The sequence below is a fragment of the Arthrobacter koreensis genome (genome assembly GCF_035792275.1).
GTDB lineage: Bacteria > Actinomycetota > Actinomycetes > Actinomycetales > Micrococcaceae > Arthrobacter_B > Arthrobacter_B koreensis_A.
The window spans coordinates 1-56,407 of sequence record NZ_JAMWKK010000004.1 but is presented as its reverse complement, the minus strand read 5'-3'; the positions used below and the strand labels follow the sequence as shown (position 1 = coordinate 56,407).

Annotated in this window: 53 protein-coding genes, 1 tRNA gene and 1 rRNA gene; 31 read left to right on the top strand and 24 right to left on the bottom strand. The window is 66.0% G+C overall.

Translation table 11 applies throughout. From position 1 onward, the window contains the following. Positions 1-865: 865 nt before the first annotated feature. Entirely contained in the window at positions 866-1,192 is a 327-nt protein-coding gene (locus tag NGB94_RS05200; protein WP_325789534.1) for a hypothetical protein, read from the bottom strand. A gap of 137 nt (positions 1,193-1,329) precedes the next feature. On the opposite strand from NGB94_RS05200, the gene NGB94_RS05195 reads away from it, so the two are divergent. The 4 genes from NGB94_RS05195 to NGB94_RS05180 all read left to right on the top strand — a co-directional run bounded on the left by NGB94_RS05195 (position 1,330) and on the right by NGB94_RS05180 (position 5,455). After that, positions 1,330-2,169: a helix-turn-helix transcriptional regulator gene (locus NGB94_RS05195; RefSeq protein ID WP_325789532.1), complete on the top strand. Its 840-nt coding sequence runs from the start codon at positions 1,330-1,332 to the stop codon at positions 2,167-2,169. 583 nt (positions 2,170-2,752) lie between these two features. Beyond that, positions 2,753-3,463 carry a response regulator transcription factor gene (locus tag NGB94_RS05190; RefSeq protein WP_091607814.1) on the top strand — a complete coding sequence of 237 codons (711 nt, stop codon included), beginning with the start codon at positions 2,753-2,755 and terminating at the stop codon, positions 3,461-3,463. A gap of 3 nt (positions 3,464-3,466) precedes the next feature. After that, positions 3,467-4,945 (top strand): HAMP domain-containing sensor histidine kinase, encoded by a 1,479-nt coding sequence (locus NGB94_RS05185; RefSeq protein WP_325789531.1) that lies wholly within the window; start codon positions 3,467-3,469, stop codon positions 4,943-4,945. A 219-nt stretch (positions 4,946-5,164) separates the two neighbouring features. Next, positions 5,165-5,455 carry a WXG100 family type VII secretion target gene (locus NGB94_RS05180; RefSeq protein WP_325789530.1) on the top strand — a complete coding sequence of 97 codons (291 nt, stop codon included), beginning with the start codon at positions 5,165-5,167 and terminating at the stop codon, positions 5,453-5,455. Positions 5,456-5,558: 103 nt separating this feature from the next. Here NGB94_RS05180 and groL read toward each other — a convergent pair whose 3' ends face one another. Then, the gene (gene groL, locus NGB94_RS05175; RefSeq protein WP_325789528.1) at positions 5,559-7,196 is read right to left on the bottom strand and encodes a chaperonin GroEL; all 1,638 of its coding nucleotides are present in this window, start codon (positions 7,194-7,196) and stop codon (positions 5,559-5,561) included. 390 nt (positions 7,197-7,586) lie between these two features. Here groL and NGB94_RS05170 point away from each other — a divergent pair, with 390 nt between their 5' ends. Then, the gene (locus NGB94_RS05170) at positions 7,587-8,177 is read left to right on the top strand and encodes a TM2 domain-containing protein (protein ID WP_325789527.1); all 591 of its coding nucleotides are present in this window, start codon (positions 7,587-7,589) and stop codon (positions 8,175-8,177) included. A 96-nt stretch (positions 8,178-8,273) separates the two neighbouring features. Here the strand turns inward: NGB94_RS05170 and NGB94_RS05165 are convergent, their stop codons facing one another. From NGB94_RS05165 to NGB94_RS05155, 3 genes are all read right to left on the bottom strand, one after another. Beyond that, the gene (locus tag NGB94_RS05165; protein ID WP_066301805.1) at positions 8,274-8,477 is read right to left on the bottom strand and encodes a cold-shock protein; all 204 of its coding nucleotides are present in this window, start codon (positions 8,475-8,477) and stop codon (positions 8,274-8,276) included. A 172-nt stretch (positions 8,478-8,649) separates the two neighbouring features. Continuing rightward, complete coding sequence (locus tag NGB94_RS05160) at positions 8,650-9,252, bottom strand: LytR C-terminal domain-containing protein (RefSeq protein WP_325789526.1); 603 nt, start codon at positions 9,250-9,252, stop codon at positions 8,650-8,652. Positions 9,253-9,288: 36 nt separating this feature from the next. Next, on the bottom strand, positions 9,289-9,597 hold the full coding sequence (locus tag NGB94_RS05155) for a DUF3263 domain-containing protein (RefSeq protein ID WP_325789525.1): 309 nt from the start codon (positions 9,595-9,597) through the stop codon (positions 9,289-9,291). A 167-nt stretch (positions 9,598-9,764) separates the two neighbouring features. Here NGB94_RS05155 and NGB94_RS05150 point away from each other — a divergent pair, with 167 nt between their 5' ends. Then, positions 9,765-10,553: a uracil-DNA glycosylase gene (locus tag NGB94_RS05150; RefSeq protein WP_418910610.1), complete on the top strand. Its 789-nt coding sequence runs from the start codon at positions 9,765-9,767 to the stop codon at positions 10,551-10,553. A gap of 32 nt (positions 10,554-10,585) precedes the next feature. Beyond that, positions 10,586-11,431 carry a siderophore-interacting protein gene (locus tag NGB94_RS05145; protein ID WP_325789524.1) on the top strand — a complete coding sequence of 282 codons (846 nt, stop codon included), beginning with the start codon at positions 10,586-10,588 and terminating at the stop codon, positions 11,429-11,431. 7 nt (positions 11,432-11,438) lie between these two features. On the opposite strand, the gene NGB94_RS05140 is transcribed toward NGB94_RS05145, so the two are convergent. Further along, a complete protein-coding gene (locus NGB94_RS05140) occupies positions 11,439-13,013 on the bottom strand; it encodes a threonine/serine exporter family protein (protein WP_325789760.1) in 1,575 nt (524 codons plus the stop codon). A 280-nt stretch (positions 13,014-13,293) separates the two neighbouring features. Then, entirely contained in the window at positions 13,294-14,370 is a 1,077-nt protein-coding gene (locus NGB94_RS05135) for a lipid II:glycine glycyltransferase FemX (protein ID WP_325789523.1), read from the bottom strand. Positions 14,371-14,595: 225 nt separating this feature from the next. Between NGB94_RS05135 and NGB94_RS05130 the strand changes: the two genes are divergently transcribed. After that, complete coding sequence (locus tag NGB94_RS05130) at positions 14,596-15,648, top strand: LLM class flavin-dependent oxidoreductase (protein WP_325789522.1); 1,053 nt, start codon at positions 14,596-14,598, stop codon at positions 15,646-15,648. On the opposite strand, the gene NGB94_RS05125 is transcribed toward NGB94_RS05130, so the two are convergent. After that, positions 15,645-17,210 carry an MFS transporter gene (locus NGB94_RS05125; protein WP_325789520.1) on the bottom strand — a complete coding sequence of 522 codons (1,566 nt, stop codon included), beginning with the start codon at positions 17,208-17,210 and terminating at the stop codon, positions 15,645-15,647. The genes NGB94_RS05130 and NGB94_RS05125 overlap by 4 nt on opposite strands. A 172-nt stretch (positions 17,211-17,382) precedes the next feature. Between NGB94_RS05125 and NGB94_RS05120 the strand changes: the two genes are divergently transcribed. Further along, the gene (locus tag NGB94_RS05120) at positions 17,383-17,583 is read left to right on the top strand and encodes an antibiotic biosynthesis monooxygenase family protein (protein WP_325789759.1); all 201 of its coding nucleotides are present in this window, start codon (positions 17,383-17,385) and stop codon (positions 17,581-17,583) included. Between the two features lie 138 nt (positions 17,584-17,721). Here the strand turns inward: NGB94_RS05120 and NGB94_RS05115 are convergent, their stop codons facing one another. Beyond that, positions 17,722-18,636, bottom strand: a complete 915-nt coding sequence (locus NGB94_RS05115; RefSeq protein ID WP_325789518.1) for a CHAD domain-containing protein — start codon at positions 18,634-18,636, stop codon at positions 17,722-17,724. A gap of 140 nt (positions 18,637-18,776) precedes the next feature. Here NGB94_RS05115 and NGB94_RS05110 point away from each other — a divergent pair, with 140 nt between their 5' ends. After that, positions 18,777-19,754, top strand: a complete 978-nt coding sequence (locus NGB94_RS05110; RefSeq protein WP_325789758.1) for an aldo/keto reductase — start codon at positions 18,777-18,779, stop codon at positions 19,752-19,754. Between the two features lie 6 nt (positions 19,755-19,760). Here NGB94_RS05110 and NGB94_RS05105 read toward each other — a convergent pair whose 3' ends face one another. From NGB94_RS05105 to NGB94_RS05095, 3 genes are all read right to left on the bottom strand, one after another. Continuing rightward, complete coding sequence (locus NGB94_RS05105) at positions 19,761-20,693, bottom strand: sugar ABC transporter permease (protein ID WP_325789517.1); 933 nt, start codon at positions 20,691-20,693, stop codon at positions 19,761-19,763. Beyond that, positions 20,690-22,297 carry an ABC transporter permease subunit gene (locus tag NGB94_RS05100; RefSeq protein WP_325789516.1) on the bottom strand — a complete coding sequence of 536 codons (1,608 nt, stop codon included), beginning with the start codon at positions 22,295-22,297 and terminating at the stop codon, positions 20,690-20,692. The genes NGB94_RS05105 and NGB94_RS05100 overlap by 4 nt, the downstream gene beginning before the upstream one ends. Before the next feature lie 80 nt (positions 22,298-22,377). Then, entirely contained in the window at positions 22,378-23,670 is a 1,293-nt protein-coding gene (locus NGB94_RS05095) for a maltose ABC transporter substrate-binding protein (RefSeq protein WP_325789515.1), read from the bottom strand. A gap of 268 nt (positions 23,671-23,938) precedes the next feature. Here NGB94_RS05095 and NGB94_RS05090 point away from each other — a divergent pair, with 268 nt between their 5' ends. The 4 genes from NGB94_RS05090 (at position 23,939) to NGB94_RS05075 (ending at position 28,113) form a co-directional block, all read left to right on the top strand. Further along, on the top strand, positions 23,939-25,663 hold the full coding sequence (locus NGB94_RS05090; protein WP_325789514.1) for a glycoside hydrolase family 13 protein: 1,725 nt from the start codon (positions 23,939-23,941) through the stop codon (positions 25,661-25,663). A 4-nt stretch (positions 25,664-25,667) separates the two neighbouring features. Further along, positions 25,668-26,723: a LacI family DNA-binding transcriptional regulator gene (locus tag NGB94_RS05085; protein WP_325789513.1), complete on the top strand. Its 1,056-nt coding sequence runs from the start codon at positions 25,668-25,670 to the stop codon at positions 26,721-26,723. A 77-nt stretch (positions 26,724-26,800) separates the two neighbouring features. Further along, a complete protein-coding gene (locus tag NGB94_RS05080) occupies positions 26,801-27,172 on the top strand; it encodes a DoxX family protein (RefSeq protein ID WP_325789512.1) in 372 nt (123 codons plus the stop codon). Continuing rightward, positions 27,169-28,113, top strand: coding sequence for a hypothetical protein (locus tag NGB94_RS05075; protein WP_325789510.1), 945 nt, complete (start codon positions 27,169-27,171; stop codon positions 28,111-28,113). The genes NGB94_RS05080 and NGB94_RS05075 overlap by 4 nt, the downstream gene beginning before the upstream one ends. Before the next feature lie 18 nt (positions 28,114-28,131). Here the strand turns inward: NGB94_RS05075 and NGB94_RS05070 are convergent, their stop codons facing one another. After that, on the bottom strand, positions 28,132-28,815 hold the full coding sequence (locus NGB94_RS05070; RefSeq protein ID WP_325789508.1) for a GntR family transcriptional regulator: 684 nt from the start codon (positions 28,813-28,815) through the stop codon (positions 28,132-28,134). A gap of 49 nt (positions 28,816-28,864) precedes the next feature. After that, positions 28,865-30,340, bottom strand: a complete 1,476-nt coding sequence (gene tcuA, locus NGB94_RS05065; protein ID WP_325789506.1) for an FAD-dependent tricarballylate dehydrogenase TcuA — start codon at positions 30,338-30,340, stop codon at positions 28,865-28,867. 157 nt (positions 30,341-30,497) lie between these two features. Between tcuA and NGB94_RS05060 the strand changes: the two genes are divergently transcribed. From NGB94_RS05060 to NGB94_RS05050, 3 genes are all read left to right on the top strand, one after another. Then, entirely contained in the window at positions 30,498-31,571 is a 1,074-nt protein-coding gene (locus NGB94_RS05060) for a tripartite tricarboxylate transporter substrate binding protein (RefSeq protein WP_325789505.1), read from the top strand. 101 nt (positions 31,572-31,672) lie between these two features. After that, complete coding sequence (locus tag NGB94_RS05055) at positions 31,673-32,194, top strand: tripartite tricarboxylate transporter TctB family protein (RefSeq protein ID WP_325789503.1); 522 nt, start codon at positions 31,673-31,675, stop codon at positions 32,192-32,194. Beyond that, a complete protein-coding gene (locus NGB94_RS05050; protein WP_325789501.1) occupies positions 32,195-33,733 on the top strand; it encodes a tripartite tricarboxylate transporter permease in 1,539 nt (512 codons plus the stop codon). Between the two features lie 5 nt (positions 33,734-33,738). Here NGB94_RS05050 and zapE read toward each other — a convergent pair whose 3' ends face one another. Then, a complete protein-coding gene (gene zapE, locus NGB94_RS05045; protein ID WP_325789499.1) occupies positions 33,739-34,797 on the bottom strand; it encodes a cell division protein ZapE in 1,059 nt (352 codons plus the stop codon). Positions 34,798-34,908: 111 nt separating this feature from the next. Between zapE and NGB94_RS05040 the strand changes: the two genes are divergently transcribed. The 6 genes from NGB94_RS05040 to NGB94_RS05015 all read left to right on the top strand — a co-directional run bounded on the left by NGB94_RS05040 (position 34,909) and on the right by NGB94_RS05015 (position 39,258). Next, entirely contained in the window at positions 34,909-35,766 is an 858-nt protein-coding gene (locus tag NGB94_RS05040; protein WP_325789497.1) for a hypothetical protein, read from the top strand. Positions 35,767-35,899: 133 nt separating this feature from the next. Further along, a complete protein-coding gene (locus NGB94_RS05035) occupies positions 35,900-36,190 on the top strand; it encodes a DUF1540 domain-containing protein (RefSeq protein ID WP_325789496.1) in 291 nt (96 codons plus the stop codon). Between the two features lie 22 nt (positions 36,191-36,212). Then, on the top strand, positions 36,213-37,109 hold the full coding sequence (locus tag NGB94_RS05030; RefSeq protein WP_325789494.1) for a restriction endonuclease: 897 nt from the start codon (positions 36,213-36,215) through the stop codon (positions 37,107-37,109). A 14-nt stretch (positions 37,110-37,123) separates the two neighbouring features. Then, a complete protein-coding gene (locus NGB94_RS05025; RefSeq protein ID WP_325789492.1) occupies positions 37,124-37,507 on the top strand; it encodes an RNA-binding S4 domain-containing protein in 384 nt (127 codons plus the stop codon). 498 nt (positions 37,508-38,005) lie between these two features. Next, positions 38,006-38,758 (top strand): hypothetical protein, encoded by a 753-nt coding sequence (locus NGB94_RS05020; protein ID WP_325789491.1) that lies wholly within the window; start codon positions 38,006-38,008, stop codon positions 38,756-38,758. Between the two features lie 71 nt (positions 38,759-38,829). Then, positions 38,830-39,258, top strand: coding sequence for a hypothetical protein (locus NGB94_RS05015; protein WP_325789489.1), 429 nt, complete (start codon positions 38,830-38,832; stop codon positions 39,256-39,258). On the opposite strand, the gene NGB94_RS05010 is transcribed toward NGB94_RS05015, so the two are convergent. Continuing rightward, positions 39,255-39,902, bottom strand: coding sequence for a peptidyl-tRNA hydrolase (locus NGB94_RS05010; RefSeq protein ID WP_325789487.1), 648 nt, complete (start codon positions 39,900-39,902; stop codon positions 39,255-39,257). The two genes, NGB94_RS05015 and NGB94_RS05010, sit on opposite strands and share 4 nt — an antisense overlap. 72 nt (positions 39,903-39,974) lie before the next feature. Here NGB94_RS05010 and NGB94_RS05005 point away from each other — a divergent pair, with 72 nt between their 5' ends. After that, positions 39,975-40,619 (top strand): LysE family translocator, encoded by a 645-nt coding sequence (locus NGB94_RS05005; RefSeq protein ID WP_325789485.1) that lies wholly within the window; start codon positions 39,975-39,977, stop codon positions 40,617-40,619. A 138-nt stretch (positions 40,620-40,757) separates the two neighbouring features. Beyond that, on the top strand, positions 40,758-41,579 hold the full coding sequence (locus NGB94_RS05000; protein WP_325789484.1) for a transporter substrate-binding domain-containing protein: 822 nt from the start codon (positions 40,758-40,760) through the stop codon (positions 41,577-41,579). A 216-nt stretch (positions 41,580-41,795) separates the two neighbouring features. Here the strand turns inward: NGB94_RS05000 and NGB94_RS04995 are convergent, their stop codons facing one another. Further along, positions 41,796-42,404 (bottom strand): TetR-like C-terminal domain-containing protein, encoded by a 609-nt coding sequence (locus tag NGB94_RS04995; RefSeq protein ID WP_325789483.1) that lies wholly within the window; start codon positions 42,402-42,404, stop codon positions 41,796-41,798. Positions 42,405-42,530: 126 nt separating this feature from the next. Between NGB94_RS04995 and NGB94_RS04990 the strand changes: the two genes are divergently transcribed. Further along, positions 42,531-43,502 (top strand): DUF5692 family protein, encoded by a 972-nt coding sequence (locus NGB94_RS04990; protein WP_325789481.1) that lies wholly within the window; start codon positions 42,531-42,533, stop codon positions 43,500-43,502. A gap of 116 nt (positions 43,503-43,618) precedes the next feature. Here NGB94_RS04990 and NGB94_RS04985 read toward each other — a convergent pair whose 3' ends face one another. From NGB94_RS04985 to NGB94_RS04975, 3 genes are all read right to left on the bottom strand, one after another. Further along, positions 43,619-44,662, bottom strand: a complete 1,044-nt coding sequence (locus tag NGB94_RS04985) for an MFS transporter (protein ID WP_325789757.1) — start codon at positions 44,660-44,662, stop codon at positions 43,619-43,621. A gap of 363 nt (positions 44,663-45,025) precedes the next feature. After that, positions 45,026-45,102, bottom strand: a tRNA-Thr gene (locus NGB94_RS04980). Positions 45,103-45,247: 145 nt separating this feature from the next. After that, entirely contained in the window at positions 45,248-46,126 is an 879-nt protein-coding gene (locus NGB94_RS04975; protein WP_325789479.1) for a DsbA family protein, read from the bottom strand. 164 nt (positions 46,127-46,290) lie between these two features. Here NGB94_RS04975 and NGB94_RS04970 point away from each other — a divergent pair, with 164 nt between their 5' ends. The 4 genes from NGB94_RS04970 to NGB94_RS04955 all read left to right on the top strand — a co-directional run bounded on the left by NGB94_RS04970 (position 46,291) and on the right by NGB94_RS04955 (position 51,259). Beyond that, a complete protein-coding gene (locus NGB94_RS04970; protein ID WP_325789477.1) occupies positions 46,291-47,757 on the top strand; it encodes an alpha,alpha-trehalose-phosphate synthase (UDP-forming) in 1,467 nt (488 codons plus the stop codon). Continuing rightward, complete coding sequence (gene otsB / locus NGB94_RS04965; RefSeq protein WP_325789475.1) at positions 47,754-48,530, top strand: trehalose-phosphatase; 777 nt, start codon at positions 47,754-47,756, stop codon at positions 48,528-48,530. Before NGB94_RS04970 ends, otsB begins: the two co-directional genes overlap by 4 nt. Before the next feature lie 170 nt (positions 48,531-48,700). Further along, complete coding sequence (locus NGB94_RS04960) at positions 48,701-49,789, top strand: sn-glycerol-3-phosphate ABC transporter ATP-binding protein UgpC (RefSeq protein ID WP_325789474.1); 1,089 nt, start codon at positions 48,701-48,703, stop codon at positions 49,787-49,789. 114 nt (positions 49,790-49,903) lie between these two features. Next, positions 49,904-51,259 carry a DUF4032 domain-containing protein gene (locus tag NGB94_RS04955; RefSeq protein WP_325789473.1) on the top strand — a complete coding sequence of 452 codons (1,356 nt, stop codon included), beginning with the start codon at positions 49,904-49,906 and terminating at the stop codon, positions 51,257-51,259. A 63-nt stretch (positions 51,260-51,322) separates the two neighbouring features. Here NGB94_RS04955 and NGB94_RS04950 read toward each other — a convergent pair whose 3' ends face one another. Then, positions 51,323-52,042: a hypothetical protein gene (locus NGB94_RS04950; protein WP_325789471.1), complete on the bottom strand. Its 720-nt coding sequence runs from the start codon at positions 52,040-52,042 to the stop codon at positions 51,323-51,325. A gap of 250 nt (positions 52,043-52,292) precedes the next feature. Between NGB94_RS04950 and NGB94_RS04945 the strand changes: the two genes are divergently transcribed. Beyond that, on the top strand, positions 52,293-54,017 hold the full coding sequence (locus NGB94_RS04945; protein WP_325789470.1) for a glycoside hydrolase family 13 protein: 1,725 nt from the start codon (positions 52,293-52,295) through the stop codon (positions 54,015-54,017). Between the two features lie 15 nt (positions 54,018-54,032). Here NGB94_RS04945 and NGB94_RS04940 read toward each other — a convergent pair whose 3' ends face one another. The 3 genes from NGB94_RS04940 to rrf all read right to left on the bottom strand — a co-directional run. After that, entirely contained in the window at positions 54,033-55,406 is a 1,374-nt protein-coding gene (locus NGB94_RS04940; protein ID WP_418910609.1) for an FAD-binding oxidoreductase, read from the bottom strand. Between the two features lie 10 nt (positions 55,407-55,416). Then, positions 55,417-55,890: an SRPBCC domain-containing protein gene (locus NGB94_RS04935; protein ID WP_325789469.1), complete on the bottom strand. Its 474-nt coding sequence runs from the start codon at positions 55,888-55,890 to the stop codon at positions 55,417-55,419. Between the two features lie 415 nt (positions 55,891-56,305). Further along, a 5S ribosomal RNA gene (rrf, locus tag NGB94_RS04930) occupies positions 56,306-56,407 on the bottom strand; the annotation flags it as partial.

Below are 56,407 nucleotides of genomic sequence, written 5' to 3'. Positions count from 1 at the left end.
AGTGGGAGGGCGGATCGGCGGAGCCGTTGGAGAAGGCGTCGGGAACTTCGCCAGGAATGCTTGGGAGACGGACATAGAGGAAGCTGTGGCAGGTGGCTTTAAGGAAGCGTGGGAAAACCTGAAGCTATGGTGACGGCCGGGACTATCCTTTTTATTGCAGTGGCTGTGGGTGGAATCGCTTATCTGCTCATTTCCGGTATAGCGGCATATAAGGGCACCTGGCGTACCTGGGATGCCCGGAAGAGTATTTATCAGTTCGGCAATCAGAACTACCTCGGGTTCTTCAGGCCATATTTGCAGCCGGTCATCATTGTGGCGACCCTGTTGAGCTTGGTGACCATCCTTGGCGCTGAGTGGGTCACGGACCTGGTGCTGCTGCTCACCATATGCTGGCGGCCGCGGTACCCGAGGTCCTGCCCAGCGGGGCAAACCGCCGGTCAGGTGCCGGACTTCTTCCGCCTGCTCATCCAGGCCGGTTCCTGCCAGCGCCTCGGCGATCTGCCGGACGCCCGACGGCGGCGCCGCCGTCGTTCCCCTGCTGCGCGGCGCCCTGCTGTCCCGTGCACGGAAAACGCGCGGCGCGCGCCTTGCCGCCCTGGAAGAAGCGTGTGCACGGTATTTCCTGGCGGAGGGGCAGGCATTGGAAGCCCTCCGCCACGCGACGGGTGCGGACAGCCTGGACCTTGCTACCGACGTCATTCGCAACTGAGCCCTGGAGCTGTTCACGTTCCACGGAGCGGAGACCAGAAAACTCCTTGAAGGAGTATCACTGCTCAGGCTGGCACGGCAGCCTGCCCCTGCCCTGGCCCTTGCCGTCCTCTACAACTCGTCGGCGTTTCGCCGTGTACGGGGCGCCGAACTGGCGTCACTGGCGCTTTCCGGCGCCCGTACCCTCATCCGGTCCATGCCCGAAGCCGAGCGGCTGCTGCTGATTCTCATTGAGGCAGTCGTGCTGCGGGGAAGCGGCCAGGCTGACAGGTCCGCGGCCCGCGCGAGGTCGGGGCTGCTTGCCTACGCAGAGATGCCCTTGGCTGAACGCGGAAGGATTGGACCGCTCGAGTCCGTCGCCGTGGCCCACCTGGGTATCTCCCTCTGGTGCGCCGAGGCCCATGCGGAAGCAGAGACGGCCTTCACGCAGGCCGCTTCGCTCGCCGCGGCCCAGGACCAGCCGGATTACGAGGGCTATTACCACTCCCTCACTGCCTGTCTCCTGGCCGAAAAGGGGGACCTTCCGGGAGCTGCCGGTTTCCTGCGGCGGTGCAGGAAACTGGGCTGGGGGGACGGCAGCCTGCACCACTACGCTGAGACCCCCTCCGCCTGGCTGAGGCCATGGCTGCCCTCGAAGCAGGGGACCCGGCATCAGCCAAGTCCGCCCTGGCGGGGATCCTCGACCAGGCAGATGCCATGGAACTGTGGCCCCGGACCAGGTACCTGGACGCAGTGTCGGATCTTGCTGCGGGCAACCCGGCGCCCGCCTTGGCCCGGCTGGAAGAGGTCCTGTCCCGCCAGCCGGAGCTGCCGCCTGTCAGCGGGCCGGAACGGGCACGGCTGGGCCGGGCGCAGTCCCTGCTCCTGCTTGCTGCCGGGCTGCCGGGCAGGGCCCTTGCGGTGGCGGGAAGCCTGCCGAAGCCCCAGCGTGAACTGGTGACGGCACGCGTCCACCTCGCGGGCGGGCAGGCGGGCAAGGCCCTCAGCGCCGTCGCCCGGGTGGGCACCGGCGGCTCCTACCGGCAGCAGGCCGAGGTGACCGGGCTGTCGGTTGCTGCCCGTCTCCAGCTGGAACCCGGATCCACTCCCGCGGTGAAACTCGAGCTGGCCCGGCTGTCGAACCTGTACCTAAACCACGGCCTTAGGCTCTCTACTGCGCTCCTTCCCGCTGCAGACCTCGACCGTGTCCGCAGCGCCGCGGCGGAAGCCGGTCTGGACGTGGGTCTGGGGGCTCTCACGCAAGGTGTCATTGGGAGTACTGCGGGCATGCCCGAACTGACTCCGCGTGAGCTGGCGATCCTGGAGTCGCTCGTCCATACCGGTTCACTCGCAGAGATAGCCGCCGTGCATTATGTATCGGTGAACACGGTCAAGTCCCAGCTGCGGGGCCTTTACCGGAAGCTCGGTGTATCCGGCCGGGACGAGGCCCTGAGTGAAGCCATGCGCCGGGGCGTGCTTTAACCGGAATCCAGGCTCCCCGAAGGAAGCCTGGATTCCCGCTGGCTGCGGCTGCCCGGCGTTGGGGCACCGGATCGCCGCTGCATGCCGGAGGCCGGCCGGTTTGGGGCCCGGCAGCTCTCCGGCGGTCCGTGGGTTTAAGCGTCGGTACCGTTCTGGTCCGGCAGCTGCAGACTCCGTTCGTGCCGGTAGAAACTCACCGGCCAGTGTCCGGCAATCACAGCCTGCGCCGGGAGGACCCGCTGCTCTTCCGCGGTGACGGGCGCGGCTTCGTCCCGCAGCGCCGGGTCGCCGGCCGGGGGCCTGCGGTCTACCGGCAGCCTCGCAGGTCCGGCCGCCGTGTGACGGGGAGACCGCTGCCTGGGCCCGGGTGTTGTTCCAAGCATCCTTGTTCCCCTTTCGCCGGTTCAGCTGCATTTCACTTACCTTCAATGCTCCCCGGTGCCCGGACCTGTCTCTGCCCGGGACGCGGCCGTTCATCCCGAACTTCACCCTCTCGCTGCCGCATCCGGTTCCCGCTATTCATACAGCAGACACTGAGTTAGCATTCAGGGAACGGTCAGCCAAATGCTAGAAACTAGGACACGTGACTAAATCTGCTCCTGAGGCCAGGCTCCTTGTTGTCGATGACGAACCCAACATTCGCGAGCTTCTTTCAACGTCGCTGCGCTTTGCCGGCTTCGACGTCGTTGCTGCCGGCAACGGCCGCGAGGCCCTGGCTGCCGTGGATGAACACAGTCCGGACCTGGCCGTCCTGGACGTAATGCTCCCGGACATGGACGGATTCACACTGACCCGCCGGCTCCGCGCCGCGGGACGCCATTTCCCGGTGGTGTTCCTCACCGCGAGGGATGATACCGAAGACAAGGTCACCGGACTGACCGTCGGCGGGGACGACTATGTGACCAAACCCTTCAGCCTCGACGAGGTTGTCGCCCGGATCCGCGCCGTGCTCCGCCGGACCCAGCCCCTGGATGACGACGACGCCGTCATCCGGGTCGAAGACCTGGAGCTCGACGACGATGCCCACGAGGTCCGGCGCGGCGGGGTCACTATCGAGCTCTCCCCCACCGAGTTCAAGCTGCTTCGCTACCTCATGCTGAATCCGAACCGTGTACTGTCCAAGGCACAGATCCTGGACCATGTGTGGGAGTACGACTTCAACGGCGATGCGTCGATCGTGGAATCCTATATCTCCTACCTGCGCCGCAAGATCGACAGCAGCCCTGATGCACCGGCCCTGATCCAGACCAAGCGCGGAGTGGGTTACCTGCTGCGCACGACGGAGAAGCGCTAAGCCTTGCTCCGCCGCTGGAAGTCCGCCTCGCTGCGTTCGCAGCTGGTGGTCATCATGGCCGTGCTGATGGTCGTCACGGTGACCATCACGGGCCTTGCCACCATCTATGTGCTGCGCCAGATCCTGATCAGCCGTCTTGATACGGACATCCAGGACAATGCGGGCGCCATATCCCGCTACCTGGTGTCAGGCAGCCCCTCCACCGATGCCTCGCTTTTCCGGTTCTATGGCCTGTACCTCAACGAGGACGGGACCCACGGACCCGAGACCCATTCCGAGCCAACCTTCGACACCCCGGTCATTGACGATCTGACCGCGGCAGACGTCGATGCCAAAGGCGGCCGCGGTTTCGATGTGCCCGGCACGGCGCCGGGCAGCAAGGGCTGGCGTGTGATGGTTTTCCACATCGCCAACTTCCCCGGCTCCATTGCCGTCGCCGTGCCGCTGGACTCCGTGGCTGAAACGGTGGATGAAGCGGCCTCTCTGGTCTTTTCGGTCGGTCTGCTGGGCACCCTCGGCGCCACCGGTATTGCCTACTGGGCCGTGACCCGCCAGTTCAGGCCCCTGAGCCAGGTTGAGAAGACGGCAGCTGCCATCGCCGCCGGCGATCTCTCCCGGCGCGTTGAGGTGGGCAATCCCGCCACTGAAATAGGCCGGCTCTCCAGATCCCTGAACGCCATGCTGGCACACATCGAAACGGCCTTCGCTGCCCGGACCGCTTCGGAGCAGAAGATGCGGCGTTTTGTGCAGGACGCCTCCCACGAGCTGCGGACTCCGCTGGTAACCATCCGGGGGTTCTCGGAACTGTACCGGCAGGGGGCCCTGCAGAAGCCTGAAGACGTCAGTGCCGCCATGGGCCGCATCGAGAGTGAAGCTAAGCGCATGGGCCAGCTGGTGGAAGACCTGCTGACGCTGGCACGCGTTGATGAACAGCGGCCGCTGGAGTACGGCCCCGTGGACCTGATGATCCTGGGCAACGACGCCGCACTGGACGCCCGCGCAAGCGCACCGGACCGGGAGATCCGGGTCATCGGCCTGGACGGCAGTTCCCCGCGCAGCGCTCCCACCATGGGTGATGAAGCAAGGCTGCGGCAGGTGGTTGCCAACCTGATGACAAATGCCCTGCGGTATACCCCTGCCGGCAGCCCGATCGAGGTTGCAGTGGGGGTGGCTCCGGTGATCCACGACCGTATGGATGCCGTCCTGGAAGTCCGCGACCACGGTCCGGGCATCTCGGAGGAGGACGCGGCCCGGGTCTTCGAGCGTTTCTACCGGGCGGATTCCTCGAGGTACCGGGAAACCGGAGGAACAGGTCTGGGACTGGCGATCGTCGCGGCCCTGGTGGCCCAGCACGACGGCACCGTCCGGCTGACCGAAACCGAAGGCGGCGGCGCAACCATGTCCATCCGGCTTCCGTATATTTCCCCCGACGGTGCCCGGGACCACGAGTCCAGCGAGGACGAGGGGTCCGCGAAGGACTAGGCCGGCACGGTTCCCCGCACGCGTCCGGGCGCCGTTTCCTGCGCCCTGCCTTTTCTATGCCGTGCCGCATGCCCTCCTGCACAGCCTGGCAGGTCCGCGCGCTGCGGCCGGATCTGCACACACCGCGGATGTGCTGCAGGGGCAGCCTGACCGGCCCTCGCCTACCGTTTTTCCCCTCAGGACAGCACAGGGCCGTCCTGCGGAACCGGGAGGGTACCCATGGCAGGTTTTTTCGTGGACAGCGATGTCCTGGCGGCCAAGAGCGCAGAAGTCCGCGGCACAATCGAGCGTCTTCAGGCGGACGTCAACACCATGCAGGCGGGGCTGGCGGCACTGGGCGAGTCCTGGCAGGGACAGGCCTCAGCGAACTTCCAGCTGCTCATCACGGACTGGAGAGCTACCCAGGCCCGGGTGGAGGAGTCACTGGCCAGCATTAACCAGGCCCTTGCGTATGCCTCGGCCCAGTATGCGGATACGGAGGCGGCCAACACGGCACTCTTTATGCGCTAGTCTCCCCGCGGGCGCTGCCGGATACGGCAGGAGCGCGGCACCCGAGGGTACCGCGCTCCTGGCTGATGGCGCTTAGCCGGACGAACCGGCCGGGAATGAGGGCTTAGAAGCCGCCCATTCCGCCCATGCCGCCCATGTCGTCTCCGCCGCCCATTGCAGGTGCAGCCTTTTCGGGCTTGTCGGCAACGACTGCTTCGGTGGTGAGGAACAGGCCGGCAATGGAAGCCGCGTTCTGCAGCGCGGAACGGGTTACCTTGACCGGGTCGTTGACGCCGGCAGCCAGCAGGTCTTCGTACTCGCCGGTGGCGGCGTTCAGGCCGAAGCCTTCGGCCAGGCCACGGACCTTGTCAGCAACAACACCGGGCTCGAGGCCGGCGTTGAAGGCGATCTGCTTCAGCGGAGCGTCGATCGCAACCTTGACGATGTTGGCGCCGGTTGCTTCGTCGCCTTCCAGGACCAGGTTGGCGAAAGCCTTCTGGCCGGCCTGGATCAGGGCGACGCCGCCGCCGGCAACGATGCCTTCTTCGACGGCTGCCTTGGCGTTGCGCACGGCATCTTCGATGCGGTGCTTGCGTTCCTTGAGCTCGACTTCAGTTGCGGCGCCGGCCTTGATGACTGCAACGCCGCCGGCCAGCTTGGCCAGGCGTTCCTGCAGCTTCTCGCGGTCGTAGTCGGAATCCGAGTTCTCGATTTCGGCGCGGATCTGGTTGACGCGGCCGGCGATCTCTTCGGGGTCGCCTGCACCTTCGACGATGGTGGTCTCGTCCTTGGTGACAACAACCTTGCGTGCCTTGCCGAGCAGGTCCAGCGTGGCGTTCTCAAGCTTGAGGCCAACTTCTTCAGCGATGACCTGGCCACCGGTAAGGATGGCAATGTCAGCCAGCTGGGCCTTGCGGCGGTCGCCGAAGCCCGGAGCCTTGACGGCTACGGACTTGAAGGTGCCGCGGATCTTGTTGACGACCAGGGTGGCCAGGGCTTCGCCCTCAACGTCTTCGGCAATGATCAGCAGCGGCTTGCCGGACTGCATGACCTTCTCGAGGACTGCAACCAGGTCCTTCACGGAGGAGATCTTGGAGTTCACGATCAGGATGTACGGATCTTCGAGAACCGTTTCCTGGCGCTCTGCGTCGGTGACGAAGTAGCCGGAGATGTAGCCCTTGTCGAAGCGCATACCCTCGGTCAGCTCAAGCTCGAGGCCAAAGGTGTTGGATTCCTCGACGGTGATGACGCCTTCCTTGCCCACCTTGTCCAGGGCTTCGGCGATCAGGTCACCGATCTGCTTGTCACCGGCGGAAATGGAAGCCGTGGCAGCGATCTGTTCCTTGGTCTCGATTTCCTTGGCGGAAGCGAGGAGTTCAGCCGTAACGGCTTCAACGGCCTTTTCGATGCCGCGCTTGAGGCCAAGCGGGTCGGCTCCGGCTGCGACGTTGCGCAGGCCTTCCTTGACGAGTGCCTGCGCCAGGACGGTTGCCGTGGTGGTGCCGTCGCCTGCGACGTCATCAGTCTTCTTGGCAACTTCCTTGACCAGCTCAGCGCCGATCTTCTCGTAAGGGTCGTCCAGCTCGATCTCCTTGGCGATGGAAACACCATCGTTGGTGATCGTGGGAGCGCCCCACTTCTTTTCGAGTACGACGTTGCGGCCACGCGGGCCGAGGGTGACCTTGACGGCGTCGGCGAGGGTGTTCAGGCCCCGCTCGAGGCCGCGGCGTGCCTCTTCGTCAAATGCAATGATCTTGGCCATAACGGCTATCGTCCTTCCGGAACAGTCATGCTTGGATGTTGCATTCCTGGCTGGAGTGCCCGCGACGGACGGGACAGAATGCGCGATCTCTTTACGAGCATCCCGGTCCCTCACCCCAGTGGCTTGCTGGTTCACTCAACGCCGCTGACTTAGCAGTCAGTCCGCAAGAGTGCTAAGTCAATAATTAGCACTCCCAACCTTCGAGTGCAAGCAGTCACGGCCCCCTGTGACCGGTGCCGTGCTCCGTTTGCCGCCTCCGGGCAAAAAGCCCCGGACTAATCTGCCGCGCTGCGCGCCGGATCGCAGCAGGCCAGCGTAGATTGGTGTCTGCACGGCCCCGGTTATGCCGCGGCCTGGTGCCCATCAATCGACGATGCCTAGGAGCAGGCCATGGAGCCCAACCAGCCCCCGAACCAACCTTCTCCCCCGGACGGAGAGGCTGACCGGCCGCGCACACCGCAGGCCCACGGCGCCAGCGCGGCTCCGCCGCCGTACGGCAGGCCGCCGGGCGAATACTCACCCGGCCAGGCACCGCATCCGGCAGCGTCCCAGGCTGAACAGCAGCCCGGCTACCCGCAGGGCCAGCAGCCCGGCTACCAGGGTGACTACGCGCAGGGCGGCCAGCCCTCCTACCAGCAGGGCCCTCCTCCCGGCAGCTACCAGCCCGGCTACCCGCAGGGATACCAGCAGGGTTACCCGCAGGGATATCAGCAGGGGTACCCCCAGGGCGCACCGGCACCCTATTACGGGTGGGCCGAGCCGAAGTCGCGGCTGGCCGCGGGTCTTCTCGGCATATTCCTTGGCGGACTGGGAATCCACCGGTTCTATCTCGGCTTCACCACGCTGGGAATCGTCCAGCTGCTGGTCACGCTCTTCACTTTCGGCTTTGGCGCCATCTGGGGCTTCGTTGAAGGGATCATGATCCTTGCCGGTGCACAGTCTTTCCGGACAGATGCCCGTGGAGTTCCGCTGCGGGAGTAAACCTGCAGGCCCGGAACATGGACCAGACAAGACAGTGAGCCGGTGCCCGTGGGCACCGGCTCACTTCATTTCTGTTCCGGCGGCCTGTTCTGCTGCCTAGACCGTCCGGACGTCTTCGGCCTGCGGCCCCTTTTGTCCTTCACCAATTTCAAACTCGACCCGCTGGCCTTCTTCCAGTGTCCGGTAGCCGGCGGACTGGATCGCGGACCAGTGGACGAAAACATCAGTTTGGGCTTCGTCAACGGTAATGAAGCCGTAGCCCTTTTCCCCGTTGAACCATTTGACGATCCCCTGCGCCATACTCATTCTCCCCTTTTAGGCTCCGCTGCCGCGATGGTGTCCCACGGCAGCAGCCAGCCCGGAGCTACAGGTGGATTGCCTGCTTACCCCGGATGGCTGGCCCTTACTTTAGCCACCGGCCGCGGCTTCACCCACGGGGCAGGGGGATAGTTATCGAGTCTTAACTAAACGCCTACTGGAACCCGGGTCCGGCAACAACCGTGACGAGAGAGAACTCGGGCGACTCGGTAATGGTCGCGATGCCGAGCAGCGCCGAGAGCTCTTCTGCGTTGGCGCGCTGTGCCTCACCGTTGTAGAAGATGACCGATGTCTGCATGGGCATGCCAGCCCAGTTGCCGACCTGCGCCGTCGTCCATCCGTCTGCACCGATCCGGCCGGAGATTCCCGCCCCCAGCCCGGACACTCCGCTGGCGTTGAGCACGACCACGGGCTGCGTCCGGTCCGCTTCCACGGCCTCCGGCGTCGGCTCCGGGGTGGGGGTGGGCGAGGGCGTGGCTGACGGCGTCGGGGAAGCACTGGGGCTGGCAGAGGGTGATTCTTCCGCGGCCGGGGTGGTCGATTCCGAAACCGCAGGGGTGGCACTGCTGCCTGCACCGATTCCGAGCCGGGGAAGGACGAAGTAGGCGGCCAGGCCCACCAGGAGAGCAAGGACGCCCACCGTGATGATCAGGCCCACTCCGCTGGAGCGCGCCGGAATAAGCCGCTCGCGGTGAACGCCTTGGCGGGTCGAGGTCTCCGGGACCTTGTCGAACTCATCCCTGGGGTATTGGCTCATGGCTGCGTTGTCTGTCCTTGTGTAAGGGGAATTGCCCTAGGCGTCGGTGCCCATGCGGCGGGCTGTACGCGCGCGCTGGCGTGTAGTACGCAGTCTACGCAGCCGCTTTACCAGCATGGGATCGTGCGCGAGGGCTTCCTCGGTGTCGATCAGGGCGTTGAGGACCTGGTAATAGCTTGTGGCTGACATGCCAAAGAGATCGCGGATCGCTTGTTCCTTGGCTCCGGAGTACTTCCACCAGGAGCGCTCAAGGGCGAGCATCTGCTGGTCGCGCTCACTCAGGGGACTCTGGGGATCGACCGCGCCGTCGAGTGAAAACGCCTCGGCTTCGGCTGATCCTGCCAATCTTCTGTCCCCGTTTCCCGGTGCGCCCGGACACGAACGCACGCAGGCACGGTCCAGGCAAAGAGTCTGCTTCCTTAGGCAATCGTAAACCGGAATAACACGGTTGTCATTCAGGCACCCTGCCCCGCCGGCTGGGTTCCTGCGCCGCCGTCGGTGAGACTTGAAGGGTGAACAGCAGCCACGACCCCGCCCTTTTCGACCTCGACGGTGCCGGCACCGGCCGCCCGCAGGCGCAGGGACCGGTCCCCTTTGTCTCCGGGAGCTCCCTGGCCGAGATCATGGCCCGCGACTGGGCCGGTGCGCTGGCTCCAGAAACGGAGCGGATCCACCGCATCGGCGATGAACTCCAGCGCAGGATCAGCAGCGGAGAGCAGGTCCTGCCGGCGCCGGACAAGATCCTCCGGGCATTTGCCTTCCCCATGGAACAGGTGAAGGTGCTGATCATCGGCCAGGATCCGTACCCCACCCCCGGCCACGCGGTCGGGCTGAGTTTCTCCGTCAGCCCCTCGGTGCGGCCGCTGCCGCGTTCACTGGTGAACATCTACAAGGAACTGCACGCAGACCTGGGCATTGAGCCGGCAGCGCACGGGGACCTCAGCGCCTGGGCAGACCAGGGCGTGCTGCTGCTCAACCGCGCACTGACGGTAACCGCCGGCCAGGCCAACTCCCACCGCGGCCTCGGCTGGGAGCCCGTTACCGAACTCGCCGTCCGCGCGCTGGCGGGGCGGCGGCGTCCTGACGGTTCACCGGTGCCCCTGGCCGCGATCCTCTGGGGGCGGCAGGCACAGTCGCTGGCACCCCTGCTCGGCGAGATTCCGCTGATCGAGTCGGCGCACCCCAGTCCGCTCTCCGCGAGCCGCGGCTTCTTCGGTTCCCGGCCGTTTAGCCGCGCGAACACCCTGCTGGAGGAGCAGGGTGCGACGCCGGTTGACTGGCGGCTGCCCGGGGTACGGTAGAACAACGACCGCGTTCGAGGAGAAACACCGCAATGCCTGATGCCCCCGCAACCCGCATGCCGGCACCTGCCCGGCGCGCCCGGCCTACGCACACCATGACCGTGCTCCGGCGCGAACAGCTCTCACCCCATATGGTGCGTATTGTTGCCGGCGGACCGGGGTTCGACACTTTCACTCCGAGCGCGAGCACGGATGCGTACTGCAAGATCTGGTTCGGCCGTGACGGCAGGCCCCTGGACGGTTCGATTCCGCTGGAAGAGCTGCGGGAGCAGACAGCGCGTGAGGACTGGCCGGTCTCACGGACCTACACGGTCCGCTGGGTGGACATGGCACGCCGCGAACTTGCCATGGACTTCGTGGTCCACGGTGACGAAGGCCTCGCCGGCCCGTGGGCGAACTCGGCCCAGCCCGGGGACGTGCTTACATTCGGCGGTCCGGGCGGCGGTTTTGCCCCCGATCCCGCCGCAGACTGGTACCTGTTTGCTGCTGACGAGTCCGCGCTTCCAGCTACTGCGGCCGCTCTCGAGGCCCTCGGGAAGGACGCCGTTGGCCACGCCTTCATCGAAGTGGAAGGCCCGGAGGACGTCCTGCCGCTGGCGGCGCCCAAGGGACTCGTGGTGACCTGGCTGTACCGCGGGGCAGGCGAGCCGGCCGGGCGGCTGCTGGTCGCGGCCCTCGATGCGCTCCCCTGGCACGAGGGCGAGGTGCAGGTCTTTGCCCACGGTGAGCGCGAGGCGATGAAGGCCCTCCGGGATATATTCTTCTCCCGGCATAAGCTCGAACGCGGCGCCGTCTCCCTGTCCGGATACTGGGCTGAGGGACGAACCGAGGATACTTTCCAGGCCGAGAAGCGCACTCCGGCCGGGAAAATCCTCTAGCGCCGGTTCAGCGGCGCCGGTTACGGCGGTCGTTGCCGTTCAGGTTCCGAGTCAGCGGCCTGGCGAGGTTGTCGCCGAAGACAACGCCCCCGGCGATGGCGAGAATGACGGTCAGGGCATTGAACAGGCCGATCACCCCGGCGGATATGTCATCCAGTCCGATGCTCAGCCCGTACATGGAGCGGAAGATGCTCAGCCCGGGGAAGAGGAACAGAATCGCGGGGACGGCGATCACCAGCTGGGGCGCACCCATCCGCAGCGCCACGATCCGCGACGCCATGCCAATGACGATCGCCGCGATCGCCGGCGTAAGCCTGGGCCCGATTCCGGCGGTTTCCGCGGCCACGGACACCAGGAATCCGCCCACCCCGATCAGTACCGTGGGCAGTACCAGGTTCGCGGGCGACTGTTCCGTGATGCTGATCGTGGCCAGCGCAACGGCGAGCAGCAGCAGGGTGACCGCGAAGGGATACTGCGAGGACGCAACTTCAGTGACTTCAAGCCTGGGCATCCCCACCAGCGCACCTGCTACCAGCGCGACGGCGATGCCCGCCACGATCGCGCCGAAGGTCAGGAACGCGGAGAGGAAGCGTCCGGCCGCGGTGACCGGGAAGCCGTTGATCGCATCCTGTACCGCGGAGACCAGCCGGCCAGTGGGCAGCATTAGCAGGATGCCGCCGGCGACCACGATTCCCGGGGCTATGTCCAGGTTGGCTGCATCCGTGGCGTCCAGCCACCAGAACAGCATGGCCAGCGCGGTGACGAGGAAGCCGCTGGCAGCGGTGGTGAAGAAGTCCGGAACACGCCACCGGCCCAGCACCCGCTGGACCAGACTGACCAGGATGGTGCTGGCGAACCCGACCGCTGAGCCCAGCGGACTGCCGCCGATGAAAGCGACGATGGCGGCCGCGAAGAGGCCGGCCGAGAAGGTTACGGCCCAGCGCGGGAACGGCTTGGGCTGGTGCACGATTGCGTTGAGCTGCTGCGATGCCTCGGCACGGGAGACGTTCCCGTCAACGATGTCCGTTACCAGCCGGTGCACCAGGGCAAGTCCGGCGTAGTTGTTGGTCCAGGAGCGCACCACCCGCATCACGGTGATGGGCGTCTGGTCCTTCGGTGAGTAATTGAGCAGGACGGACTGGTTGGTGATGTCCACTTCGATGTTCTCCAGCCCGTACGCAGCAGTAACGGCGATCATTGCCGTTTCCACTTCCAGCGCACCTGCCCCGTAGCGGAACATGGTTTCGGCCATGCCCAGTGCCAGGTCAAGGGTCTTGCGGGCGCTGGCGTCCGGGCCGCCGGAGCGGACCCGGGGGTTGGCGTAGGGGCTGCCTGCCAGCCGCTCGACGATCGACATCGCCTGGGTGGGAGGGGTCTCGCCCTGCACCAGACGCTTGAGTACGCGCCGCGCGGCAGCAGAAGATGAGTCCGCCCGCTGTGCAGAAGGACTGTGCTGGCGCGGCGAGGTCTTCCGGGCACGCGGTTTGCCCGTCCGCGGTGTAGTCCCTGCCGGACGGCCGGCCTTGGGATCGGCGCCGGCAGCCTTGCGGGCGGCCCCGGACTTCGAGGCGCCCTTGGGCATCCGCGGCACGCTGGACGTGGCCGGAGGAGGCTTCGGCTTGGTGCTCCGCAGCCCGCCCGGCCCGGGAACCGCCGGAAGGGCAGCCGAAGGAGTCTTGACGCCTGATGCCTCCGGAACCGGGGCAGCGCCGCTTCGCCGGCCGCTTTCCTCCTCCGGGCGCCCCGGCACCTTGATGATGGGAATCAGCCCCGCCACCGGCTCGGGCGTGGGCGCAGGCCTGCGGCGGTCGTCGTCGTTGTCCACGGTGTCCACCCCTGCTTTCCCTCCTGGTGAATGCGGTTTAGTAGAACGGCTGGTGGTGGCGCCGCCAGTAGATCTGGCGCGTCACGCGTTCACCGATGGTGTTCCAGATCCGGTAGCGGAGCGGATCCAGCACCAGGTCCCAGCAGCCGGTGAAGTCGGTAACGGTCTTGGAGAAGCTGGTCTTGAACAGGCCCAGCCCGTGGTGCGGGTGTTCCTTGTTCTTCAGTTCGCTGCTGGGCGGAGTGCCGCAGAAATCGTATTCCTCGATCCCGAAGTCTTCCTTGAGCTCGGTCAGCGCGGTCCACTGCACCAGGTGGGAGTCACCGTACTGGCTGCGGCGCGGTTTGGACCCGCCGTCCTTGTAGGTTCCCTTCCTGCCGTACGCGATGACGAAGGCACCCACGTTGGGTTCACCGTTCTCATCGAATGCGAAGTAGAAGCGCCCCTGGCCTGCGGCCACGAAGTTGGACCAGAACCGCTGGTAATACTCGTAGGAGCGCATCCGGGCATCGGAGCGGTCCTCAATGTGGCTCATGAGCTTGTACATGGTCCGCATGTTCTCTTCGGTGGGTTCCACCCGGCGCACGTCGGCGCCTTCGCGGATGGCCCGGCGGACGGCGTTGCGGGCACGGGAGGAGATGTTCTTGAGGATCTGCTCGGTGTCCGGGGTGGTGTCCAGCAGCGCGGTGGAGTCGTTGGGCTGCAGGTTGAACGTCTTGACGAATCCCGAGGAAGCGAACAGCTCCCGGACCTCGTCGCCATCCACGATGTCCGGCTCAACCTTCAGCGCGAAGACGCGGCGGCCGGTTTCCTTGATGAACCGGCCCAGTGCCCGGGCCATGGCTGGGACGTCCTCCGGGGCAGCGGCGTCGGGCCCCTTGATCAGGTACCAGAGGCTGCCCAGCAGCGGGACTTTCTTCTCGATCGCCAGGTTGTAGGAGGTGTACTCCGGGCAGCTGAAGACCACGTAGATCGGATTCCAGCCGTGGTGTGACTTGACCTCAGCGTAGGCAGCGGACTGCAGTACGTTGCCGCCGTTGGGGTTGGACTGGACGAGCTTGTCCCAGTCCGCAACCTCTTCAGCGGTGGCCAGGCGTGCACTAAAGTCTCGCAAAATTCCTCAACTAGTCCTCGTTGGTGGATCATTCTTCCGCCCCCGCACGGAGCACCGGCTCCGGGCCGTTTCCAAGTCTATCCGCCGGGTGCCCGCACCCCGTACGGCCTCCGCCCGGCGTGCCGGGTGGCGCCAGCCACGCGGTGCGGGAATAGCCCGCGTCCCGCCGCGGTTGTGCGCAACAATAGATGCATACGCATATGTACGACGACGAAGGCGGCTTGAGTGGCACAGCACATTGAACTGGGACTGGACACGTTCGGAGACGTGACGCAGAACGGGGACGGAGCGAAGCTGACCATGCCCGAGGTCATCCGCAACGTGGTGGCCGAGGCAGTGCAGGCAGATTCCGTGGGCCTGGACTTCATCGGCATCGGCGAACACCACCGCGATGACTTCGCGGTGTCCTCACCGGAGACCGTGCTGGCGGCCATTGCCGGCCAGACCAGCCGCATCCGCCTCGGTTCCGCCGTGACGGTTCTCTCTTCCGACGATCCGATCCGTGTCTACGAGCGGTTCTCCACCCTGGACGCGGTTTCAAGCGGCCGGGCAGAGGTCATTCTGGGACGCGGCTCCTTTACCGAATCCTTCCCGCTGTTCGGTTTCGACCTGTCCGACTACGAAGTGCTCTTCGAGGAAAAGCTGGACCTCTTCACCAAGCTGCTGCGCGAAGAGCCCGTGACATGGGAGGGCAGCTTCCGGCCGCCGCTGCGCGGCGTGCAGGTCTACCCGCCCACACAGGACGGGCAGATCCCCGCCTGGATCGCCGTCGGCGGCACTCCCCAGTCCGTGGTGCGCGCCGCGCATTACGGCCTGCCCCTGATGCTCGCCATTATCGGCGGCGAACCCGCACGGTTCACCCCGTTCGTTTCGCTCTACAAGCGCGCGCTCAAAGAATTCGGCAAGCCGGCCCTGCCCATCGGTGCGCACTCCCCCGGCTATGTTGCCGCCACGGATGCGCAGGCCCTGGACGAAGCCTGGCCGCATTACGCGCAGATGCAGAACCGCATTGGCCGCGAGCGCGGCTGGCCGCCGGTGACCCGAGCCGAGTACGAGGCCGGCGCCGGCCCCGACGGTGCCCTGTTCATCGGCTCCCCCGAGACGGTTGCGGACAAGATCATCCGGACCGCCCGGACGCTGGATCTGTCCCGGTTCGACCTGAAGTACAGCCTGGGCAGGCTGCCCCACGAAAACCTGATGAAGTGCATTGAGCTCTACGGCACCCAGGTGGCTCCGGCCGTCCGGGCCGCCCTTGCCGCAGACGGGGAGCAGGACTAGGCATCGGCCGGGAGGAACCAGCGCGTTTTCGGTTCCTCCTGCGCCAGCCCGGCGGCGCGGTCGATATTCTGCCGGTCGGCCCCGGTGAGGCGCTGATGCTCCTGGCGCATGTACTCCCGCCAGGTGGGAACGTCATAAACCTCCCGGAACTGGCTCGAGTCCGTGACAGAGTGCACCAGCTCCCAGGTGGTCGCCCCGGTCCGCAGCCGGGAAAGCCGCACTTCGCGCATGGCGCCAACGAACTCCGAAGCCTTCTCCGGGTCAAGCTCGTACGCCACCAGGATGGTCACGGGCCCGGCCCCCGGATCCGGCTCGGACTCAACTTCCAGGCCCAGGTCCGGTTCGGGAACGCTGCGGTCCAGCTGCCCGGTGCCCGGCAGCAGCGGCAGCGGCAGCACGCTGGCGGCAACCAGCAGGAGCACGACGGCGGCGCCGGCCAGCACTGGTGCGTAGCCGAAGGCTGTGGCCAGCGAGCCCCACAGCACCGATCCGAGCGCCTGCGTTCCGGTGAGCACCATCAGGTACACGGCAAGCCCCCGGGCCCTCACCCATTCGGGCAGCGTGAGCTGCATGGCGCTGTTCAGCGTGGAAAGCGTGTTGATCCAGGCCATTCCGGCCAGGACCAGCAGGATTCCCAGCGGAAGGGGCGGCAGGTAGCCCGCCGAGAATGTTGCCGCACCGAAAACGGCGGCGGAAACTCCCAGCAGCACGGTGTCCGGGAAGACCCTGCGGGTCCGCACGAGGAGTGCCACCCCAAGGATGGCTCCGGCGCCCAGCGCCCCGAGCAGCAGGCCGTAGCCGGAGGACCCCAGGCCCAGATGCCCGTTCACGGCCACGGGGAGCAGCGCATAGAGGGCGCTGGCTGGAACCAGGAACAGGACGCAGCGCAGCAGGATTCGCCGGATCCGGGGGGCCGCCCGGATGTAACGTATTCCGGCCGCCAGCGCCTCGCCGACGTGTTCGCGGTCCTCAGGACTCTGCGGAGCACTGCGCCAGAAAAAGACGGCCAGCGCCGTTCCGGCGAAGGACAGTGCGTTGAGCCCGAAGACGAAGGCCGGTCCGGCAACCGAGACCAGCACGCCGCCCAGGGCCGGACCCACGGCCCGGGCGGCGTTGACTGCCACGGACCCGAGCGCTGACGCTGACCTGATCTGTTCGCGCAGCACCAGCGATGGAGTCACTGCCTGCCAGGCGGGAGAGCTGAGAGCAACGCCGCAGCCGATCAGGAATGTGTAGAGCAGCAGTGAATCCGGACCCAGCAGGCCCAGCCCGGCAACCGCGGTGAGCAGGCAGCCGGCGCCGGCTGCGAACAGGTTGCTGCCCAGGATCAGCCGCCTCCGGTTGAAGGCGTCGGCAAGGACTCCGGCCACCAGCCCCAGCAGCAGCGCCGGGGCCATTGATGCGGACTGCACCAGCGAGACCAGCACAGGGCTGGCCCCGGTCTCCACGAGGTACCACTGTGCCCCGACGGTCTGCATCCAGCTGCCGAGGTTGGATCCCAGCTGCGCCAGCCACAGGATCAGGAACCACCTGTTGCGGAGCGGCGCCCAGGGAGATTCCATCGGATTCCTCCGTCGGTGGCGGCGCTCATCATCCGGGGAACGGGCCTGCAAGCGCCTCACTGGCAGGGTAGGTCCGGGGCCCCGCAGAGTCCAGACCATGGGCCCACCAGGAGTATGCTGACACCGTGTCACCAAAACTGGCCCGTGCCGAAGAGCCGGGCCCGGAAAGGAAATCCCCCATGTACGTGGTAGTCACACCCTGGAAATCACGCCTGAAACGGCCGAAGCCTTCGAAAAGGCCTTCATTGACAGCATGGCCCATCTTGAAGGCGTTCCGGGGCTGGGCCGCAGCACGCTGATGCGGCCCGAAGGTGCATCCAACACCTACCTCTCCACCATGGAGTTCGACTCCAGGGAGAGCTTCATGGCCTGACTTAAGTCTGATTCCTTCAAGGCTTCCCACTCCGATGACCAGGCTCCCGGCATGCAGGCACCCAATGCCGTGGCTGCCTACACCGTCATCAAGGACACCGCCGCCGTTCCTGCGGACTAGCCAGGTGCGCCGGGGTGCCTACCAGCCGTGTGCCCCGGCGAAACCCTTCCACAGACGGCGGAAGCTCTTCTCCGCGGCCCGGGTGCGCTGTTCCTCAACGGCGTGCAGCCGTCCGTAGGTGAACCCGCTGCCGCCGCGTCCGGGGTGCGCACCCAGGCCGGCCAGCAGCTCCCGGGTGACCACGCTGTCCTGGTGTTCCCCAAGTGCCTTTTGGACCCCTTCTGCAGCCTCCACCATGGCTGTGGCTTTGGCCCCTCCCACCGGAACCCAGGCTTCTGCGGCATAGCGCAGCCGCTTGGCGTCTTTCCGTGCCTCGTGGAAGATCTCCGCCCGCTGCGCGTCGTCGTGCTCCTGCTTGGCTTCGCCCACGCGTTTCCGCAGCCGGCGCAGGTCGCGCCGAATCAGCCGCCTGCCCACCTTTCGGGCGGATTTTCCCGCCGGGCCGGTGAGCTGCGGGTCCGCGACAAGCGCCCCCAGGTCCTGGACCAGTGCCGCATACCGTTCGGCGTCCAGCTCACGGTGAATCGCAGCAAGCGCGTCGTCGTAGCGGCCCAGCAGTTCCGCATCGATCCGGGTGGATACCGGCCCCCTCACCAGTTCCCGTGGCTGGGCGGCCACCAGCTCCTGGAGGCGGTGGCGCATCACCTGCGCATCGCGGGCTGCCCCAAGCAGCTGGGACAGCCACTTAAGCTCATTCCGGATCCCCCCGGCAGGTTCCCCGGGCAGCATCCCGCGGTAGCTGGAAAGCACGGAACGGAGGCGGCGGGTGCTGACCCGCATTTTGTGGACGCCGTCTGTCTCTCCGGCACGCAGCCGCAGTTCCTGTCGCAGCATCTCCGCATACTGCTCCGAAAGGTAGGCCAGCAGGGCCTCTCCCGCAGTGCTGCCGGCTCCGGCCGGGAGCACAGCGGGGAGGTCGGTCGCGGTAGCCATGGCTCAGTATAGGTCGGTGCCCCCTGCGCCGGGCAGACCCCCTGTACCCGGAGACGGCCACCGCCTAGCATCGGCTGTACCGGCCCGGTGCCGGACCACCCGCCGCCCGAGCCCAGCTGGAGGCCAGGCCCATGAACTCGATGCGCTACGTAAAGCTTGGCCGTTCCGGAGCCACCGTTTCGGCAATCGGCCTGGGCTGCCTGGGTTTTGGCGACCCCGCCCGCGGCACCCATTCCTGGACGCTGCGGGAGGAAGAGTCCAAGGCCTGCATCCGCCGGGCCCTTGAGCTGGGCATCAACCTCTTTGACACTGCCAACGTGTACTCCGCGGGTGACAGCGAACGGATCCTGGGAGTTGCCCTGCGCGAGTATGCCCGCCGGGAGGAAGTCGTGATCGCCACCAAGGTGCACGGGGAGGCGGCCCCGGGCCCGAACGGCTGGGGACTGTCCCGCAAGCACATCCTCTGGCAGGTGGAGGATTCACTGCGCCGGCTGGGCACGGACTACATCGACCTGTACCAGATCCACCGCTGGGACAGTTCCACCCCGCTGGAGGAAACCCTCTCCACCCTGGACCAGCTGGTGCGGGACGGGAAGGTCCGGTATCTGGGCGCATCAACCACGTATGCCTGGCAGTTCGCCAAAGCCCTGGACCTTCAGCGGCAGAACGGCTGGACGCCTTTCGTCACCATGCAGGACCACTACAACCTGATTTACCGGGAAGAGGAACGGGAGATGTACCCGCTCTGCCTTGAAGAAGGCGTCGGCGTGCTGGCTTACTCCCCGCTGGCACGCGGCCGCCTGGCCAGGCCATGGAACGGGGAAAGCCGCCGCCGCGGAAATGACTCGCTTGCCGACTCCATGTACGGCGCCCATGAGGAAACCGACCGCCGGATCTCCGACGCGCTGGGAACCGTAGCCGAGGCGCACGGCGTGTCCCGGGCCCGGGTCGCCCTCGCCTGGGTACTGGGCCACCCGGTAGTCACCGCCCCGCTGATCGGCATCACGTCAGCTGCGCAGCTGGATGATGACGCCGCGGCCCTGGACCTGGAGCTCAGCTCCGAGGACCAGGCGCTGCTCTCGGAGCATTACGTGCCGCACGGCGTCGTCGGTTTCTGACCAGCCCTAGCCCTTGACCGCACCGGCCACCAGGCCGGAAGCGATGTAGCGCTGCAGGAACAGGAACAGCGCCATCACCGGCACGGCGGCCAGCACTGCGCCCGCCGAGAACACGCCCCAGGTCCGCGACTGGTTGTCCCCCACGAACGAGTAGAGCCCGACGGCGAGGGTCTGGGTGTCCGGATCGTTGAGCACGATCGAGGCGATCATGAACTCCCCCGTGGTGGTGATGAAGGTCAGCAGGCCGACGATCGCCAGGATGGGGGTTACCAGGCGCAGGATGATGGTGAAGAAGATCTGGAAATGGCCCGCTCCGTCAATCCGCGCCGCCTCGTCCAGGGTCTTGGGCACCGTGTTGAAGAACCCGTACATCAGGTAGGTGTTCACGCCGAGGGCTCCGCCGAGGTAAACCATGATCAGGCCGAGCTGGCTGCCCAGTCCCAGCCAGGGAACAATGTCCGAGATCTCGGAGAGCAGCAGGAAGATCGCCACTACGCCAAGCATCTGCGGGAACATCTGGAGCAGGAGCAGGCTCAGCAGCCCCATGCGCCGGCCGGTGAAGCGCATCCGGGAGAAGCTGTAGGCAGCCAGCGCGCCGAGGAAGACCGTCGCGGCGCTGGTGACCAGGCCAATCACCAGGGTGTTCATGAACCAGCGGGCGAAAGGCTTCTGCGGGTCGGTGAACAGCGCCTGGAAGTTATCGAACCCGATGTCGCGGAACAGGCCGCTGGAGGCCACCAGCGTTCCGGTGGGGCTCAGCGCGGCAGAGAGGACGTAGGCCAGCGGCAGCAGGGCGAAGGCCGTCATGACCAGGCCCACCAGGTGCCGCCAGCCGGTGTCCTTGAACCAGGCCCCGAAGCTGCGGCGCCGCCGCCTCACGGGCGTGGTGCCGGCGGTTTCGGCGGCGGGGCGGGGAGGAAGGGCGGTGGAGGTGCTCATGAGTTCACTTCTTCCAGCGACTTGGTCTGCCTGAAACTAATGGCGGAGATGACGGCCACGATGATGAAGATCAGGATCGCCAGCGCACTGGCCAAACCGTAGTCACGCCCGGTGCCCTGGCCGAAGGCCACCTTGTACACCACAGTGATCAGCAGGTCGGTGGCGCCGATGTCCTGGCTGGTGCCGGGGAAGCGCGGTCCGCCCCCGGTGAGCATAAAGATCACGTTGAAGTTGTTGAAGTTGAACGCGAACGTGGAGATCAGCAGCGGTGCGGTGGAGACCAGCAGCAGCGGCAGCTTGATGGAGCGGAAGATCCGCCAGGCTCCGGCGCCGTCCATCCGGGCGGCTTCGTTGACTTCCTCCGGCAGTGACTGGAGGGCGCCGGTGCAGACCAGGAACATATAGGGGAAGCCCAGCCAGGTGTTGACCAGCAGCACGCTCGCCTTGGCCAGCCACGGGTCGTTGAGCCAGGGTATGGAGGCGCCGCCGAAGAACGTGCCGTTGATAAAGCCGAATTCCTGGTTGAGCATGCCGGACCAGACCAGACCGGCGAGGAAGGCCGGGAAGGCATACGGCATGATCATCAGTACGCGGTAGATCTTCTTGCCCTTGAGCGTGGGGTGGTTGAACGTGATGGCCAGGAAGAGCCCCAGCCCGAAGCACAGGGCCACGGAAGCCACCGCGAAGGTGAAGGTCCAGCCGATCACGCTGAGCAGCGGACCGCGGAGTTCCGGATCGGAGACGGCGCGCTGGAAGTTCTCGAAACCAACGTCGATCTTCCAGCCGGTGGCCAGGCGCTCGCCGTCGTCCGAGACGAAGGAACCCTCGCCGCTGTCCCGGTAGACCGTCCCGGTGTCAGTGTTGGTAAAGGTGTCGGCGGCCTCGTCATAGACCAGGACCGGCTTATAGACATAGGCGTTGGACCCGTCGGCAGTGGCCAGGGTGCCATCGTCGAGGTCATCCGAGAACGGAATCTTGAGCCCCAGGATTTCGGACTGGCGGGTCAGCAGCTCGTTGAAGGCGAGGGTTTCGTACCCCTCGACGCCGGTGGCTTTCCCGGTGCTGTCCGTCTGCGCGCCGCTGACGTCTTCCAACGGCATTTCGGCGCCGCCCAGCTGGACCTCCCCGTCCGGGTCCGTGACCAGCAGGAACAGCTCGCTGCCCTGTTCCAGCACGGATACCGCGTAGGCCGGGGAATCCGGAACCCGCTGCTGGGCGGTCAGGGAGATGGCCGCGACGGCGTCTTCCTTGGTGCTGTTGTGGCCGTCGCCGTAGTTGGTGAACGCCACGTAGCCGCTGTAGATGACCACAAAGACCTGGAAGACCAGCAGGAACAGCACGCCGGGGGCCAGGTACTTGGCGGGCAGCCCGCCCCTGCGCAGATAGATCCAGTTGATGATCACCGTGACCGCTGAGGCCACGGCGAAGACCACCCACTCCTCGTTGAGGAACAGGGCCATCAGGACATAGACGGCAAAGGCGTCCACGAGTCCAAGCAGCACGATCTTCGCCAGGGTTCCGGCCAGCGAGTCCGGGCTGCGCCGGCGGGACCGGACGGGTGCGGGTTTTACGGTGCGGACGGGGGCGTCCGTTGAAACGGCCATGTTGTTCTCCTACGAGTGGCCCGAACGGAGTTTCATTTCCGTTCGGGCCACTGAAGCGCCTGCGGGCTTGGTGGGTGCCGCTACTTGCTGATCTTGGACTCGATGTTGGAGACCATGGTGGGCCAGGCTGTGGCCGGGTCCGCTTCTCCCTTGATCAGGGACAGCTGTGTGCCTCCCCAGTCAGCCCAGACGGCTTCCATTTCGGGAATGGCGGGCATCGGGACGCCGTTGGCGCCGATCTCGCCGAAGGCGGCAACGATCGGGTCTTCTGCTGCCTTCTCGAAGGAGGCGGTCAGGGCCGGCGGCCGTCCACCGGCGTCGAACATGGAGTCCTGGACGGCTTCGGTGGTGAGGTAGTTCAGGGCGAACTCGTTGGCGGCAAGGGCGTTCTGGCTCTTGGCGCTGATGAAGAAGCCGTTGACGCCGACGAACGGCTGGGCGGGCTGGTCACCGGCGGTGGGCAGCGGATCGACGGCCAGGTTGATGCCGGCGTCGACGGCGTCGGGAACGTTCCAGGGGCCGGTCAGCAGGTACGGGGACGCGCCGGCGTTGAACTTCTCCTTGGCGATGTCCGGCGTGATGCTGGAGTTGAAGATGCGTTCGCCGGTATCTCCCCAGGCCACGAGCTTCTCGGCGAATTCGACGCCGCCGGGGTTGCCCAGTTCAAGCTTCGCCGGATCGTAGCTGCCGGACTCATCAGTGCCGAACACCGGAACGCCCATCGAGGTCTGCAGCGGGTACAGGTGGTACGGGTCGCCCTGCTTGGGATCCATCTGCACCAGGAACGGGAACTCTGCCTTGCCCTCGGCCACGGCGGCCTTGCCGTTGGCGATGACTTCGTCCATGGTGGCTGCCGGTTCGGAAACGATGTCCGTGTTCCGCAGCAGGCCGATGTTCTCGATCGAGTACGGGACCCCGTAAGTGTTGCCCTCGTAGGTCATGGCAGCGATGGCACTGTCCTGGAACTGGCTGGCCTTGTCACCGAGTTCGATCGGGGCGACGACGCCGTTCTGGACGAACTTGCCCAGCCAGTCATGCGGACCGACGATCAGGTCCGGGCCCTTGCCGGTGGGGACCTGGGTGATGAAGTCGTCCGATACCTGCTGGAAGTCCTTGGTAACCAGCTTGACCTCGATGCCGGTGTCTTCCTTGAACTTCTCGGTGACCTCGGTCAGGGCGGGGGAACGCTCGGCGTCCACCCACATGGTCAGCGTGGTTGCACCGGCGGACGCGAGATCGCTGGATTCGGCCCCTTCCCCGGTGTCGGACCCGCCGCCGCAGGCGGTCAGGACGAGGGCAGCGGTGACCGACACGGCACCGAGAGTAAGGGTACGGCGGCCAAAGCCCGCCGCACCCGTTGTGCGCACCTTCATTGGTGTACCTCTTCTGTTTTCAGGCCCCGGAGTGCCGGGGATGTATTTGGTGCCTGCCCGGAACCCGGACCATGGCATGGACGCAAGTGTAAGCGTGTGCGCAGTGTGCGTCCAGTCACAAACCAAATACGCCTGAATCCTGGCTTCGCCAAACACTGGAGGCGGTATCAGAGCAGGCCAAGGCACGTATTTCGGGACATAAGACACGATTGGTCATTTTGTGGAAGCGTTTGCATTCGGCATGGGAGGGTCCCTTAGGATGCAAGGCATGCTCAGCACTATCGCAGTCCCCTCCGTCCAGCTCCCCGGCGCCGGCCTGGTTCCGGTCCATGCAGCCTCCTCCGGGCGTGAGCGGCAGTGGTGGCGCTCCTCGGTGATCTACCAGATCTACCCCCGTTCCTTCCGCGACCTGCGCGGCGACGGCATCGGCGACCTGCCCGGCATCACCGCCGAAATCCCCGCCCTGGCGAGCCTGGACATCGACGCGATCTGGCTCTCCCCCTTCTACGTCTCCCCGCAGAAAGACGCCGGCTACGACGTCGCCGACTACTGCGACGTCGACCCCCTCTTCGGCACCCTGAACGACTTCGATGACCTCGTCGCCGCCGCCAAAAACCACGGCATCCGCGTCATCGTCGACCTCGTCCCCAACCACTGCTCCGACCAGCACCCCCTCTTCCAGGCCGCCCTCGCCGCCCCGGAAAACTCCCCCGCCCGGGACATGTTCATCTTCCGCGACGGCACCGGCGACAACGGCGAAAACCCGCCCAATAACTGGCAGTCCCACTTCGGCGGCCCCGCCTGGACCCGGGTCCAAAACCCCGACGGCACCCCCGGCCAGTGGTACCTGCACCTCTTCGACTCCACCCAGCCCGACTTCAACTGGGACAACCCCGCCATCCACGATGAATTCGAACGCATCCTGCGCTTCTGGCTCGACCGCGGCGTCGGCGGCTTCCGCGTCGACGTGGCCCACGCACTGATCAAGAAAAACGGGCTCCCCGACTGGGGCGGCCGCGCCGACGGTGCCTCCTCCGAAGGCTTCCCCGGCGACCAGGCACCAATGTTCGGCCAGGCCGGCATCCACGACATCTACCGCTCCTGGCGCAAGATCCTCGACGAATACGACGGCGACCGCGTGCTCTGCGCCGAAGCAACCATCGACCCCCTGGACCGGCTCACCGACTGGGTCCGCTCCGACGAAATGCACCAGACCTTCAACTTCGCCTACCTCCACCACCCGTGGAACGCGGGCGAGCTGCGCCGCATCATCGAAACCAGCCTCACCGCCTTCGACAAAGTCGGCGCCCCCACCACCTGGGTCCTCTCCAACCACGACGTCGTCCGCCACGTCTCCCGCTTCGGGCAGGCTCCAGGCCACACCCGTCCCGGCGACGGCCTCGGCCCGGAGGATTTCCAGCCTGACCATGAGCTGGGGCTGCGCCGCGCCCGCGCCGCGACACTGCTGATGCTCGCGCTTCCCGGCGGTGTCTACCTCTACCAAGGTGAGGAACTCGGACTTCCGGACCACACCATGCTCGAACACGGCCACCGGCAGGACCCAACCTTCCACCGCACCGGCGGCGAGCGCCTGGGCCGGGACGGCTGCCGGGTGCCGCTGCCCTGGACGGCGGATGCGCCGTCGTACGGATTCAGCAGCACCGGAAAGAGCTGGCTGCCCCAGCCCGATCAGTGGCGCGAACTCTCCCGGGACCTCCAGGAACAGGACCCGGACTCGACCCTGCACGTCTACCGGCATGCACTGGCCCTGCGGCGAGAACTGAACCTGGGCCACGGCTCCCTCGCCTGGTGGCCCGAGCACGATGACAAGGGCGTTGTCTCCCTTGTCAACGGGAACCTCCTCGCGGTGATGAACATGGGCAGCGAGCCGGTGGAACTGCCCGCGGGCGAGGTCCTGGTGCGCAGCATTCCGGAAGCCGGCGCCAACGGCGTGCTGGCACCGGACGCTGCCGTCTGGATTCGGCTAACCTAAGCCAGTGGAACGCAGCGCCCGCGGGGCAGGTATTCGGGAAGTCGCCGCCCGGGCAGGAGTCTCGGCCGCGACCGTCTCCCGGGCGCTGAGCGGCAACGGCAGGGTTTCGGAGAAGACGCGGGAGAAGGTCCAGGCCGCGGCCGGGGAGCTCGGCTTCGTGATCTCCTACAACGCGTCCTCGCTGGCCTCCGGCCGGAGCCGGAACATCGGAATCGTGATTCCCACCGTGGGCCGCTGGTATTTTTCCCAGGTCCTCGAGGGCGCAGCATCTGCGCTGATCGAGGCGGGCTATGACCTGACGCTGTACAACACCTCCGACGGTCCGGGCCACCGGGAGAGTGTCCTCAAGGAAATGCTGCAGCGCAAAAGGCTCGACGCCGTGATCACCGTCGCGCTGCGCCTCACCGAAGAGGAACTGGAACAGCTGCGCGAGGTCGGCAAGCCGATTGTGGCCATCGGCGGCCCGCTGCCGGACACCCCCACCGTGCGGGTGGACGAGTTCAGCATTTCTGCCCTGGCCACCCGGCACCTGATCTCGCTGGGCCACACGCGGATCGCCCACATTGGCGGCGGTGAGGAGCTTGAACGCGATTTCCGGATGGGCAGCACCCGGCAGGACGGCTACCGCTCCGCCATGGCTGAAGCCGGGCTCGCCGTCGAGCCCCAGTGGCTGCGCAGCTCCGTGTTCAGCGTGGCCGGAGGGTTCGCCGCGGCCAAGGCCCTGCTCGCCGACCCCGCTGCCGGAGTCACCGGGATCTTCTGCGCCGCGGATGAGATAGCGGTCGGCACCATCCTGGCCGCCCGCGAACTGGGGCTGCGGGTGCCGGAGGACCTCTCCGTCATCGGCATTGACGGCCATGAGCTCTCTGCGGTTTTTGGCCTCACCACCATCAGCCAGGATCCAGCCGGCCAGGGAGCCGCCGCCGTCGGCGCCGTCCTGTCCCTGCTGCGCAACCAGCCGGTGGGCGGTGAGCTGCTTACGGGGTTCTATCCCACGGAGTTCGTTGTCCGCTCCAGCACCGCAGTGCCGCCCGGATTCCAGGGCCGGACCGCTCCGTAGCTGTGCCTTGGCGAAACGGCTGGATAGGATGACAGAGCCGGGCCTGCCGGCAGGGAACGGGGGATTGAGGAACATCCATGCTGGTGTTTTTGTGGGTAGCGGAGATTGTGCTGGCCCTGCTGTACTTCGGCCTCGGAGTCATGCGTCTGGTTCAGCCCTACTCCAAGCTGGTACGGGTACTGCGCTGGCCGGCTGACTTTCCCGCCTGGGGCGTCAAGCTCATCGGCGTGGCCGAGATCCTCGGGGCCCTGGGCCTGCTGCTCCCCGCCGCCACCGACGTCGCACCCATCCTGACCCCCGTCGCTGCCTGCGCTCTGGCACTCATGATGGCCGGTGCCGTTGCCGTGCATGCGCGGCGCAGGGAACGCCAGCGCATAGCCCTTCCGGCGATCCTGCTGGCGGTGAATGTCTTCGTGGCCATTGGCCGGTTTGGACCTTATCCGGGATGACCCCTTCCCAGCGTTCGGAAGCCGAGGATCCCGCAGAGGCGGTCACCCGGCTGTACGGGCTGCTTCCCGGCGAGTTCACGGCGTCCCGCAATGCCGAGGCCGCCGCGGCCACCCGTGACGGGCACCCCGAACTTGGCAAACGGCTCAAGTCGCTGCCCAAGCCGTCGGCTGCCGCCTGGCTGACCAACATGCTCATCCGCGAGGAAGGTCCCTCAATAGCCAGTGTCCTCTCGCTGGGCGCGTCCCTCCGGGAAGCCCAGGCCGATCTTGACCGGGATGAACTGCGCAGGCTGAACTCCGACCGCCACCGTATGCTCCGGAGCCTGGCAAGGGACGCCCGCGAACTGGCCGAACGGCTCGGCAACCCGGTAAGCGCCGCAGTGGCAGCCGAGGTGGAGCAGACGCTCTGGGCCGCAATGACGGACCCGGACGCAGCAGCGGCCCTGGCTTCCGGCCGGCTGGTGCGCGGCCTGGAGGCGAACGGCTGGGAACCCGTGGACCTCGACGGCGCGGTGGCAGATCCGGATTCAGCCGTCCCTCTGGTCTCCGCCGGGGCCAGGCCCGGGGCAGCAGGAGGAAGAGCCGGGAAAGCCGGGACATCCCCCGCGAAAGGGACCACCCGGCAGCAGCAGGCTGCCCGGACGAAGGCCCGGAAGGAAGCCGAGAAGGCGCTGGCCGGTGCCAGGGAAGCAGCGGAGCAAGCCGAGCACAGGCTGGCCGAGGTCCAGTCGGAGGTTGAAAGCCAGACATCCTTCCGGGACGGACTGACCGAAGAGATCGATGACCTCCGGGAACGGATCCGGGACCTGGAGCGCGAAGTCAGTGACCTTGACCGCCGGCGCGGAGCGCTGGAACGTTCCCGGGACAAGGCACGCCGTGAGGCCAGGGCAGCCCGGCGCGCGGTGGAAAAAGCTGAGGCCAAACTGGACTCGCTAAGCTGACCGGCAGTCCGGCTGCGGTCAGCTCCGGTAAGAACGAAGCTGCTCCTGCAGGGCTCCCTCGCGCAGCAGCTTCAGCCGCAGGCTGCGCGCCGTCTCCATATGTTTCCGGGCGATGGCCCGCGCTGCGTCGGAATCCTCCCGGTCGATCGCGGCTGCCAGGGCGGCGTGCTCTTCCAGGGCGTCTTCCCAGCGCTGGCCCACGGACAGCGTGGAATGCGGGGCGTGGACCAGGTGGGTGGACAGCCGTTCCAGCAGATCCTGCAGCACCGGATTGTGGGCGCAGGCCCACACGGCGGAGTGGAACTCGAGGTTGGTCCTGATACGCGTCTGGTCATCAGGAGACTGCAGGCCGCGGTCCCTTTCGAGCAGGGCTTCGAGCCGCATCTGGTCGGTGAAGCGGCGGGCTCTTGCCGCCTGCCCTGCGGCTTCTTCTTCCAGCAGGATCCGCATGTCATAGACCTGGATGACCTGCTGCGGATCAACCTGGGGAACCTGCAGGCCGCGGGCAACGCGTTCCAGGAGCCGCTCCTGCTGCAGGCGGGAGAGCGCCTCCCGAACCGGAGTCCGGGAGACGCCAAACCGCTCCGCCAGAGTTACCTCGCGCATGGCCGTTCCGGGAGGGTGCAGCCCGGAGAGGATCTCCGACCTCAAGGTCAGGAAGATCGACTCTCCGTCCTTGCGGGTAGATGCCGGTTGGGCCACAGTGGATGTTCCTTGCACGAGAGCAGTTAGGGAAGGTCTACCGGCAACTTTACGCGAGCTGCCCTGCCCGCCGGCCGAAGACACAACCTGCTGCCAGGCCCGAACCGCCGGGGTAGTTGGTGCTGAACAGGCCGCCCAACATCTCCCCTGCCGCGAAAAGACCGGGGATCGGGGTCCCGTTTTCGTCCAGGACCCGCCCGTGGGTGTCTCCCCGCACGCCTCCGAAGGTGAAGGTGATGCCGCAGGTGACGCCAAAGGCGTAGAACGGGCCGGTCTCAAGGGGACTGGCCCAGTTGCTCTTGGGCGGCTGGGTCCTGGCTGCCCGGCCGTCCAGGACGTTGGGATCCAGCGGGACGGACCGGTCGATGGAACTGTTGAAGCCGGTGACGGTTTTCTCCAGGCTCTCCGGATCAATGCCGATTTTCGCTGCGAGTTCGGCGATGGTATCCGCTGTTTCGACCGAGACTCCGGGCATGTCGTACTCTTCGGTCCGGAGCATGGGACGCAGGTTCTGGTCGAAGATCTGGTATGCGATGGACCCGGGCTGCCGCAGGATCTCACGCCCGTACTTGGCGTAGGTGTAGTTGCGGAAGTCCGCGCCCTCGTCGAGGAAGCGTTCGCCGTCGCGGTTCACGATGATTCCCAGGGGGTAGCTCTGGCGCGTCAGGCGGTTGGTCAGCTCCCGGTTGGATTCGTTCAGCGCGGTGAAAGCGTCCCACTGGACGCTGTGGCACGTGTTCCAGTCACCGCCGCGGGCAGCACCGATCTCCAGTGCCGCCATGATCATGTCCCCGGTGTTGCAGGGGGTGCCGCGCACCTTGGCGTTCTCCCAGCCTTCGCCGAGGAACTCGCGCCGCTTGGCCGGATCGGACTCGAATCCGCCGGCGGTGAGAATCACGGACTGTGCAGAGAAGGTGCGTTCGCCCTCCGCTGTCCTAACCCGGACCCCGGTGACCGCACCGTCCTCGACGAGCAGTCCGGTGGCCGCATGCCCGTAGCGCACGTCCACGCCCAGACCCGCTGCCACCCGCGCATGATCCGCCATCATGCCCTCGCCGCCGCCTACGTTCCCGACATGCAGCCCGCCCCAGAACAGGTAGCTGCCGTCCGGCCGCTCGTACGCCTGCCGTTCGTACATCAGCCGGTACTTCAGTCCCAGCCCGGCCAGCCAGCGCAGGGTGGACTGGCTTTCGGCGATGAGGACTTCGGTGAGCCCGGGATCATTTCGCCCCTCGGTGACCTTGGCCAGGTCCGAGGCGTAGTCCTCGGCGGTGTACGGCGGAACCTCGGTAACCGGGTGCCGGTCATCGTCCTCGATGAACCCGCGCAGGTCCTCGAGTCCGCCGTGGACAATACGGGTGGCGCCCGCCGTGTAGAAGCTGTTGCCGCCGGAAAGCTCCGGGGTCCCCTTCTCGAGCAGGACCACTTTCCTCCCTCGTTCTGCCGCTGCATGCGCTGCGGTGAAGCCGGCGTTTCCGCCGCCGATCACCAGGACGTCGGCGTCCGGCTGATTCTCCTGTGGCATGACTGAACACTCTCTCTCATCGTCGCTGCGTATGACTGTATACAACGTAGCCCATAAAAATACATTGCGGAACATTCCTTTGGTTTCCCAATCGGAACCGCACGACATAACAGGCGATTGCCCATATGGCTAGTGGCCTGAGCGATGTTGCAGTGACGTGGATCACGGTATATACAAGTACTTCATTGTGTACAAACAGCGCCGCAAAGCGCTCCAAACGACCACCACGACGCTCTTTGGAACAGGAACCATGAAGCTAACCCTGCGCTCCGGCGCCTTCGCCCTGGTTACGGTGCTGGTTACAGTCCTTGCCTTCATCAACGCCGCTTCCTCCGGCGGAACAGCAACAGCCCGCAGCAAACTCACCCTGATCGCACCCGCGGCCCCCGGCGGCGGCTGGGACGGATTCGCCCGTGAATCCCAGCAGGCGCTGCGGGGAAACGGAATCGTGAACAACCCGCAGGTGGTCAACGTTCCAGGCGCCGGCGGAACCATCGGCCTGAGCCGGTTCGTCCAGACGCCGGGCCGGGAAGACGCCCTGCTGGTCACCGGCGGTGTGATGATCGGCGCCATCGAACTGGCGGATAACCCTGAATCCATGGACGATGTGGTTCCCATCGCCAAGCTGGCAGATGACTATGCAGCGCTGGTGGTTCCCGCCGACTCAGAGTTCCAGACGCTCGACGATTTCCTGGCGGCGTGGATCCAGAACCCGGGCGGAACCTCCATCGGCGGCGGCTCGCTGGGCTCGATTGACCACCTGCTGAGCGGCCTGCTCGCGAAAGAAGTGGGCCTGGACCCCAAACTGGTGAACTACGTGGCTTACTCCGGCGGCGGGGAGGCGCTGACCTCGCTGCTCTCACACACAACGGCGGCGGGGATGTCCGGCTACAACGAAGTGGCCGACCAGATTGAAGCCGGCTCGCTCCGGGCACTGGCCATCTCCTCCGAAGAGCGCCTTGACGGGGTGGACGTGCCGACCTTCAAGGAACAGGGCGTGGACGTGGCGATGTCCAACTGGCGCGGCGTCGTTGCCGCCCCGGGCATCTCCGACGCCGCCCGCGACGAATTCACCGCAATCATCACCGAGATGCGCGAAACCGATGACTGGAAAGACACCCTGGCACGCAACAGCTGGACGGACAGCTTTGCCACCGGAGAAGAACTCGAAGAGTTCGTCGCCGGCGAAGTGGCCACCGCACGCGAGATCGTAAAGGACCTGGGACTATAAGCATCACAGGCAGCAGGCCCGATGCCGGGCAAGACCAGAGCACTCAGGCTGCCGCAGCCGCCGGCCTCCTGCGCGGACGCAGCGAACTGCTCGTCGCCGTCGTGCTGTATGCCCTGGCCGTATTCCTGACCGCAGGAACCCTCACCATGAACGTGCAGGGCACGGCAGCGCCCGGCCCGCGGTTCTTTCCGATACTGGTCTGCATCCTGCTCTACGGAGTGGCCACAGCCCTGACGGTTTCAGTGCTGCGCAGCCCGAGTGTCCCGGACACCCGGAAGCACCCCGACCACGGAAACTTCTCCGACGACATGCTCCGGGACCTGGCCGGCCTGCCCGCACAGAAGTCCCCCGCCGGACCCGCCGGCACCTGGCGGACGTATTCCGACTGGCGGACCGTGGGGCTGGTGCTCCTGGGCGTAGTCGTTTTCACCGCCGTGCTCAACCTTCTGGGCTGGATCCTCAGCGCAGCCTTTCTCTTCTGGATCATCTGCTACGCGCTGGGCAGCCGGCGCCCCGTCTTCGACGCCGGGGTGTCCCTGCTCTTTGCCTCGGCAATCCAGCTCGCCTTTAACGCCGGCCTGGGCCTGAACCTGCCCTCCGGTTTCCTGGGAGGACTTCTCTAGATGGATCAGCTATCCCTGCTCTTCGACGGCTTCGGAGCCGCACTCACACCCATGAACCTGCTGTGGGTCCTGATCGGCGCCGTGCTGGGCACCGCCGTCGGCGTCCTGCCCGGCCTGGGCTCCGCCATGGCGGTGGCCCTGCTCCTCCCGGTTACCTTCTCCCTGGATCCCACAGCGGCGTTCATCATGTTCGCCGGCATCTACTTCGGCGGGCTCTTCGGTGATTCAACCGCCGGGATCCTGCTCAACACCCCAGGCAACTCCTCCGCGATCGCCTCCACCTTCGAGGGCCACCGGATGGCCAAGAACGGCAATGCCGCCAAGGCCCTGGCCACCGCAGCCATCGGCGCGTTCATTGGCGGGCTTATCGCCACCACGCTGGTGGTCTTCTTCGCCCCCACCCTGGTGAAACTCGCTACCGTGTTTGGGCCGGCGGAGTACTTCGCGCTGGCCGTGTTTGCCTTCCTCGCCATCTCCGCCGTTGTGTCCGAGTCCGTGGTCCGCGGTCTTGCAGCCCTGGGCGTCGGTCTGGCCCTGGCGCTCGTGGGCATTGACGGCCCCAGCGGCACCGCACGCTTCACGCTGGGCATGCCCCAGCTGTTCGACGGCATCTCGATCATCGTGATCACGGTCGGGCTGCTGGCGCTGGGCGAAGTGTTCCATATCGCTTCCCGCATCCACCGGGACCCGGCAGCCACGCAGATCAAGACCCGGGGCCGGGCCCGCATCAATCTGCGCGACGTCCGCCGTGCCATGCCGGCCTGGCTGCGCGGCACTGCCTTCGGTGCTCCCTTCGGCCTGATCCCCGCGGGCGGAGCCGAAGTGCCCACCTTCCTTGCCTACGGCACGGAGAAGAAACTCGCTTCCCGCCGCAAGGACCCTGAGTTCGGCACCACCGGCTCCATCAAGGGCCTCGCTGCCCCGGAAGCTGCCTCCAACGCAACGGCCGGAACCGCCATGGGGGCGCTGCTGGCCCTGGGCCTGCCCACCTCCGCGACAGCGGCCATCATGCTCGCAGCATTCCAGCAGTACGGCATGCAGCCCGGCCCGCTGCTCTTTGAGCGCAGCGGTGAACTCGTATGGGCGCTGCTCGCGTCGCTGTTCATAGGCCTGGTGATCCTGCTGATCATCAACCTGCCCTTCGCCACGGTGTGGGCCAGGCTGCTGAACATTCCGCGGCACTATCTGTATGCCGGGATCACCGTCTTCTCCATGCTGGGTGTGTATGCGGTCAGTTCCTCGGTCCTGGACCTCTGGCTGCTGATCGCCATCGGGCTCCTTGGGTTCATGATGCGCCGCTTCAACATCCCGCTGGCACCGGTACTGATCGCGGTGATCCTGGGCCCGATGGCGGAAACCGAACTCCGCCGGGCGCTGGCGGTATCCGAAGGCGACCTTGGCATCCTGGTGGGCAGCCCCATCACCATCACCCTCTACCTGGTGCTGGCCGTCGCCCTGGCTGTCTCCGGCATCCAGCACCTGCGCCACCGCCGCACCCGGAGGACACCGGACCGCGAGGGGCAGCCCGTGGATGCCTGAGTGCGCTAGGCCGCGGCCGGAACGCCCAGCATCCCGAACCGGCTGCTGATGCGGGCCAGGTCGACTTCGTGGGCGGTCCCCGGAAACCTGCCGGCGTAGTCACTGAAGCCGAGCACGTCCAGGCGGCAGCCGGCGTCGTAAAGCACATCTACCAGATTGCCGAACCGCTGCCAGGCATTTGGATCCTCATGGGTGGTGTCCGGAACACCGGACACCACCCAGTGCCTGTATTCGCCGGCCAGGGCCAGATAATCCGACGCCGCTGACCGGGTGCCGCACAGCTCCGCAAAGGTGAACCAAAGCTGTCCGCCGGCAGCACGCGCCGCCGTCAGCGCCAGCGTTCCCGGCTTCAGCACCGCTGTTTCCGCCGGAACCGGCACCCGAAGTCCAGCTGCGCCCAGGGCCGCTGCATCCGGCGCCCGGAGATGGTGGCCGGCAGCAAATCCGGTTCGCCCGCGGGGACGGGCCGTGCGGTAGTCCAGCTCACCGTCCAGGGCTGCCACCTGCAGGCGGGTGGTGATCAGTTCGATCCCCGGCTCAAAGAGGTGGTGGAACATCGGATCCGGGAGCAGCTCATGCGGGGCGTAGTTCGACGTCGCCACCAGCACGGTTCCGCGTTCAGTCACCTGCCGGAGCAGCCGGGTCACAAACGCGGCTTCGGCCGGCCCGTTGACGTGGAATTCGTCAAAACAGAGCAGCCGGGCGTCCCCCAGGAGGGCGTCCAGCCCCGCAGTGAAGGCAGACTGCTGCGCGTAGCCCTTCCGTCCGTACCCTTCAAAGGTCCGGGCGTGCAGTTCCCGGAAGAAATCGTGGAAGTGCAGCCTGCGCTTTTCCGGCACGGGCACCGCCCCGTAGAAAGCATCCAGCAGCCAGGTTTTTCCACGGCCGGGAGGTCCCCACAGATACACCGAACTACCGGCTTCCGCCTCTGCAGACACCGCCGCAGCGCCCGCGCGGGCCAGCAGCGGAAGCACTGCCAGCTGTGCGCCGTCGAGCGTCAGACCCTCCGCTTCGGCGGCCTGCCGCACCGCTGAGGAGATGGTTTCAAGGTGGTCGGAGGTCATACACCGGTTATACCGAGTCGTTTCAGCGCCTCCAAATGCCCTCCTGTGGCAAGATTTCAGCGACGGCACGCGCAGCTGCCGGTACGTTGAAAAGAGCAGGCAAGGGACAGAGTGCAGCAGTTATGGGCGGGCCTGGATTTTTGGACGGTCAGCCAGGCAACGGCCCTGGTCTCGGCGGTTTTTGGAGTCTTTATCGTCGCCCGGGCGTGCTGGGACAATACCGTTCTGCCGGCCCTGACGGACCACTATCTGGAGCTCGTGGCACGGCGGGCAGCCGAACTGCGCCAGCCGGCGGAGCAGCCGGACCGTTCGGCCTCCGCCTTCGGCAGGCGCATGATCCGCACCCTGACCGATCCGCGCCTCATGATGCCCTCCGCCGACGAACGCAGCTGGGCCGGGAAACAGGAACAGCGCAGGCACTCCAGGCCCTCCCCCGGCCAGCGGCGGCAAAGCGCCGTCGCTCTGGCAGGCCTGCTCCGCCGCCCGCACCTTGTCCCTGAACAAGAGTCAATGCTGGCTGACGCGATGGCCCGGCTGGCACCGGCGGTAGCCTCCGCCGAGAGCTGGAGTGAACTGCGCAGTACCGCCCGGCTTCATGCGCAGACGGCGGCTTCGCTGCTCCGCACTTCCGCCGCCCGGCGTTTTCTCTCCGCGTTCCTGCCTGCCATGGGGCGCTACCTGGACTTTGTGGGGCGCGGCAGCGCCCTCGGGCTCGCCGTGGGAGTCCTGGCATCCGGCGGGCTAAGCGGGGACAGCACCCTGGTGGGCGTGCTCACCACCATCTGCGGCGTCGGCGGTGCCATCGTGTTCACCGCAACGGTCATCCGCTGCGATGCCAGGTCCTGGCCCGCGCCCCGGCGGAAAGTCCCGGAACCGCTGCGCAGGATCTACCCGGAAGCTTCCTTCCTGCTCCGGCTGCTGCTCACCGTCGCCGCCGTCCTGGTGGCTGTCTCCATCCTGCAGCAGTAGCCCCTACCCTCCGGCCCGGCGAATTACGGCCAAGAAATTCGTGCTAATTATTCGCCGGCTCCGGTGGTACGTTCGGAACTCGGGCACGATCCACTCCGGCAACATGCAACCAGCAACAAGCACGGGAGGAACCATGACTGACCATGTAGCACCCGTATCCGACTGTTCGGTCCATAGCTGCGACTTCAACCACGACGGCTGTACCGCCTACGCCATCACCGTCGGAGGTTCCCAGGACCACGCCAGCTGCGCCACCTTCATCGACACCTCCGCAACAGGCGGCCTGCCCAAGGTCCTCGCCACGGTCGGAGCCTGCCAGCGTGATGAATGCCGCCACAACAACCATCTGATGTGCGACGCGCATGACGTGCGTGTCGGCCCCGGCGCCGAGCTGGCTGACTGCCTCACCTACGAGCCGCGTTGAGGGCCTGCATCCGGAACTGCGCATGACCTCGGTCTTTCTTGCCTGGGACCCGGTTTGGCCTGAAGCGTGGCAGCCTGATTACCAGGCCGCCGCGGCTATCGCGGCAGACGCCGGTTTTTTCCGGGCAGTCTGGGACGTCGCGTCGGCGGAGGACGGCCCGGAACCGGGCTCGGATGCCTGGTTTGTTGTTCCCGGCGAGCGGCCCGGGCTGGCCGGGCACGGAGTCGTGGTTTCTGCTCCCTACGGCGTAGCGGATCCTGAAACTGCGGACGGCTGGGTTCGGCTGGTGGACATAGATATTGACGTGCTGCTGCCCCTGGACGAATTGGTCCTCCTGGAGGATTTGCCGCCGGAAATCGCAGGGCTGTGTCCCGAGGCCGGCGCTGCCGCTGTCCTGGACCAGGCCCTGAGCGGGGAACTGCGCCGGGCATGGTCCCGGAACGCCTCGCCTGAACCATCCGGCGGGCTGCTCCCGGGGTCGCTGCCGCAGCCGGCGGTGCGCTGGTCGCTCACCAGCCGCTGGGAACACGATCCCGGAGCGCGGCGCGTATGCCTTGCGCACCACGGCCCGGCCTGCTCGGCGTGCGGTTTCGATCCGGAGGCGGTCTTCGGCCCGGACGGCGCAGGTGTGCTGCAGGTCCATCACATTGTTCCGCCCAGCCTGCTCTCTGACGGATACGAGCTGGATCCCGTGACAGATCTCGTGCCGCTGTGCCCAACCTGCCACGCGGTGTCCCACCGGGGGTTCCCTGACCCGTTCACCCCGGCTGAACTGAGGCGGCTGCTGGCTTCGCGGGACGTCCCGCTGCACGACGCCGTCCTGCGGGGAACGCTCCCGTCACCGGAGCAGCTGGAGGCGGAGGCAGACGCCCGCAGGCTGCTTGGCTTCAAAGGCCGGCGGAGCGGTCCGGCAGACTAGACTCGGGAATCACCATGAGCATTCCGAACAGCAGCTCCAGGCCTGTGCGCGTCGACGCCTGGCTCTGGGCTATCCGCGCCTACAAGACCCGTTCCGCGGCAACAGCCGCCTGCCGGGCCGGTCATGTGAAGCTCAACGGCAACGCGGCGAAAGCGGCGGCACCGGTCCAGCCCGGTGACACTATCCGTGTCCGGCAGCCTGGATTCGAACGCATCCTGGAGGTGCGCGGGCTGATCGCCAAGCGGGTGGGCGCCGAGGCCGCGTCGCACTTCTTCACCGACCACACGCCCGAACGCCCTGCTGCGCCGGCGCTGGGCATTCCCCAGCGGGACCGCGGCACCGGCCGTCCCACCAAGAAGGACCGGCGGGAGCTTGAACGGCTCCGGGGCGCACGCTAGCAGTTCCTTTCCCTGAGCCCGGCGGACTTCAGGGGTGCCTGGATTCCTCCAGACAGGAGCGGCAAAGACGGCGCTGTCCCGTGTCATCCTGCCTGCAGACCAGCAGGGCGGGACGGTTGAATTCCCAGGTCCGCTGGACCACCTGGCACCAGGAAGAGTGAAAGACAGTACCCCGTCGCGTGACGTAGACCTGGTCCGGTCCCAGCGACGGCGGTGCCGGTACGGCCCTGGCACGGCTGGCCTGGACCCATCGGCGGACGGCCGCCGCTCCGGAGGCCGGAGTCAGCACATCAGTTGTTGGCTTCGTTTGCGTAACTGCGTTGTAAGTCCCCATGCAGTGACCATAGGAAACCGATGCCCGGCATCGGCGAAAGATATCCGCATTTTTTGCACAAGTTCGAGCGTGCCGCGCCCGGACCGCGGAGGTGCACCCGTATGGTGCAGTCCCCCCACCCGGATTCCCTGCCGGATTCCAGCTTCACCGGCTATCCTGTCGGCATGCTGAAGAGGATAGCCCGCAAGATTGCTGCGGCTGCACTGGCTCTTTTCGCCCTCGTTTCCGGACTGGTGGTACTGGGCGTCTACGCTCTTTTGTCCTTCGCGTCCTGGGCGATCTGGGGAGCGGTGCCTCCCGCCTACACCTTCGTCCTGGCGTTCGTGATTCCCCCGCTGGGCGTTGCCGCCCTCACCGGGCTGGGCCTGGGAGCGGGCAAGACGGCGAAGCTGCTCAGGGCACGCCGTAACCGGCTGTCCCGCGCCGCCGCCGCAGCGTCGTCGTGGGAGTCCGCAAACAGCCGCCGGGACGCGGCACTGGTGGCATGGTCCCGCTATGAAACGGATGTTTCCCTGCTTATCGAGTATCCGGTCATGACGGATTACAGCGATCCGGTAATCCGCGAGGTCATCGTGGCGATGCAGGGCATTCGGGAGGCAGAGCGGGGAACCGATCCGGTGCACCTGCACCTCGCCGTCGACCGTTTTGAAATTGCGCTGCGCACCGCAGAGAACTATGCCCGCCGCTGCGGGCAGTCCAAGCTCACGGAGGCTGAACGCGGCAAGCTGGCGACAGCCCGTGCCGCCCTCAATCTCCTGCTCGACGGCGGCGCGTCCCCCACCGAGGTGGAGGGCGCCTACCGAAGCCTGCGGCGGTCGCTGCGCGGAATCATCGACCTGCCGGCGCAGGCCGCCGCAGACCTGGATGCCCGTGCCCGCGATGCCCGCCGGCTTGGAGCGCTTCGAATGGCAAGCTAATCCGGCGCTTTGTCCCCTGCAAAACTTGACGTCCCTCCCAGTGGGGCCGCGGAAAGAGTACGTTGGCACCCATGACGGAACAGCCAGCGGCCGGCCCCCGCGGGAAGAAGATGCCCAAGGACAGGGCGGCCGCGGATCCGTGGGACCAGGTTCGGCGGGAATTCGGTCTTTACTCGATCAGCGAACTGGCCGGGTGGCTTGACTTCGGCGGACCGGAAAACCTGCGCGCCCGGCTCCTGACCGGCAAGGCACGGGTGCTGGCGGTGGCGGACAAGGCGGGCATCCGCTATCCGGGGTTCCAGTTCGATGAAACCCGACGGCGGGTGATTCCAGTCGTGAAGGACATCACCGCACTGGGACGCCGAAGCGGCTGGCGGGACGAGGAACTTCTCCAGTGGTTCTGCCGACCGAATCCGCTGCTTTCCGGCAAGCGTCCCGTGGACGTCCTCCAGGACGAGGAGCATCTGCTCCCGGCAGCCGAGCAGGACCTTTCCCGCTAGGGCTGCAGGGCCGCTGCCGGGGCCACGAACGCCGTGGCTGAGCCCGGGTCGATCTCAGTCAAACCTGCGTCAACAATGAGCGGGCCGGCACCGGCAGACGAACTGAGTTCCCGGAAAAGTCCCGCCCGGACTTCCGTCACCGCAGCACCGGGCCGGGCTGTGAACGCCTTCGCTTCTTCCGGGGTGAGGGCCAAATACCAGGCCAGCAGGGCATGGGCTGCCTGGGCCGCGGCCTTTCCGGTGGACATGGCCAGATCCTGGTTGAGCACAATCAGCGGGTTCGCCGGGCTGGCCGGCACGGGCTCGCCTGCCGGGAGCTGGGTTCCAGAGACCTGCAGCGAGCGCAGCGCCCGCGGCATGTCTTCGTAAGTCTGCGGCTCGAAGGCCGCTGCCTCGGCCTTGCCGATCACCACGGTCCCGGAGAGCGCGCCGGCACTGAGCTTGGCGAAGGGCTTGGGGCCGGCCCTCCGCACCGTCTTGGTGAACCGCCCGTGCACCCAGTCCTGCCAGGGTTCATCGCTGTCCCGCCGGGCATAGGCCAGCACGCAGGCCAGCGCTGCTGCCGCTACGGCGTCGAGGTGGGCTGCGGGGTCTTCCTTGTCCACGCGGAGCAGGATGGGCTGGACGGTATCGCTGGGCTGCACTCCCTCAGTTTCCCACGGCGCGGGAGCCGTCATGGTGGACCCTGCCTCGCGGTCCGCAGTTACGATAGGCGGGTGACTGTCGAACAGGCCCTGCTGGGCTTCACCGCCGTAGCCGTTCTGCTAACCATCATGCCGGGCCTGGATTCGGCCATGGTGCTTCGCTCGGCCATCAGCCAGGGCCCCAAACACGCGGTGGCCACCGGCATGGGCATCAATACCGGATCCTTCCTTTGGGGTGCGGCCGCCGCCGTGGGCATCTCCGCCCTGCTCACCGCATCCGAAGCTGCCTATACAGCGCTGAAACTGGCCGGGGCAGCCTACATGCTTTGGCTCGGCTTCTCGCTGCTCTGGAAGTCCTTCCGCCGGCGGCATGCCCCGGTGCCGGTCGACGGCGTTCCATCCCCGGCAGCGCCCGGCGAGCGTCTGGCTGCATCGTGGGCCAAGGGCCTGGGCACCAACCTGCTGAACCCGAAGGTGGGCGTCAGCTACATTGCCATGATCCCGCAGTTTATGCCCGCGGACGTCTCTCCCCTGCTCATGGGCCTGGCGCTTGCCGGCGTCCACGTGCTGCTCAGTGTTATCTGGTTCGGACTGATCATTTCCGCAGCGCACCTGGCCCGAAAGGCACTTCAGGCTCCCCGGTCAGTGAAGATCACCGATCGGATCACCGGCGTCGCACTGCTGGGCTTCGGGACGTCCCTGGCCCTGAAACACTAGCGCCGCCGGTCGGTAACAAAACGGCATCACACCCCTTACAGGTCTCTGACTAGGGCAGACGCCCCAGCGCGGCTCCTGCTAGGTCTGGTTGGACGGAGATATCGCTACCCTCCGCCCCCACCAGAAAAGGAGCACTACATGAAGTACCGCCTGCTGCCCGTCTTTGCCGCCGCCGCCCTCCTGGCCACAGGATGCACCGCCTCGGCAGAGGAGTCTCCCGCAGCGGCTGAGGACACCGGCCCCGGTTCCCGGCTCGAGGCAATCACCGAGCGCGGCTCCCTGAAGGTCTGCACCACCGGTGACTACCGCCCCTTCACCTATCTGGACCCGGAAACCGGTGAATGGAGCGGGATCGACATTGCCATGGCGCAGGACCTCGCCTCCCGGCTGGACGTCGACGTCGAGTTTGTGCAGACCAGCTGGAAAGACCTGATGCCCGATTTCCTGGCCGGCTGCGACATCGGCGTGGGCGGGGTTTCAATCTCGCTGGCGCGTGCCCAGCAGGCCTTCTACACCAACCCCGTCCTGGACGACGGCAAGACGCCGATCACCCTGTGCGGCAAGGAAGAGCTCTACGACACGGTGGAGGAAATCAACTCCCCGGACGTCCGTTCCATCACCCCGATCGGCGGCACGAATGAAATCTTCGCGGACACGAATTACCCCGACGGCGAGATCATCCGTTTCGAGGACAACAACACGATCTTCGACGAGATTGTCGCCGGCCGGGCGGACGTGATGACCACGGATGCCGCGGAGGTGAAGTGGGTCGCCAACGAGTACCCCGAACTGTGCGCCGTGGATCCGGACAATCCGTTCAATTTCTCCCAGAAGGCCTACCTGCTGCCGCTGGGGGACACAGTGTTCCAGGAGTACGTCAACCAGTGGCTGAACCTCGCGGAGAATGACGGAACGTACGACGCCGCGAAGGAACCGTGGTGGGGCGTGGCTGAAGGCTAGGCCACCGTTAAAAACAGGTGCCGGCCCGGAGCCGGTGATTCCACCCCCATGGAAATCACCGGCTTCGGCCCGGCGCTTGAATTTGTGCGTTGTTCCTCAATGAGAATAGCGAACATTGCTTTTTGCCTGCGCCGCTTTAGGACACAAATGGATACCAAACAGGTCGCCGGGCCGGTTTTGTGCGTCAGCAGGCTCCCGGCCCGGAAACTCCCCCGCTTACTGCGGGCGCTTCGTTCCCTGCGGCGCAGCACGCGCGTCGAGGCGGCGGACGGACTCCTGCACGGCTCCGTGCAGCATGATTTCGAGATCGCCGACCACGCGGTAGGGGTGTTCGGCCATGCCATCGGCAACCCACCGGAGCACCACTGCAAGCACGGCCGACGTGTAAAAGTCGACCACCAGCACCCGGTCCTGCGCGCGCCGCGGTCCGCCGCTCTCGTCCATGACGGCCTCGGTGACGGGCCGCATCTGCCGGAACAGGAAACGCTCAACCCCCGGCTGACCCACCCCGTTGATGACCCCAAGGGTCGTTGATCGGTTCTCCCGCATGTACAGCATCAACCGCACCAGGCCGTCGGCCCATCCCTCTTCGGCCGCGAAGGCCCGGACCCGGCGGGCCACTTCTGTCTCGAATACCCAGACGGCGAGGTGCCGCACGTCGGGGAAATGATAGTAGAACGCCTGCCGCGTCAGCCCGCAGTCCCGCACCAGTTCGGTGACTGTGACCTTATCCAGCGGCTGCGAGCGCAGCCGGGCTTTGAGCGCGCCTGCAAGAGCCGCTCTGGTATCCGTCGAGCGCTTCTTCGGGGGGACCGCACCGGTCATGCCTGAAGGTAACACCGTGTCCGGCTGGACACATCGCCTCAACTGTCTAATGATCCGCGGGGCGGGCGTTTCTACCTTTAAAACCGAAGGAACTACTACACCGGGCTGCTAAGGAGAGGTCCCCCAATGTTCTTGTTCGAATCGATTCCCTGGTATTCCTGGGCGATGTTCGGCGTCGTCCTGGTTGGCCTCATTGCGCTCAATGAGGTGACACGGCGCTGGAAGTGGGCCGGGCTGGCATTCTTCGTGGCGCTGCCGATCCTTTTGACCCTGTTCGTGTGGCCGACGACGGCAGGAGACGGATCGTCCACCGGTACCTGGTTCCACTGGGTGAAGGTGTACTCGGCACTCCTTGGGTGCCTGGGCTTCATGCTGATCCGCTACGTTCCCCGTTTGGCGAAGAACCGCTGGATGCTGCTGTTTCCTCCGCTGATCCTGGCGATCAACATCGCCGAGGCTGTTATCCGTGACTTTGAGGTGGCCGGCCTGCAGGGGATGCACGACGGCGTGTTCATGGTCGGCGGTCCGTGGAACTACATGAACGCCGTGGCCGGCATCCTGAACCTGCTCACCATCTGCGGCTGGATGGGCATTTTCGTCTCGAGCGATAAGTCAAAGGACATGATCTGGCCGGACATGATGTGGTTCTGGATCATCGCCTACGACCTGTGGAACTTCGCCTACGTGTACAACTGCGTCGGTGACCACGCGTTCTACGCCGGTGCGGCGCTGCTCATCTCCTGCACCATCCCCGCGTTCTTCCTGAAGAAGGGCGCCTGGCTGCAGCACCGCGCCCACACGCTGGCGCTGTGGATGATGTTCACTATGGCGGTTCCGACGTTCGTGAGCACGTCTCCGTTCGCCGTTGATTCCTCGCACAACCCGACCGCCCTGTTCGTGGTGTCGGCCATCTCGCTGGCAGCCAACATCGCCGTCGCGGTCTACCAGGTGTTCACCATTGCCAAGCGGCACCGCCACCCGCTGCGCGATGAGCTGTACACCGACCTGCCCCAGTACCAGGAGGTGCGCGACGCGAACCTTCCCGGCGATTCCGTCCGGCCCGGCTCCCCGGGAACGGGAAGTGCGGTTACCGTCTAAGAACACGATGATGCGCCGGCTCCGGCCGGAAATGCAGCGGACCATGCGCGCCGTGGCCGAGCCCCCCAGGCTCGGCCACGGCGCTGACGCATCCAAGGGGCCGCGCTGCCGCTGTCCTAGCGCCTGGTGCGGCGCAGGCACACGATGAGCAGTCCGCCGGTCACGGCGGACAGACCGCCAACCATGAGCAGCGCTGCCGGGGAGACGCCGTCCACGAGGATCCCACCGATAACCGCGCCTGCTGCGATCGCTGCGTTGAACATCACCACCAGCAGTCCGACGATCTGCTCGAGGCGGGTTGGTTCGGTGCGTGCACCCCAGGTCTGCAGCGATGTGGGCACACCGCCGAAGCCAAAGCCCCACAGTGCTGCGGCGGCGAACAGCCCAGCGGCAGACCCGCCGGTGATCAGCATCAGCAGCATCCCGGCGCCCAGGACGGACGGGAACAGGATCACTCCCAGCCGCAGCGAGCGGTCGGCTACGGGGCCGGCAGCCAGGGTGCCCAGGAAGTTGGCGATTCCGAAGACAAGCAGCATCAGCGCTATTCCTGCGGCATCCATACCGGAGAGGCTCTCGGCTGCCGGACGGATGTAGGTGAACCCGGCGAAATGGCCGCCGGAAATCAGGAAAGCGGCCAGCAGGCCCAGCAGCACTATTCCGGACCGGAGCGTGGAGCCCAGGGCGCGGAGCCCGCTGGCGGCACCGGCTGCAATCCCCGGCAGGGTGGCAGCCTGCAGGACCAGAGCCAGCACGGCGGCGCCGGCTCCCAGGACAAATACAGCTCGCCAGCCCCAGACCTCGCCCAGCCAGGCGCCGAGCGGAACCGCAGCCACAGTCGCGGTCGAGACTCCGGTATTCACCACTGTCAGTGCCCTGCCCAGGCGGTCGGCCGGCACCAAATGCGCGGCGACGGCGATTGCCATGGCCCAGAATCCTGCCAGGGCGATGCCCAGCAGCACCCTGGCCGCCAGGAGCACCGGAAGACTGGGGGCAAGGGCAACAAGGATGTTTGAGACTGCCGCGAGCAGGGTGAGTCCGAGCATCACCCTGCGGCGGTCGGCATGGGGCAGGACAACCGCAATCATCAGTGCCGTCACCGCCGCGGCCGCAGCAGTCATGGTGACGCTTTGCCCGGCCGCTCCGGCACTGACCCCCCAGATCCTCTGCCATACGCGGCAGCAGGCTTGCGGGCAGGAACTCGGCCATCACAATGGCGAAGATTCCCAGCCCCAGTGATACGACGCCGGCCCAGTTCGCCTTGGTTTGGGCCGGTGCATCAGTTACCGCGCTCACCGGTCTTCCTTGCCGGATTCGGTGCTGGGTGTCGTGGCCATAGCGTTCCTTTCGCCTTCTCCGGCCCGGTCTGGGCCTTTGAAAACGCTAGGACCGGCTGGGAAACACAGCCAGATTCCCGTTGAGACCGGGGCATGGGAGGACCCCCTGGAACGGGACGTCCGGCACCGAAAAACCCCAAAGAAAAACCCCTCCTGATCGGGCGTTTTACCTGATCAGAAGGGGTTTGGTGGAGCCCCCTGCCGGATTCGAACCGGCGACCCCCTGTTTACAAGACAGGTGCTCTGGCCAACTGAGCTAAGGAGGCGTGGGCCGCCAATGCGGGCCCCGCGCCGTCGTCGTCGCAGTCATCTGACAAACGACAAAACAGCGCTAGACAAGATTAGCCCAGCATGCCCGCCGGAACGAAACCGGTCCGGTTCCGTTCCGGCGGGCAGCCGGACCAGGTGGAACTAGGAGGAAGCCTCGGCCTTGTTGGCGTCGATGGCGCTCTGGACCGTGTCCACGAAGGAGTTCAGGTCCGCTTCGGCACCGTTGACGTAGACGGTCGGAGTTCCGGCGACGCCAGCTTCACGGGCCAGCGCATCGGAGTACTTCACGTACGTACGGAAACCGTCATTCTGGATGCAGTCCGCCGCGTCGGAAGCCCCAACGGACTCCGCCATGTCTGCGAGCGCGGCGTTGTTAATCTCACCGGAAGCATGCTGGGCGAAGATTGCCTTCATGAAATCCCAGTAGGACTCGGGGTTGGTGTCAGCGACACAGGCGGCAGCGTTGGCACCGCGGGAGGAGTAGTTGGTCGGAGAGCCGCTGTCCAGGAATGCCACCGTGCGGTACTCGAGGGTGACCTCACCGGCGTCGAGCCAGGTCTTGACCTGGTCTGAGTACGCGGAGGAGAAGTCGGCGCAGTGGACACAGTTGATGTCCACATATTCAACAATCTGCACCGGCTCGCCGGGAGCCGCTGCTTCCACGCCGGCGGGGACGGTCTCGCCCGCATCGTTCGTGGTGGTCGCTTCGGGGAGGTTGTTGACGTCAACCTCACCGGTGTCCGCCGGCTCGAGCGACGTGGTGGACGTCAGGGTGAACCCGCCGTTGACGTTTCCGTTGGCCGGAGCCGGGCCGGCGTCGGGGATTCCGCCGCGGACACTGTTGATAACGATCACAGCGACGATCACAATGACGGCAACGATTCCAGCGACAATACCCCAGCGGGTCAGCAGCTTGTTGCGGCGCTCCTTCTTCAGCTGTGCCTCACGCAGGGCCCGTGCCTTCTCGCGGGCGGCGGCCTGGCGCTCGGCCTTGGTGACCTTGGGATTCCGGTCGCTCATAGTTCCTTCTGTCTCTCAAACGGCCGCAGTTGGGCGGCATCAGGTACTCGGTCTTCAGGGACAACCATAATCCCTGCACCTGAGCGTCAACGCCCGGAGTGGGTACAAAGGTTCCCCCGTTGGATAGAGTGGCGAACAAACAAGTCAACTTAGGAGTGCAAAAGGTGAACGCTGTTGCCGCTGAATCGAAAAACGAGATTTCAACGGACGGGTACGGCGATTACGACTTCATAGTGGTCTCCAACCGCCTGCCCGTGGACCGGGTGGCGGACAACGGGTCAGAGGGCGGAGACAGCTGGCGCCGCTCCCCCGGCGGCCTCGTGACGGCGCTGGCGCCGGTGATGGCGAAAGCCGACGGCGCGTGGGTGGGCTGGCACGGTGCGCCGGATGAAACGCTTGAACCGTTTGACCATGACAACATGCACCTTCGGCCGGTGCCGCTGAGCGCTTCCGAAGTGGAGCTTTATTACGAAGGCTTCTCCAACGCCACACTCTGGCCGCTTTACCACGACGTCATTGCGCCCCCGGAATTCCACCGAACCTGGTGGGATTCATACCGCACTGTGAACCGCCGGTTCGCGGAGGCCGCTGCCGAAGTCGCCGCTGAAGGCGCCACTGTCTGGGTGCAGGACTACCAGCTGCAGCTCGTGCCGCAGATGCTCCGCAAGGCACGCCCGGACCTGAAGATCGGCTTCTTCAACCACATCCCCTTCCCGCCGCTGGAGATTTTCGCCCAGCTGCCGTGGCGGCGGGACATCATCGCCGGCCTGCTGGGAGCCGACCTCATCGGGTTCCAGCGGCCCAGCGACACCGCCAACTTCCTGCGCTGCGTCCGCCGGTTCGCCGGCCATTCCGTGCGCCAGCAGCAGGTGCACATCACCGACGAAGAGGGCAATACCTACATCTCCCGGGCCGAAGCCTTCCCGATCTCCATCGACGTGGACCAGATCACCGAGCTGGCCAAGCGCGAGGACATCATTGAGCGCTCCAAGCAGATCCGCCGCGAACTGGGCAACCCGAAGGTCATCCTGCTCGGCGTCGACCGCCTGGATTACACCAAGGGGATCAGCCACCGGCTCAAGGCCTACGGCGAACTCCTCGAGGACGGCCGGATCAGCGTCGAGGATGCCGCCCTGATCCAGGTTGCCAGCCCCAGCCGCGAACGCGTGGAACAGTACCGGCTGCTGCGCGAAGAGGTCGAAGGCACCGTCGGCCGCATCAACGGCACCTTCGACACCATGTCCAACACGGCCATCCGCTACCTGCACCACTCCTACCCGGTGGAGGAAATGGTGGCCCTGTACCTGGCCTCGGACGTCATGCTGGTCACTGCGCTGCGCGACGGCATGAACCTCGTGGCCAAGGAATACGTGGCCGCCCGCACCGAGAACACCGGCGCACTGGTGCTCAGCGAGTTCGCCGGGGCAGCGGACCAGCTCCGCCAGGCCGTGCTGGTCAATCCGCACGATATCGACCGGCTGAAGGACGCGATCGTTTCCGCCATCCAGATGCAGCCGCGCGAAGCCCAGCGCCGCATGCGCCTGATGCGCCGGCAGGTCCTGCAGAACGACGTCGAGCGCTGGTCGCAGAACTTCCTCAACGCGCTGCGCCTGGAAGGAGAACCCCAGTGATCACCTTGGAGCTGCGCTCCGCCCTCGCCACCCTTGCAACGGCCGACCACCTCCTGGTCGCAGTGGACTTCGACGGCACGCTTGCGCCGCTGGTGGAACACGCCGACGACGCCCGGCCGCTCCCGGCCGCAGCGGCAGCACTGCGGTCCCTGGCCGGCGTGCCGGGCACCGCAACGGCGCTGATCTCGGGCCGGGCGCTGGACAGCCTGCGTGCCGTTGCCACCCCCGAGCCGGAAACCCTGCTGGTGGGCAGCCACGGCGCGGAGACGTGGACCGGCCCCAACGCCGAACCGCTGCAGCTCACCCCGGAGCAGGCGGACCTGCTGGCCCGTGCCCGCGCGGCCGTCGCCGAAGTGGCCGAAGCCTGCGCCGGCTGCCGTGTCGAAGACAAGCCCGCAGGCGTCGTCCTGCATACCCGCAGCGCGTCCGACGGCGATGCCTCCGCAGCGGTCGAGGCAGCACGCGCCCGGCTGGGAGAGCTGGACGGAGTGCAGGTCACGGATGGCAAGCGAGTCCTGGAAGCCTCGGTTGTCCATGCGAACAAGGGCGAAGGCATCCTCGCGCTGCGCGAGCTGACCGGCGCCACGGCTGTCCTTTTCGCCGGTGACGATGTCACCGATGAAAAGGGCTTCGCCGTGCTGGAGCCCGGGGACGTGGGAATCAAGGTTGGACCAGGCGAAACTGCCGCAGAGTTCCGCGTTGAATCACCGGCCGAGTTCGCCGCCGTACTGGAGCATCTGCACGAACTGCGCCTGGCCGCCGTGGGAAATTAACCTTCCGGCAACCTGTTTTCCTTCTGTCCGCTGGACAGACGTGGCATACTTGCCACCAGTGAGCCTCCCCGTGGTGTGCATCACCTGTTTTTTACTGCTGTTTCACAACTAAACATCCACCCATTCACAACGGATCGTCGGGCACGTACCTGCCCGTGAAGGGAAATATCATGGCAACGGTAACGTTTGACCAAGCTACGCGTCTGTACCCGGGCACCGAGCGCCCTGCAGTCGATAACCTCAGCCTCGAAATCGCCGACGGCGAGTTCCTGGTGCTCGTTGGCCCCTCCGGCTGCGGCAAGTCCACCTCGCTGCGCATGCTCGCCGGCTTGGAAGACGTCAACTCCGGGCGAATCCTCATTGGCGACCGCGACGTCACCGACGTCCCGCCCAAGGACCGCGACATCGCCATGGTGTTCCAGAACTACGCCCTGTACCCCCACATGTCAGTGGCGGACAACATGGGCTTTGCGCTGAAGATCGCCGGAGTCCCGAAGGAAGAGCGCCTGGAGCGTGTCCGTGAGGCCGCCAAGCTCCTCGACCTTGAGGATTACCTGGACCGCAAGCCCAAGGCACTCTCCGGCGGCCAGCGCCAGCGTGTTGCCATGGGACGCGCGATCGTCCGTAACCCGCAGGTCTTCCTCATGGATGAGCCGCTCTCCAACCTCGATGCCAAGCTGCGCGTGCAGACCCGCACCCAGATCGCCTCGCTGACCCGCCGTCTCGGCGTCACCACCGTCTACGTCACGCACGACCAGGTCGAAGCCATGACCATGGGCGACCGCGTTGCCGTGCTGAAGGACGGCATCCTCCAGCAGGTCGACACTCCCCGCAACCTCTACGACAAGCCGATGAACGTTTTTGTCGCCGGCTTCATGGGCTCTCCCGCCATGAACCTGCTGGAACTGCCCGTCACTGAAGGCGGAGTAACCTTCGGCGGCACCGTGTACCCGGTTCCGCGCAGCATCCTCGACGCCGCTGCCGGCAACACCGTCACGTTCGGCGTCCGGCCGGAAGACATGGACGTTGCTGCCGAAGGCGAGGGCCTGAAAGTGGAGGTAGATGTGGTCGAGGAACTCGGCGCAGATGCTTTCGTCTACGGACACACCTTCCTGGACGGCCAGGAGCATGAGATCACGGCCCGTGTGGATGCCCGGAAGCCACCGGCCAAGGGCGACACCCTGTTCGTCAAGCCGAAGGCGGGCCACGTGCACCTGTTTGACACGAGCACCGGTAAGCGACTTGCTGACGAAGCATAGTCTTTAGCAACACTGTGCGCGTGCGGTGGCCTATCCCCTGATCTAGACTTTCAGGGGGAAGGCCACCGCACTGGTTTAACCCCATCCCAGCGCTGATAGAAGGCATCAATGCCAATGACTGAAGCTCCACGCGCCAACTGGCGAGATGAACCAACCAACTGGGAGCAGCCCGGCAAGCTCCCCCGCAGCCATTCGGAGGCCACACAGGAGCCCCTCGGATCGCTGAACATTACTGCCGCTTCCATGGACCCGGCCCTGCTGGACCTGCCTTGGTCCATACCGCTGGAAGACTGGCCCAAGGAAAACCTCGCGGCGCTTCCCCGCGGCATCTCCCGGCACGTTGTCCGGTTCGCACGGATGGGTGATTCGCTCATCGCCATCAAGGAAACCAGCGAACACGTGGCCCGGCAGGAGTACCACATGCTGCGCAAGCTCCGGCGGCTAAACGTCCCCTGCGTTGCCCCGGTGGCGGTCATAACCGGCCGCCAGGACGCGGACGGGAATGAGCTGGCACCGGTGCTCGTCACCCGCCATCTGCGCTTTTCCCTGCCTTACCGGGCAGTGTTTTCCCAGACCCTGCGGGAAGTCACCCTGACCCGCCTGATTGACGCTCAGGCCCTGCTGCTGGTCCGGCTGCATCTGGCGGGGTTCTACTGGGGCGACGTGTCTCTTTCCAACACACTGTTCCGCCGGGATGCCGGAGCCTTTGCGGCTTATCTGGTCGACGCGGAAACCGGTGAACTGTATCCGGAGCTCTCCCGGGGCCAGCGTGAATACGATCTGGAGATCGCCCGTGTGAACATCGCCGGTGAATTGATGGACCTCGCCGAGGGCGGCCTGATCGAAGAGAACATCGATCCGCTGGCTACCAGCGAACGCATCATGGACAGTTACCGGAATCTTTGGGCCGAGCTGACCGAGCAGGAATCCTTTGAGCTGGGCGAGCGCTGGCGCGTGAACGCGCGCATCCGTCGCCTGAACGAACTGGGGTTCGACGTCGACGAACTCACTATCCGCACCACGCCGGACGGTTCCCAGGTGCAGCTCCAGCCCAAGGTGGTCGACGCCGGCCATCACCAGCGCCGCCTGCTGCGCCTCACCGGCCTGGATGCCCAGGAGAACCAGGCCCGCCGCCTGCTGAACGATCTGGACTCGTACCGGGCGGACAACCACCCGGAGATGGACGAGGAACTGAGCGCCCACCTCTGGGTCACCCAGGTCTTCGAGCCGATCGTGAAATCCGTTCCGCGGGAGCTGGGCAGCAAACTGGAGCAGGCCGAGCTGGTGCACGAGGTGCTGGAGCACCGCTGGTACATGTCGGAGAAGGAGAACCGCAACGTACCACTGGCGGAAGCGGTGCAGTCCTACCTGGACAACGAGCTGCGCCACCGCCGGGATGAGGCTGCGATCCTGCTCAACCCGGATACCACCACCATGCGGATCCTCGAAAGCGGAGCGACTCCGAACTAGCTCACCTGTGAAAGCACGCAGGCCGGACCCTCGGCTCCGGCCTGCGTGCTTCTGGTGTCTGAGTTAGAGGGACTGTTCCAAGTCCTCAAAGCTGCCGCATTCGATCATTTCGCCGTCCACGAAGTAGGTCCCCGGTCCCCGCTCCGAGCAGACCTCGTAGAAGGTGCTCGCGGTGTCCACGGCGAAGACAAAGATGGCAATCGTGGCAAGCAGGGTCAGCAGGAACACGACCGCACCGATGATGATGCCGGCCAGGGCCGGCGCGTTGCTCATCCGTGCCTTCCGCGACTGCACGAATGCCACGATGCTCAGGATCACGCCCACCAGTGACGCGAACGGGATGAAGAACAGGCAGGAAAGGATCAGCCCCACGATGCCCATGGTCTTGCCGGGCTGCGGCGCGGGAGCCTGGTAGTTGCCCGGGTATCCGTAGGGCGAGGGCGGAACACCGTAGCCGGCGCCGTAATTCGGCTGGCCCGCCTGCGGCTGCCCCCATGGCCCCTGCCCGGCGGACGGAGAGTACTGCGGCTCCGGCTGCCGTGCAGCGCCCGGTGCTGCATCCTGTCCGGCCACCGAAGAGGCGGACACCGAAGAAGCGGCGTCCGGAGCGGTGTCCGGCTTGTGCTCCGATATGGCGTCTGGATTGGCGTCCGACGAATAGCTGTCATTCAGCGGCTGCGTCGGGGAATCGGCGTCGGCTGCGTTCCCGGGAGTCCGGCCCCAGGGCTGGGCCAGCGGGTCCTTCGCGGAATCGCCCGGGACGTCGTTGCGGTTCTCTGACATGGTTCTCCCGTGAATATCTGGTTGGTCGATTCGGAGGCCGGCCGGCCCGTCTACGGGCCGCCGGCAGTCGCGGTAAGTCTATCTGACGTGCACTAACGCTCCCTGGAGGTGCGTTTGCAGGGGCAGTCCCGGTGCACGGGCCGCCGGGACTGTGCGGGTTATCACGCCGCTTCCCCGGCACATAAGCGACCCGGACCTCGTTTAAACAGGAGTACCCAGACCGCACAAAAGAAAAGGGGTGATTCATTTCATGGACAACGCTCCCCGCGTACCTGTCGCACGAAACGGAGATCTCCGCGTGGTTCCGGTCCATGCAGCCTCCTCCGGGCGTGAGCGGCAGTGGTGGCGCTCCTCGGTGATCTACCAGATCTACCCCCGTTCCTTCCGCGACCTGCGCGGCGACGGCATCGGCGACCTGCCCGGCATCACCGCCGAAATCCCCGCCCTGGCGAGCCTGGACATCGACGCGATCTGGCTCTCCCCCTTCTACGTCTCCCCGCAGAAAGACGCCGGCTACGACGTCGCCGACTACTGCGACGTCGACCCCCTCTTCGGCACCCTGAACGACTTCGATGACCTCGTCGCCGCCGCCAAAAACCACGGCATCCGCGTCATCGTCGACCTCGTCCCCAACCACTGCTCCGACCAGCACCCCCTCTTCCAGGCCGCCCTCGCCGCCCCGGAAAACTCCCCCGCCCGGGACATGTTCATCTTCCGCGACGGCACCGGCGACAACGGCGAAAACCCGCCCAATAACTGGCAGTCCCACTTCGGCGGCCCCGCCTGGACCCGGGTCCAAAACCCCGACGGCACCCCCGGCCAGTGGTACCTGCACCTCTTCGACTCCACCCAGCCCGACTTCAACTGGGACAACCCCGCCATCCACGATGAATTCGAACGCATCCTGCGCTTCTGGCTCGACCGCGGCGTCGGCGGCTTCCGCGTCGACGTGGCCCACGCACTGATCAAGAAAAACGGGCTCCCCGACTGGGGCGGCCGCGCCGACGGTGCCTCCTCCGAAGGCTTCCCCGGCGACCAGGCACCAATGTTCGGCCAGGCCGGCATCCACGACATCTACCGCTCCTGGCGCAAGATCCTCGACGAATACGACGGCGACCGCGTGCTCTGCGCCGAAGCGAACGTCGATCCCCTGGACCGGCTCACCGACTGGGTCCGCTCCGACGAAATGCACCAGACCTTCAACTTCACCTACCTCAGTCATCCCTGGGACGCGGGCGAGCTGCGCCGCATCATCGAAACCAGCCTCACCGCCTTCGACAAAGTCGGCGCCCCCACCACCTGGGTCCTCTCCAACCACGACATCGTCCGCCACGTCTCCCGCTTCGGACTCAAGGGGAATGAGTTAAGGCTCGGAGACGGCATTGGCCCCGAAGATGCACAGCCGGACCATGTCCTCGGTCTGGCCCGTGCCCGGGCGGCGACACTGCTGATGCTCGCGCTTCCCGGCGGTGTCTATCTCTATCAGGGCGAGGAACTCGGACTTCCGGACCACACGATGATCCCCAATGAGTTCCGTCAGGATCCTACCTTCCACCGCACGGAGGGCATCCGGGTTGGCCGGGACGGCTCACGGGTGCCGCTGCCCTGGACGGCGGACGCGCCGTCGTACGGATTCAGCAGCACCGGAAAGAGCTGGCTGCCCCAGCCCGGGCTCTGGGGTACGCATTCGCGCGATATCCAGGAACGGAATCCGGACTCCACGCTGCGGATGTACCGCACCGCGCTGTCACTGCGCCGGGAGCTTGGCCTGGGCCACGGTTCCCTGGCCTGGTGGCCGGAGCATGACGCCGACGGCGTCGTCGCTTTCGTCAACGGGAACATCCTCGCGGTGATGAACATGGGAACCAAGCCGGTGGAACTGCCGGAGTACGAAATCCTGCACGAAAGCTCACCCGGTGCCATGGAACACACGCGGCTGCGCCCGAACCGGACGGTGTGGATGCGCCTGCCGTAACCGGTAGGTTCGCCGCTAGATTCCGGGGACGGCTTTGCCCGGGTTTAGGATGCCGGCGGGGTCAAAGATTGCCTTGATGTGGCGCTGCAGCTGCAGGACCTCTTCCTGCTGTTCCTGCGGCAGCCAGCGGAGCTTGAACTGGCCGATGCCGTGCTCCCCGGTGATCGTGCCGCCCATGCGCAGTGCCACGGTGATGGATTCGTCCAGGGCGGCGTTGAGCCTCTCGACGCCGCCCGCCCCCTCCTCGGCTCCGATCCAGAAGGTGGGATGCAGGTTTCCGTCTCCGGCGTGGGCAACTACCTTCAGCTGCACCCGGTGGTCCGCTGCCATCCGCTCAAGCTCTGCCACGTAATGCACCAGCTGTGAACGGGGCACAGCAACGTCCTCGCCAACACGGATCTCATGGTCGACGTCGTCGCCCCGGCTGTGGCGGCGCAGTTCAAGGAGGCGCTCGGCCTCCTCCGAGCCTTCGCTGCTGACGGTACCGCCAAGCTCGGTGAGCACCGCGCGCACTGCTGCTGCCTCGGCTTCAGCGCCGAACCCGTCCGTCTGGATCAGCAGCAGGGCGCCGCCGCGGGTGCCAAGGTCCGAACCATGCGCACCGTCCAGTGCGGCCATGGTGGCGCCGTCGAGCAGTTCCATGATGGAGGGCTGCACTCGTGCGGCGCCGACGGCCAGCACGCCTGCTGCCGCGGTACGGAAGTCCGGGAAGAATGCTGCCACGGTTCGCACCTCGTGGGGCAGGTAGCGCAGCCGCACGGTCACGCCGACCACGATGCCCAAGGTACCCTCCGAACCCGTGAAAAGGCCCGTGAGGTCATACCCGGCAACCCCCTTGAAACTCTGGTGTCCGGTGTGGATCAGGGTGCCGTCAGACAGCACCACGTCCAGCGCCAGCACTGAATCCCTGGTCACTCCGTACTTGGCGCAGCGAAGTCCGCCGGCGTTCGTGGCAACGTTGCCGCCGATGGTCGAGATCCTGTAGCTCGCCGGGTCCGGCGCGTACATCAGGCCGTGCGGCTTCACGGCTTCGTTGAGGTCGGCGTTGACGACGCCGGCTTCGACGACTGCGAGCTCGTCACCCGGGCGAACATCCAAGATGCGGTTCATTCTCTCCAGGCTCAGGACGATGCAGTTCCGGGTAGCGTGTGCACCGCCGGAGACGCCGGTACCGGCTCCCCGGGGAACAACCGCAGTTTTGGTCCGCGAAGCCCAACGCAGGATCTCCTGCACGTCGGAGACCGATTCCGCCCAGACCACGGCCAGGGGATCAATCAATTCCTGAATTGGGCCCTGGTCGCGGGCGTACCGCTTCAGGGTTTCAGGATCCGTGTCGATGCGGACACCAGGGATTGATACTTCCAGGTCGTGCAGGGCAGGCATGGTCATAGCAAGAAGGCTACCGGGCGCCCATGAAACGGGCGTAACGTTGCAGAACGTTGCGCCACAGAGCGCCTGCTTCCTCCCGCTGCGCAGCTCCGTCCGGCGCCGTGTCGAATCCGGTGTGCCGTACTGTCACGGCGGTCTCTGGACCTTCTGCAGTGAAGGCAATGCTCACTGAGGTTGAGCCGGTTCCGGGATTCCATTCAAGCTCCAGCAGCTCGCCGGGACGGATCTCCTGGACAGCTGCCCGGATTTCGGTCTCGTCGCCCTCGCTGGTTTCAACGAGCGCGCCGCCCTCGAACTCAACATGGGTGCCCTCACCGAAATCTGTGAACTCCGCCGGCCACCAGAGGTGGGGATACTCGTGGAACCCGCGGAAGGCCTCATCTGTTTCACGGGGAACAACACAGTTCTCGATGACATCGGCGACTGGTGCGCGGGCGCCCTCGGGCTCGGGTTCCGGGGCATGGGAGAAAAGCGAAGATGTCATCTTCCCAGCCTACGCAGTCCTTGGAGTGGTTTCCGGAATGCAGGAACTCTTAGCCCATGCTCATATGGTCAAGAGCAGCGCCGTCCTCTGGGATGGTTTAGCCCTCTGGAATGGTTTACCTGATCCGGCCTTATGCCGGCACCATGGGCGGAGTCGATTGGATGTGGTCCACGGACCGAGCTCGGTGACTGGGTCGTGTTCGATTTCGGGCGCCTTTGTGTGCCGCGGTTCCCATGGTGTGGGGCTGGTGTTGCCTGGTGTGGTCCCACCGGGTAACAGGTGTCACGGAGTGTGGGAAGGACGGTCGGGGTGTCACCGCAGCACGGTCCCTGGGGTGTTTTCGGTCCCCTGCTGGAAATGTGGTGTTAAAGCAGTTCAGGCCCCGCAGCTTTGCGGGGCCTGAACTTTAATGGTTGTCCGGCGGTGACCTACTCTCCCACACCCTCCCGGGTGCAGTACCATCGGCGCTGCGGGTCTTAGCTTCCGGGTTCGGAATGGGACCGGGCGTTTCCCCCGC

Excerpts from the sequence above, each read along its gene's own strand:
- NGB94_RS05180 (WP_325789530.1), top strand. The coding sequence starts at position 5,165 with ATGGCAGGTTTTTTCGTGGACAGCGATGTCCTGGCGGCCAAGAGCGCA.
- NGB94_RS05090 (WP_325789514.1), top strand. The coding sequence starts at position 23,939 with ATGCTCAGCACTATCGCAGTCCCCTCCGTCCAGCTCCCCGGCGCCGGC.
- NGB94_RS04950 (WP_325789471.1), bottom strand. The coding sequence starts at position 52,042 with ATGTCAGAGAACCGCAACGACGTCCCGGGCGATTCCGCGAAGGACCCG.
- groL (WP_325789528.1), bottom strand. The coding sequence starts at position 7,196 with ATGGCCAAGATCATTGCATTTGACGAAGAGGCACGCCGCGGCCTCGAG.
- zapE (WP_325789499.1), bottom strand. The coding sequence starts at position 34,797 with ATGACCTCCGACCACCTTGAAACCATCTCCTCAGCGGTGCGGCAGGCC.
- NGB94_RS04995 (WP_325789483.1), bottom strand. The coding sequence starts at position 42,404 with ATGACCGGTGCGGTCCCCCCGAAGAAGCGCTCGACGGATACCAGAGCG.
- NGB94_RS05165 (WP_066301805.1), bottom strand. The coding sequence starts at position 8,477 with ATGGCGCAGGGGATCGTCAAATGGTTCAACGGGGAAAAGGGCTACGGC.
- NGB94_RS05020 (WP_325789491.1), top strand. The coding sequence starts at position 38,006 with ATGCTGAAGAGGATAGCCCGCAAGATTGCTGCGGCTGCACTGGCTCTT.
- NGB94_RS04975 (WP_325789479.1), bottom strand. The coding sequence starts at position 46,126 with ATGAGCGACCGGAATCCCAAGGTCACCAAGGCCGAGCGCCAGGCCGCC.
- NGB94_RS05000 (WP_325789484.1), top strand. The coding sequence starts at position 40,758 with ATGAAGTACCGCCTGCTGCCCGTCTTTGCCGCCGCCGCCCTCCTGGCC.
- NGB94_RS04935 (WP_325789469.1), bottom strand. The coding sequence starts at position 55,890 with ATGACATCTTCGCTTTTCTCCCATGCCCCGGAACCCGAGCCCGAGGGC.
- NGB94_RS05035 (WP_325789496.1), top strand. The coding sequence starts at position 35,900 with ATGACTGACCATGTAGCACCCGTATCCGACTGTTCGGTCCATAGCTGC.
- tcuA (WP_325789506.1), bottom strand. The coding sequence starts at position 30,340 with ATGCCACAGGAGAATCAGCCGGACGCCGACGTCCTGGTGATCGGCGGC.
- NGB94_RS05125 (WP_325789520.1), bottom strand. The coding sequence starts at position 17,210 with ATGGAATCTCCCTGGGCGCCGCTCCGCAACAGGTGGTTCCTGATCCTG.
- NGB94_RS04990 (WP_325789481.1), top strand. The coding sequence starts at position 42,531 with ATGTTCTTGTTCGAATCGATTCCCTGGTATTCCTGGGCGATGTTCGGC.
- NGB94_RS05050 (WP_325789501.1), top strand. The coding sequence starts at position 32,195 with ATGGATCAGCTATCCCTGCTCTTCGACGGCTTCGGAGCCGCACTCACA.
- NGB94_RS05140 (WP_325789760.1), bottom strand. The coding sequence starts at position 13,013 with ATGCCCAAGGGCGCCTCGAAGTCCGGGGCCGCCCGCAAGGCTGCCGGC.
- NGB94_RS05075 (WP_325789510.1), top strand. The coding sequence starts at position 27,169 with ATGACCCCTTCCCAGCGTTCGGAAGCCGAGGATCCCGCAGAGGCGGTC.
- NGB94_RS04945 (WP_325789470.1), top strand. The coding sequence starts at position 52,293 with ATGGACAACGCTCCCCGCGTACCTGTCGCACGAAACGGAGATCTCCGC.
- NGB94_RS04955 (WP_325789473.1), top strand. The coding sequence starts at position 49,904 with ATGACTGAAGCTCCACGCGCCAACTGGCGAGATGAACCAACCAACTGG.
- NGB94_RS05160 (WP_325789526.1), bottom strand. The coding sequence starts at position 9,252 with ATGAGCCAATACCCCAGGGATGAGTTCGACAAGGTCCCGGAGACCTCG.
- NGB94_RS05025 (WP_325789492.1), top strand. The coding sequence starts at position 37,124 with ATGAGCATTCCGAACAGCAGCTCCAGGCCTGTGCGCGTCGACGCCTGG.
- NGB94_RS04960 (WP_325789474.1), top strand. The coding sequence starts at position 48,701 with ATGGCAACGGTAACGTTTGACCAAGCTACGCGTCTGTACCCGGGCACC.
- NGB94_RS05115 (WP_325789518.1), bottom strand. The coding sequence starts at position 18,636 with ATGGCTACCGCGACCGACCTCCCCGCTGTGCTCCCGGCCGGAGCCGGC.
- NGB94_RS05105 (WP_325789517.1), bottom strand. The coding sequence starts at position 20,693 with ATGAGCACCTCCACCGCCCTTCCTCCCCGCCCCGCCGCCGAAACCGCC.
- NGB94_RS05145 (WP_325789524.1), top strand. The coding sequence starts at position 10,586 with ATGCCTGATGCCCCCGCAACCCGCATGCCGGCACCTGCCCGGCGCGCC.
- NGB94_RS05030 (WP_325789494.1), top strand. The coding sequence starts at position 36,213 with ATGACCTCGGTCTTTCTTGCCTGGGACCCGGTTTGGCCTGAAGCGTGG.
- NGB94_RS05110 (WP_325789758.1), top strand. The coding sequence starts at position 18,777 with ATGCGCTACGTAAAGCTTGGCCGTTCCGGAGCCACCGTTTCGGCAATC.
- NGB94_RS05015 (WP_325789489.1), top strand. The coding sequence starts at position 38,830 with ATGACGGAACAGCCAGCGGCCGGCCCCCGCGGGAAGAAGATGCCCAAG.
- NGB94_RS05080 (WP_325789512.1), top strand. The coding sequence starts at position 26,801 with ATGCTGGTGTTTTTGTGGGTAGCGGAGATTGTGCTGGCCCTGCTGTAC.
- NGB94_RS04940 (WP_418910609.1), bottom strand. The coding sequence starts at position 55,406 with ATGACCATGCCTGCCCTGCACGACCTGGAAGTATCAATCCCTGGTGTC.
- NGB94_RS05100 (WP_325789516.1), bottom strand. The coding sequence starts at position 22,297 with ATGGCCGTTTCAACGGACGCCCCCGTCCGCACCGTAAAACCCGCACCC.
- NGB94_RS05095 (WP_325789515.1), bottom strand. The coding sequence starts at position 23,670 with ATGAAGGTGCGCACAACGGGTGCGGCGGGCTTTGGCCGCCGTACCCTT.
- NGB94_RS05195 (WP_325789532.1), top strand. The coding sequence starts at position 1,330 with ATGGCTGCCCTCGAAGCAGGGGACCCGGCATCAGCCAAGTCCGCCCTG.
- NGB94_RS05170 (WP_325789527.1), top strand. The coding sequence starts at position 7,587 with ATGGAGCCCAACCAGCCCCCGAACCAACCTTCTCCCCCGGACGGAGAG.